The sequence below is a fragment of the Eilatimonas milleporae genome, assembly GCF_003688555.1.
Lineage (GTDB): Bacteria > Pseudomonadota > Alphaproteobacteria > Sphingomonadales > Kordiimonadaceae > Eilatimonas > Eilatimonas milleporae.
Map to the genome: position 1 here is coordinate 865,071 of NZ_REFR01000009.1, position 57,671 is coordinate 922,741.

At 60.1% G+C, this 57,671-nt stretch carries 44 protein-coding genes and 1 tRNA gene (2 of these 45 cut by a window edge); 15 read left to right on the plus strand and 30 right to left on the minus strand.

Going from position 1 to position 57,671, the window contains the following annotated elements; translation table 11 throughout:
• The 3 genes from BXY39_RS04560 to BXY39_RS04570 form a co-directional block, all read right to left on the minus strand.
• Positions 1–1,350, minus strand: partial view of a tetratricopeptide repeat protein gene (locus BXY39_RS04560; protein WP_121937611.1) — the 5' portion only. It extends 588 nt beyond the left edge of the window; only the first 1,350 of its 1,938 coding nucleotides appear in the window; the start codon lies at positions 1,348–1,350; its stop codon lies beyond the left edge, outside the window.
• An 8-nt stretch (positions 1,351–1,358) separates the two neighbouring features.
• A complete protein-coding gene (locus BXY39_RS04565) occupies positions 1,359–2,465 on the minus strand; it encodes a DegT/DnrJ/EryC1/StrS family aminotransferase (protein WP_170163623.1) in 1,107 nt (368 codons plus the stop codon).
• A gap of 190 nt (positions 2,466–2,655) precedes the next feature.
• Positions 2,656–3,810 (minus strand): glycosyltransferase family 61 protein, encoded by a 1,155-nt coding sequence (locus BXY39_RS04570; RefSeq protein ID WP_121937613.1) that lies wholly within the window; start codon positions 3,808–3,810, stop codon positions 2,656–2,658.
• Between the two features lie 294 nt (positions 3,811–4,104).
• On the opposite strand from BXY39_RS04570, the gene BXY39_RS04575 reads away from it, so the two are divergent.
• Positions 4,105–5,250, plus strand: a complete 1,146-nt coding sequence (locus BXY39_RS04575) for a polysaccharide pyruvyl transferase family protein (protein WP_121937614.1) — start codon at positions 4,105–4,107, stop codon at positions 5,248–5,250.
• Between the two features lie 4 nt (positions 5,251–5,254).
• On the opposite strand, the gene BXY39_RS04580 is transcribed toward BXY39_RS04575, so the two are convergent.
• The 8 genes from BXY39_RS04580 to BXY39_RS04615 form a co-directional block, all read right to left on the minus strand.
• The gene (locus BXY39_RS04580; RefSeq protein WP_121937615.1) at positions 5,255–5,914 is read right to left on the minus strand and encodes a sulfotransferase; all 660 of its coding nucleotides are present in this window, start codon (positions 5,912–5,914) and stop codon (positions 5,255–5,257) included.
• A gap of 11 nt (positions 5,915–5,925) precedes the next feature.
• Positions 5,926–8,661, minus strand: a complete 2,736-nt coding sequence (locus tag BXY39_RS04585; RefSeq protein ID WP_170163624.1) for a sulfotransferase — start codon at positions 8,659–8,661, stop codon at positions 5,926–5,928.
• Positions 8,654–10,840, minus strand: a complete 2,187-nt coding sequence (locus BXY39_RS04590; protein ID WP_147453472.1) for a DUF6212 domain-containing protein — start codon at positions 10,838–10,840, stop codon at positions 8,654–8,656. Before BXY39_RS04590 ends, BXY39_RS04585 begins: the two co-directional genes overlap by 8 nt.
• 63 nt (positions 10,841–10,903) lie before the next feature.
• Positions 10,904–12,271, minus strand: coding sequence for an HlyD family type I secretion periplasmic adaptor subunit (locus tag BXY39_RS04595; protein ID WP_121937618.1), 1,368 nt, complete (start codon positions 12,269–12,271; stop codon positions 10,904–10,906).
• A complete protein-coding gene (locus BXY39_RS04600) occupies positions 12,271–14,355 on the minus strand; it encodes a type I secretion system permease/ATPase (RefSeq protein WP_121937619.1) in 2,085 nt (694 codons plus the stop codon). Before BXY39_RS04600 ends, BXY39_RS04595 begins: the two co-directional genes overlap by 1 nt.
• Positions 14,356–14,600: 245 nt before the next feature.
• Positions 14,601–17,657, minus strand: coding sequence for a beta strand repeat-containing protein (locus tag BXY39_RS04605; RefSeq protein WP_121937620.1), 3,057 nt, complete (start codon positions 17,655–17,657; stop codon positions 14,601–14,603).
• 265 nt (positions 17,658–17,922) lie between these two features.
• Positions 17,923–19,146: a glycosyltransferase gene (locus tag BXY39_RS04610; protein WP_121937621.1), complete on the minus strand. Its 1,224-nt coding sequence runs from the start codon at positions 19,144–19,146 to the stop codon at positions 17,923–17,925.
• A 113-nt stretch (positions 19,147–19,259) separates the two neighbouring features.
• A complete protein-coding gene (locus tag BXY39_RS04615) occupies positions 19,260–20,825 on the minus strand; it encodes a hypothetical protein (RefSeq protein ID WP_121937622.1) in 1,566 nt (521 codons plus the stop codon).
• Between the two features lie 166 nt (positions 20,826–20,991).
• On the opposite strand from BXY39_RS04615, the gene galE reads away from it, so the two are divergent.
• The 6 genes from galE (at position 20,992) to BXY39_RS04645 (ending at position 27,635) form a co-directional block, all read left to right on the plus strand.
• Entirely contained in the window at positions 20,992–22,044 is a 1,053-nt protein-coding gene (gene galE / locus BXY39_RS04620; RefSeq protein WP_121937623.1) for a UDP-glucose 4-epimerase GalE, read from the plus strand.
• On the plus strand, positions 22,041–22,868 hold the full coding sequence (locus BXY39_RS04625; RefSeq protein ID WP_170163625.1) for a sulfotransferase family protein: 828 nt from the start codon (positions 22,041–22,043) through the stop codon (positions 22,866–22,868). Before galE ends, BXY39_RS04625 begins: the two co-directional genes overlap by 4 nt.
• A 112-nt stretch (positions 22,869–22,980) precedes the next feature.
• Positions 22,981–24,018, plus strand: a complete 1,038-nt coding sequence (locus BXY39_RS04630) for a hypothetical protein (RefSeq protein ID WP_147453473.1) — start codon at positions 22,981–22,983, stop codon at positions 24,016–24,018.
• Positions 24,019–25,170, plus strand: a complete 1,152-nt coding sequence (locus BXY39_RS04635; protein ID WP_121937626.1) for a glycosyltransferase — start codon at positions 24,019–24,021, stop codon at positions 25,168–25,170.
• A complete protein-coding gene (locus tag BXY39_RS04640) occupies positions 25,167–27,053 on the plus strand; it encodes a hypothetical protein (RefSeq protein ID WP_121937627.1) in 1,887 nt (628 codons plus the stop codon). Before BXY39_RS04635 ends, BXY39_RS04640 begins: the two co-directional genes overlap by 4 nt.
• Before the next feature lie 3 nt (positions 27,054–27,056).
• Complete coding sequence (locus tag BXY39_RS04645) at positions 27,057–27,635, plus strand: hypothetical protein (protein WP_121937628.1); 579 nt, start codon at positions 27,057–27,059, stop codon at positions 27,633–27,635.
• 80 nt (positions 27,636–27,715) lie between these two features.
• Here the strand turns inward: BXY39_RS04645 and BXY39_RS04650 are convergent, their stop codons facing one another.
• The 7 genes from BXY39_RS04650 to BXY39_RS04680 all read right to left on the minus strand — a co-directional run bounded on the left by BXY39_RS04650 (position 27,716) and on the right by BXY39_RS04680 (position 35,550).
• Positions 27,716–28,942, minus strand: coding sequence for a hypothetical protein (locus tag BXY39_RS04650; RefSeq protein ID WP_121937629.1), 1,227 nt, complete (start codon positions 28,940–28,942; stop codon positions 27,716–27,718).
• Entirely contained in the window at positions 28,939–29,973 is a 1,035-nt protein-coding gene (locus BXY39_RS04655) for a glycosyltransferase family 2 protein (RefSeq protein ID WP_121937630.1), read from the minus strand. The genes BXY39_RS04650 and BXY39_RS04655 overlap by 4 nt, the downstream gene beginning before the upstream one ends.
• Positions 29,974–29,980: 7 nt before the next feature.
• Positions 29,981–31,687 carry a polysaccharide biosynthesis/export family protein gene (locus BXY39_RS04660; RefSeq protein WP_245998961.1) on the minus strand — a complete coding sequence of 569 codons (1,707 nt, stop codon included), beginning with the start codon at positions 31,685–31,687 and terminating at the stop codon, positions 29,981–29,983.
• On the minus strand, positions 31,680–32,894 hold the full coding sequence (locus BXY39_RS04665) for a KpsE/RkpR family capsule polysaccharide export protein (protein WP_147453474.1): 1,215 nt from the start codon (positions 32,892–32,894) through the stop codon (positions 31,680–31,682). Before BXY39_RS04665 ends, BXY39_RS04660 begins: the two co-directional genes overlap by 8 nt.
• Positions 32,895–32,968: 74 nt before the next feature.
• The gene (locus BXY39_RS04670; protein WP_121937632.1) at positions 32,969–33,619 is read right to left on the minus strand and encodes an ABC transporter ATP-binding protein; all 651 of its coding nucleotides are present in this window, start codon (positions 33,617–33,619) and stop codon (positions 32,969–32,971) included.
• 25 nt (positions 33,620–33,644) lie between these two features.
• The gene (locus tag BXY39_RS04675) at positions 33,645–34,499 is read right to left on the minus strand and encodes an ABC transporter permease (RefSeq protein WP_147453475.1); all 855 of its coding nucleotides are present in this window, start codon (positions 34,497–34,499) and stop codon (positions 33,645–33,647) included.
• Positions 34,500–34,545: 46 nt separating this feature from the next.
• Entirely contained in the window at positions 34,546–35,550 is a 1,005-nt protein-coding gene (locus tag BXY39_RS04680; protein ID WP_121937634.1) for a KpsF/GutQ family sugar-phosphate isomerase, read from the minus strand.
• Between the two features lie 649 nt (positions 35,551–36,199).
• Between BXY39_RS04680 and BXY39_RS04685 the strand changes: the two genes are divergently transcribed.
• Positions 36,200–37,534 carry a capsule biosynthesis protein gene (locus tag BXY39_RS04685; protein WP_121937744.1) on the plus strand — a complete coding sequence of 445 codons (1,335 nt, stop codon included), beginning with the start codon at positions 36,200–36,202 and terminating at the stop codon, positions 37,532–37,534.
• 23 nt (positions 37,535–37,557) lie between these two features.
• The gene (locus BXY39_RS04690; RefSeq protein ID WP_170163626.1) at positions 37,558–39,120 is read left to right on the plus strand and encodes an LTA synthase family protein; all 1,563 of its coding nucleotides are present in this window, start codon (positions 37,558–37,560) and stop codon (positions 39,118–39,120) included.
• A 99-nt stretch (positions 39,121–39,219) separates the two neighbouring features.
• On the opposite strand, the gene cysN is transcribed toward BXY39_RS04690, so the two are convergent.
• From cysN to BXY39_RS04725, 7 genes are all read right to left on the minus strand, one after another.
• On the minus strand, positions 39,220–41,127 hold the full coding sequence (gene cysN / locus BXY39_RS04695) for a sulfate adenylyltransferase subunit CysN (RefSeq protein WP_121937636.1): 1,908 nt from the start codon (positions 41,125–41,127) through the stop codon (positions 39,220–39,222).
• Complete coding sequence (cysD, locus tag BXY39_RS04700) at positions 41,127–42,056, minus strand: sulfate adenylyltransferase subunit CysD (RefSeq protein ID WP_425458905.1); 930 nt, start codon at positions 42,054–42,056, stop codon at positions 41,127–41,129. The genes cysN and cysD overlap by 1 nt, the downstream gene beginning before the upstream one ends.
• Positions 42,057–42,137: 81 nt before the next feature.
• Positions 42,138–44,189: a capsular polysaccharide biosynthesis protein gene (locus BXY39_RS04705; protein WP_121937638.1), complete on the minus strand. Its 2,052-nt coding sequence runs from the start codon at positions 44,187–44,189 to the stop codon at positions 42,138–42,140.
• Positions 44,186–44,962 carry a 3-deoxy-manno-octulosonate cytidylyltransferase gene (gene kdsB, locus BXY39_RS04710; RefSeq protein ID WP_121937639.1) on the minus strand — a complete coding sequence of 259 codons (777 nt, stop codon included), beginning with the start codon at positions 44,960–44,962 and terminating at the stop codon, positions 44,186–44,188. The genes BXY39_RS04705 and kdsB overlap by 4 nt, the downstream gene beginning before the upstream one ends.
• Positions 44,963–44,992: 30 nt before the next feature.
• Entirely contained in the window at positions 44,993–45,502 is a 510-nt protein-coding gene (locus BXY39_RS04715) for a KdsC family phosphatase (protein ID WP_121937640.1), read from the minus strand.
• A gap of 37 nt (positions 45,503–45,539) precedes the next feature.
• Positions 45,540–46,382 carry a 3-deoxy-8-phosphooctulonate synthase gene (gene kdsA / locus BXY39_RS04720; RefSeq protein WP_121937641.1) on the minus strand — a complete coding sequence of 281 codons (843 nt, stop codon included), beginning with the start codon at positions 46,380–46,382 and terminating at the stop codon, positions 45,540–45,542.
• A 151-nt stretch (positions 46,383–46,533) separates the two neighbouring features.
• A complete protein-coding gene (locus BXY39_RS04725) occupies positions 46,534–47,214 on the minus strand; it encodes a 4'-phosphopantetheinyl transferase family protein (RefSeq protein ID WP_121937642.1) in 681 nt (226 codons plus the stop codon).
• A 176-nt stretch (positions 47,215–47,390) separates the two neighbouring features.
• Here BXY39_RS04725 and BXY39_RS04730 point away from each other — a divergent pair, with 176 nt between their 5' ends.
• The gene (locus BXY39_RS04730; RefSeq protein WP_121937643.1) at positions 47,391–48,206 is read left to right on the plus strand and encodes a helix-turn-helix domain-containing protein; all 816 of its coding nucleotides are present in this window, start codon (positions 47,391–47,393) and stop codon (positions 48,204–48,206) included.
• A gap of 48 nt (positions 48,207–48,254) precedes the next feature.
• On the opposite strand, the gene BXY39_RS04735 is transcribed toward BXY39_RS04730, so the two are convergent.
• Complete coding sequence (locus tag BXY39_RS04735; RefSeq protein WP_147453476.1) at positions 48,255–49,052, minus strand: type 2 periplasmic-binding domain-containing protein; 798 nt, start codon at positions 49,050–49,052, stop codon at positions 48,255–48,257.
• A 344-nt stretch (positions 49,053–49,396) separates the two neighbouring features.
• Here BXY39_RS04735 and BXY39_RS04740 point away from each other — a divergent pair, with 344 nt between their 5' ends.
• Entirely contained in the window at positions 49,397–49,774 is a 378-nt protein-coding gene (locus BXY39_RS04740; protein WP_121937645.1) for a DUF4870 family protein, read from the plus strand.
• A 137-nt stretch (positions 49,775–49,911) separates the two neighbouring features.
• Here BXY39_RS04740 and BXY39_RS04745 read toward each other — a convergent pair whose 3' ends face one another.
• Both BXY39_RS04745 and BXY39_RS04750 read right to left on the minus strand, forming a co-directional pair.
• Positions 49,912–50,331: a DUF2177 family protein gene (locus tag BXY39_RS04745; RefSeq protein WP_121937646.1), complete on the minus strand. Its 420-nt coding sequence runs from the start codon at positions 50,329–50,331 to the stop codon at positions 49,912–49,914.
• A gap of 178 nt (positions 50,332–50,509) precedes the next feature.
• Positions 50,510–50,584 (minus strand) — tRNA-Val (locus BXY39_RS04750).
• A 260-nt stretch (positions 50,585–50,844) separates the two neighbouring features.
• Here BXY39_RS04750 and BXY39_RS04755 point away from each other — a divergent pair.
• From BXY39_RS04755 to BXY39_RS04770, 4 genes are all read left to right on the plus strand, one after another.
• Complete coding sequence (locus tag BXY39_RS04755) at positions 50,845–51,768, plus strand: N-formylglutamate amidohydrolase (RefSeq protein WP_121937647.1); 924 nt, start codon at positions 50,845–50,847, stop codon at positions 51,766–51,768.
• A 798-nt stretch (positions 51,769–52,566) separates the two neighbouring features.
• A complete protein-coding gene (locus tag BXY39_RS04760) occupies positions 52,567–53,460 on the plus strand; it encodes a metallophosphoesterase (RefSeq protein ID WP_121937745.1) in 894 nt (297 codons plus the stop codon).
• Between the two features lie 22 nt (positions 53,461–53,482).
• The gene (locus BXY39_RS04765) at positions 53,483–54,541 is read left to right on the plus strand and encodes a glycosyltransferase family 4 protein (RefSeq protein ID WP_121937648.1); all 1,059 of its coding nucleotides are present in this window, start codon (positions 53,483–53,485) and stop codon (positions 54,539–54,541) included.
• 112 nt (positions 54,542–54,653) lie between these two features.
• A complete protein-coding gene (locus BXY39_RS04770) occupies positions 54,654–55,658 on the plus strand; it encodes a carbon-nitrogen hydrolase family protein (protein WP_121937649.1) in 1,005 nt (334 codons plus the stop codon).
• Here the strand turns inward: BXY39_RS04770 and BXY39_RS04775 are convergent.
• Complete coding sequence (locus BXY39_RS04775; RefSeq protein WP_211332082.1) at positions 55,655–56,482, minus strand: mechanosensitive ion channel family protein; 828 nt, start codon at positions 56,480–56,482, stop codon at positions 55,655–55,657. The two genes, BXY39_RS04770 and BXY39_RS04775, sit on opposite strands and share 4 nt — an antisense overlap.
• A gap of 158 nt (positions 56,483–56,640) precedes the next feature.
• Positions 56,641–57,671: the final stretch of a M13 family metallopeptidase gene (locus BXY39_RS04780; RefSeq protein ID WP_121937650.1), read on the minus strand. Its footprint extends 1,084 nt past the window's final position; 1,031 of the gene's 2,115 nt are visible here — the last part of the coding sequence; its start codon lies beyond the right edge, outside the window — the gene reads right to left on this strand; its stop codon occupies positions 56,641–56,643.

The following is a 57,671-nucleotide window of genomic DNA, read 5'->3' on the forward strand; positions in this document are numbered from 1 at the left end:
GGACAGGAATTTCGGGGTGAGTTTGCGCGACCAGGCCGGGACCGCGATGCGCACCGTATCGGGTGCCAGACGGATATCCGGCGGCAGACGCTTTGCATCGTCGCGGTCGGAATAAAGCGGTGCGGGCGTACGCAGGACAAGCGTTTCCGTCACCGTGTCGGCCGAGCCGATCTGGCCGTCCTCGACAATGACATAATCCATGTTCGGCGACTGTGTCGTCGCCGGATGACCGAATGTGAGCATCTGAAGCGGCGCCAGCCGCATCACGGACAGCGCAATGCTTTTCAACCGCATGCCGACACTGGGCATGTACAGGATATCGGGCTTGTGCGCCTTCACCGCATCGAAAAACGCCCCGACATTGTCAAAGGAGAAATCGGTGGTGTCCACTTCATGGACCATATCCTCGATTTCCGGCGACAGGGCGGCCTTTTCGATCATCATGACCGTGTGGAAACGGGATTTGAGCGCACGGATGGACGGCCCGTAACAGCGGTGCATGGCGTGCGTCTTGTTGTACAGTTCCGCCACGATCAGAACGGTCGGGCGGTCCTTGACCGTCTTGCGCACCTTGCGCACGGGCGGCAGAGGCGTGTCCGTTACCCCCTTGTCCATCAGCCAGCGCCGGACGACACTGTTCAGGGCCTGCTTGATGTCATGCTTGTGGGCGGCGGTGGCGTAACTGCACCCCATATAGGCGGGGCCGATGGTCAGCAGCCAGTATCTGTTGGCCTGAAGATCCCGCCAGTGCCGGCTCATGGACAGCAATCTGGAGCGTATGCGTTCGGCCCGGGGGGTGAACAGCATCTGTTCGGACAGAAAGCCGAGCGCCAGGGCAAAGCTGAACGACGGGTCAAGTTTCATCATCATGGCCAGCAATTCGTCCGTCATGGCATTGATGGACAGACCGGCGAGCAGCTTGGGCGGCTCATGGGATTTCAGGCCGCGCATGTTCGCGTCGGTCTCCTCGCCGAACTGCTGGGCAAGATGCTCGGTCCCGCCATAACCGCTGACCTCGTAAATCTGGACGACCGTCCGCTTGTAGCGGCACAGCATGAAGAAAAGCTGCCTGCGGATATGATGGTCCGGGTCGACCAGCATGGCGGTCAGGGCGGCGGCAAGGCGGGTCGCATCCCGCTCGGCCCGGGCATCGGGATCGGCGAAGGTTTCGCCGAAGGTCCAGGTCTGGCCTTCCAGCTTTTCCAGGAGTTTGTGCAGGGGCCGCCCGGCCGCCGCATAATCGCGGCCCCGGACCGCCGTCTCAAACTGGGCGAGCGCCTTTTGAAACGCCAGGGCGCCTTTCTCCGTTTTGGTCAGCTTTTTCTTCTGTTCTTCAGGAAGCCGGGTCATGGGTCGCCTTATGCACAAACGGTCCGGACGGTATCGCAAACGGTCATGATATCCGTTTCCGTCAGAAAACCATGGAAGGGAACGCCGACAAGACTGTCATTGAGACGGTCGCTGACGGGCAGGGTCTCCGCCGCGCGCATACAGTCGGCGAACGCCGGGTGACGGTGCAGGGGCGGCAGATACCATTGACGGTGCTGTATGCCGCGCGCGGTAAACGCCGCCATCAGGTCCCGGGCACGGCCCCTTGTGTCCAGCGGCAGGGTCGCCGGCACGACACCGCCCGGCCGGCGCCGCAGCATATCGCCCAGACCATGGCCGGCCAGGGTCTTTTCATAGAATTGGTACAGCGCCCGCCGCCGGGACAGCAGGCCGGGCCAGCGGTCCATCTGCGCCAGGGCGACACCGGCGAAATATTCCGCCATTTTGCTGTTGCCGCCGGGCTCGACGATGACGCCCTGGTCAAAACCGAAATTGGCGATGCGCCTGATGCGCGCCGCATGATCGGCATCGCCGGTGACCATGAGGCCGCCCTCCCCCACACCGAAGGGTTTCGTCGCATGCAGGCTGAAAGCCATCGGCATATCCGCCGAGACCGGCTGCTGTCCCAGAACGGCGGCGGCATCGAAAAAGACCGGGAGACCGGTGTCACCGCGAAACCCCTGCCAGCCGGCGATATCGAGCCCGTAGCCGAACGGCGCCACGGGCATCACCGCCGCGATCGGCATGGACGCGGTGATGGCCGTGGCAATCGCCGGTGTCAGGTCCCAGGTCACGGGGTCCACATCGGCAATGACGGGGGTGTATCCCGCGTTCATCACGGTCAGGATGGTGGCCGGAAATGTCACGGCCGGCAGAAGGATATGTGCCCCTTCCGGCAGGTCGGCGGCGCGCAGCATCAAGTCCAGCGCCGCGGTGGCCGACGACACCGCCACCGCATGCAGGGGCCGGCCATCCGTTTCCGTCAGAAAGGCGGCGATATCACGCTCGAACCGGTTCACGAGGGGGCCGAAATTGGAATACCAGCGATTGTCGTGCATGGTCCGCAAATACGGCAGAATGTCTTCCGGCGCCGGCAAATCGGGTACCAGGCATTTAATCGACCAGTCGGGCGTCACGCATATCTCTCCAAGGCGCGGGCGGGACCCGCACGACCTGAAAGGGGGCCGCCCCTCGCGGCCCATACATCAAGGCCCCCAGTCTATATCGAAGGGCCCGATGCTGTGCAATGGGTTGCTGCCCGCCGCGACACGGCACCGTCGCAGGCTGACGGCCGCGATCAGGGGTGCCTGTCGCCCGGATAGCGCATCAGGCCCGGCGCGGCATGATATGGCGGGCATATGCCTGACGAAAGGCGGGCATGGCAAACCCCGTCACCTCGACCGCCGCCAGAAAGGGCTCGATATTGTCGCGCCTGAGACCGTCGGCGGTTCTGGCCAGGTCGATATACCGCAGCAGATCGGCCTCCACCGCGTCGATACAGTCGCGCCGCTGCGGCACATCGATATCAAGCCCCAGTTCAAGACGCAGGCAATGCAGGACCATGCGGATATCGGTCATGGCATGCCCCCAGCGGGCCTGTCCGAAAAGCTGCGGCAGCATGACGGTGGCATCGAATTCACGCACATCGATCCCCAGGCCCTGAAGCTGGGGCCGGAAATGCTGGGCATTGTTGCGCCGGCGCACGATATAGACGCGGCCCCGATAGTCCGGCACCAGAAGCATGGTGTGCAATGCGCTGCCCTCGGCAAAAACGAGGACATCGGCGGATGCCAGGATATCGACCTGTTCGGCGATGGGATATTCCTCGGGCCGCAGGATGAAAAACCCCGCCGCCGCCAGCCGCGCCGCCAGAAGGCTTTCGCCGAGCAGACTGGCCTTGTGCAGATAATTCTCGCGCGAGACATAGACATATTTGTGCGGGGAGTGTTTTTCCCGGCGGCGGGCGGCGACAAAGCGGCGAAACGCCGGCAGGCTGGGCATGCCGAGACCGCATCCCTGTTCGGGTACGATCAGGCTTTCCACCCGCACCGGCGCACTCGGGAACACCAGACGGTCGGGCGCCAGGCCGAGATACTCGAAAGTGCGGGTCATATAGGCCCTGAGGTCATCGGCACCGGCGATTTCAAGCTTCGTCAGGGGCAGAAAAACAACGCCGTCGACCGGGCCATATGTCTCATCCGCAGGAGACAGGCCCCAAAGACGCCCCAGACTTTCCGTGATGAAATGGCCGTAATGGATGAAAAGCGGCCCGCCATACATGTACCGGCCCGGCAGTGTCGCCACCGGCCCGTCGACCTGCGGCGGCGGACAGTCCGCCGGCTTGCCGTGGCGTTTGTGCCGGCCGATATCGCCGTCATGCACACCGGACAGGCCGCCGGGAAACGGCGGCTGAAGATCGGTGTAGGGATGCAGCAGCGCGTCCGGGACTGCGATCATGCGGGCTTTGACGGCGTCGGGCATTCTGTTTCCTAAGGGCGGGAAAACCGGTCTGTGTATCTGGCCTGTGCATTTGGTCCGGGATACGGGCCAAGCGCACCACTGGCCAAACGCACGACGGGCCGTCCACACCCGGCATACATATCCCCGGACGGGGCCGGAGAAAAGCGGTTCCTCGGCCGGCGCCGGGCGTGCGGCGGCGCCGGTTGCGATTGCCGGCGTTAGGCACTATTGCTATGGCCCGTTCGCCAGGGTCTGAAATCAGACTTTCAATCCGGATTTGAACCGGGATTTCAATCGCCATTCGGAGTGTTGCACGTGAAAATTCTTGTTGTCGGCTGCCGCTGGTTTCTGGACGATCAGGATGTGAGCAGCCGCGATTTTCTGTGGCTGATGAAACGGGCGGGCGGCAACACCGGCAACATGTTTATCGGCGAAGCGGTCAAACGCCATCTTGAGCGCCTGTTGCCGGATGTGGAAAAAATCCGTTTCCTCGGCCGGTGGGAGATGTTTCACGATGCCGACATCACCCCGGAGTGGCTGGACGAACGGTTTGACGCGGTGGTGATGGCCGCCGCCAATATCCTGAACGGCACAACGGATTACGGGTATCTGGCAAAATTCCTGGAACAGACGCATCTGCCGTTTCTGATCCTGGGCATCGGCGCGCAGGGCGAGGACACAAGCGCCCGGATCAGCGTGCCGAGGGGCACGCAGCGGCTTCTCAAACTGGCGGCCGAGCGGTCGCGGGGGATCGGGGTGCGCGGTCCGTTCACGGCGGATGTGGTGCGCCGTCTGGGCATTCACAATATCGAGGTCACCGGCTGCCCGACCATGTATCTGCGCAGCGGCGAGGATGCGCGGATCAACGTGCCGGCCGCCGGCGACATTTCCCGCGCGGCCCTGCACATGATGCGCGACAGGCAGGAATATCCCCTGCATCAGACGCTGAAAACGGTTCAGCGGCAGATGCTGGCGGACTGTGTCGCCAGGGGGTTCGACTATGTGGTGCAGACCAATTTTTCCGAAGCCTGGACCGCCTTCCACAAGAAGATCGAAAAACGGCATCTGGACAATATCACCGCCTATCTGGGGCCTGAAAAAATACCGGCACGCGATCTGGAAGATTTTCTGCTGAACCGCACCCATATCTTCTTCCGCTACGGCGACTGGAAACGGTATATGGAAACCCGGCAGTTCGCCTTCGGCGCCCGGTTCCACGGCAATATGATGGCCCTGATGTGCGGGGTGCCCGCGCTTTGGGTCACGCATGACACCCGCACGCGGGAACTGTGCGACCTGCTGCATCTGCCCCATGTGGAACCGGACGAGATCGAGCGCGAAGGCTACCGGTTCGACCGGATGGTCGAAAAAGCCGATTATAGCCTGTTCAACAAAACCTATGGGGAGCAGTGCGCCCGGTTCGACACGTTTTTCATGAAGAATTTCGACACGCGCCCGTAGCCGGTCAATGCGGCAGGCGCACGCCGAGGATTTTCCCGACGCTGTCCATGTCGAACGGTTCGCCCAGGAAGTCGAACAGCGGTTTCAGCCCCTGCAGGCTGCCGTCATAGTCCTCATACCGGATCAGGAATGACGTTTCCGGGCGCCGGGCCGCATAGGCCGCGAACCGCCTGTCCATGTCGGCCACGCGGCGCAGCACCACGTCCACGGGGTCGTCGCGCCAGCGTTTCGACCGCGCCACCGCCGCGCCCGCGCGCATGTTGAAGACAAAGCGGGCGCCGCCGAACCGGTCGGCGAGAAAGTCGAGATAACCGTTGAATTCATCCGCCGTCTCGATCTCGTCATAGCGGACTTCCTTGAACCCGGCGACGCGGGTGCCGGACGGCACGTGCAACACCGTCTGCCGCACGGCGTCGCACATATGCCGGGCAAGCGCGTCAGGGTCCGCGCCGTCGAGCCCGAACCACGGCGATGTCGGCGATACGCCCGCCATGTGCCTTTGCCGCGCGCGCCTCAACCGCTGCACCGCGCGGTAAACCGGCAGCAGGACATTGTTGTTTTCACCGCGAATACAGTATCCGTCGATACCGTTCAGGACCGTTTGCAACAGGGTTGAGCCGGACCGGCCATAGGTGACGATGAAAACATGCTGGACCCTATCCATGGCGCGTCCGTCTAATGCTTCAGCCGATTGGTCATCAGGCCGCGGACATGATCCGGCGAAAACGGCTCGCCGAGAAAGTCGAACAGCGGCTTCAGGGCCTCGGGGTCGGCTTTGTAGTCATCGTAATTCAGCAGGAAACAACTGTCCGCGTGCCGGTCGGCATAGTCCCGGTAGGCGGCATCGGCGGTTTCCACCATGTCGCGGACCTTGCCCTCCAGCATGGTCGCCCACCAGGACGATTTGATGACGGCGCGCCAGTCCCGCATGTTGAAGATGATTTTCGCCGGGGCGAACATATCGCGGATGAAATCCAGATAGGGCTCAAACAGGGTTTCCGGGATTTCGTGGTAGCGGATTTCCTTGAAGCCGACGACCCGCGCCCCGGCACTGGGCCGCAGCACCTGGCGGATGAAAACATCCGTCAGCGCGCGGGCATAGGCATCGGGATCAACCTCGTCAGCCCCGTACCAGGGACCGGTCGGCGGCACCGGGCGGCGGATGTTGAATTTGTGGCGCAGGGACAGGGCGCGTCTGTAACTGTCGAAAACCGGCAGAAAGGCGTTGGCGTTTTCACCGCGAAAAAAATACCCGTCGATGGACTGCAACAGCGTCTGCAACAGGGTCGACCCGGACCGGCCGTATGTGACGACAAAGACAAAACCGTCCTTCGGCCGCCAGCCCGGCGCAACCGTGCCGGACGGCACAGGACGCGGCCGCGCCGGCAGAACCCGGTCCGCCAGACTGGAAGAGGGGTCGATCTTCCCGCGTGGAACCCCCATGGCGGCCAGTTCGGTCACGATTTCGGCGGTGTCGGTGAAAATGGCGTCCTCGGCATGCTCATAGGCCAGAAGACGGGCCAGGGTCTGCGCCCTGGTGTCACGCTCGTCCATGAAAGCCGGATCGGCCAGGACAAATCCCTTCACCCCGTACGGTCTGAGCGCGCCAAGACATTCCACCATGGCCGAGGCGCCCAGGGCGACAACGGCGTCCATCTGCATCAGGGCCGTCTGTATTTCCAGAACCTGGCCCGGTTTCAGCTGTATGGCGGCCCTGTGCCCCAGATAGGGCCGATACCCCAGACTGTCCGGGCCGTCCGGCGTCATGCAGCGCAGCGGTACAAGATCCACCACCCCCTCGCCGGCGAGACGGGCGGCCCGGCCCAGACCCTGAAGGGTGGGGTCAAACTCCGCGACCAGTGTCACGGCGGCACCCCGTTCGGACAAAAGCCGGACAATCCGCCGCAAGCGGTCGCAGGCCCGCTCACAGGTCAGAAACCGTGTTGGCACCGCAAGGGCCACAAGCGGTGTCGATGCATCGCGGACAAGCGGAAAGGGCTGCACAATCTCATCCGCCCTGGTCAGGTCATCGACCAGCCCCGCGCGCACCGTATCCGCATCCGGACCGGCATAGCGGCGCTGATGATGGTGCAGATGTGCCCTCGGCACCGGCAGGTGCCGGCGCAATCCGTCCAGCAGGGCGGCCGCGTCCGCCTGTGGCCCGGCATCGGCGCGGTCCACCGGAAACCCGGCGACGACCGCCCTGTCCGGCACGGACGGCATATCCATGCGACCGGCCAGAAACCGCAAGAAAACAGACTTGTGGATTGCCGTAAAACCGCCGGCATCCGCCGCGTCACCGGCGCCAATATGCAAATCACCGATCACGCCGTCCGCCACCCGGCAGAACAGGATATCGGACGCGGCACCGCGCAATCGCCAAAAAACCGTGCGCAGATTGCGCGGACGCTGCGTCATCGCCCGCCAAATGGCCGCCGTGGTGATAAAGACCTGTTCGGGGAAGAAAATCTCACGCGGGCTGAACAGCCGGCGCCGGCAAAGATCGATGAAATCCGCGAGAGGATAGGCCCGGCCCAGCCGCAAGGGATCGGCAAAAAACAGCACTTCCTGTCTGTCCGCCAGCCACAAAGCAAACGTCGGCGCTTCCCGTTCCACCGTCCGCATCAGGAAACGGGGGTTGAACAGATCGGCATGCTTTCGTTTCATCCGGACAAGCAACGGGTCCTCGCCGCGCCGGGCATCGGACAGCATGCTTTCGGGACGGCGGCGGTAGAGAAACCCGGCATCCCGCACACGCCGGCCGCGAAAGCCGGCCGCGATCGCCGACAACCAGAAGTCCCAGTCCTCAAACCCGGCCCGCATGCTTTCGTCGAAAAACAGGCCGGCGCGAAACAGATCGGCGCGGACCAGCGACCCGGCCTCGGAAATATTTCCGCTCAGATGCTTCAGGACGGAATAATCCGGCGCCGTCTCGCGGATATCAAACCCCTCTTCGCCCCAACTGAGACCAAAAAGGGCAATGTCGGGATAGGCCCAGCCTGTCGCCGGATTGTCACCCAATACCCGGCGGTAACTTTCAATGGCATAAGGTTCCAGGCGGTTGTCCGCGTCCAGGAAGAAAACCGCGTCAAGGTCGGGCGCCATATCCAGAAGAAAGCGGATACCGGTATTGCGCGCCCCCGGCAGCCGCGTGTTGGCCTGGCGCAGGTGAAACAGGCGCCCCGGAAACCGTCCCAGAAGGCCGCGCACCACCTGCCCCGTCTCGGCAAACGGGCAGCCGTCCTCGACCACGACGACAAGAATTGCCCGCTCAGTGGACTGTGTGCAGGCACTGATGATCGCCTCGGCCAGGAATTTCGGATGACCATAGGCCGGGATCACCACCCCGATCGGCGCTCCCCCTCCTGTGTCCGCAGAGGCTTCCGATGACATGACGGCACCGTCAGCCATCTGCATCCGCCGCCGCGATGGCCCGCTGCCGTACGCTGAGTGTTGTCCAACGGCACCAGCCGTACCGGGTGTTACCGTTTTCAACCGGTTTCACCATCAGAACCAGGGACCATGTCGCATCGCTGCCGGGGTCGAACGTCTGATGCATGACACGCGGCGTGGCACCGGCTGTCCGGACGGCCTGCCAGACCACCGCGCCGTTTTCCAGATCGCCGGAACGGTCCCGGGAACCGGAAGGGTCCAGGGTTTGATACAGGGATCTGGCACAGGCGATGGGATCGGCAATGTCGTCGCGGACAAAAACGGCAATATACAGGAAATGCGGCGCCGCCTCATGCGCGGTGTGAAAATGCAGGCTGACGGCCTCGGCCCCTGCCGTGATCACATGCGGAACCAAGGCGCCCGACGGCTCGCTGTCCAGGGGGTGTGTTTGCAGATACCCGACATCCTCACTGATCAGAAGCGGTCTGAAGCCGACTGTTTCCGTCAATGTGTCCAGCCGTTTCTCACCGCCGAGAAAGGCGATTTCCCGCGCCAGTTCGGGAAAACGGACAATCCGCATCATTTTGCGCGCAACGCCAGCCCGGCCGGAGATATCAGCCGTGTCCGCAACCACCAAAGGCGCCATATCAGCACATTGCGGGTCCGGGTCATAACCAAACCGGATGTCATGCCAGCGCAGCCAGCCATATTGCGTTTCCGGCAACAGGGGAACGACCGCCAAGACCAGATCGTGCGGCCCGTCCAGCAGATCGTCAAAGTCCAGTGCGAGCACTGCCCGGGTATTCGCGGCCAGTTTTTTCAGGACACAGGCCGGCCCCAGCGCGCCGCCGGCCACTAAGTCATCAGCGTCACCGGATCGCGCAAACTGTTTCAATATCCCGGACGCGTGCTGAAAGGTCCGGGGACGGCTTTCCCCGGCCACCGATGGGGATGCATATATGGCAACCGCGCACGGGGCTGCCTCGGCATGATCCAGGCTGACCGACACCTGTACCTGCCGGCACATGGCCGGCAGGTATCCGGCAGCGGCAACACCGATGACCGTTCCCTGCACCGGATGGGTCTGGATCCAGCCCGCATCCGGATTGCGGCTGTATGGATTGAAACCGGCCCGGGTCGGTAAATCCACGGCCTCCTCCCCATCATCCAGAAAACACAAATCGGGCCAGACATCGGCAAAGGGACGCTGTTCGCGGACAAGGGGTTCCGCCGGCATCAGATCGGTCCGGCTGGGCAACCGGACCATGCCGCCAATGCCTTTGAACAGCTTCATCGCCAGCGTGCGCCGTTCACGATCACCGTCGATCTCGATACGGGACGCCATCCCCCCGGCAAGGCGCAACCGCGGCCCTTCGTCCACGCCGGGCCAGAGGATTTCCAGCACCCCGTCACCAAAGGTTGACGGCTCGACTCGGGAAAGATGCACCCGGTTCCATCCAGGGGCGAGATCCGCGGCGGCGAAGGAAACCTGATGGAGCAAAACACCATCGCCCGGACGAACCAGGCGCATGGTCAAAACCGGCTTTCCCTGCCCTGTTTCAGCATCAGGCAAACTGCTTTCATCCACATAAAATGCAAAAGCGGCAAGCGCGGCACTATCCACGGACAAGCGCTGCCGCACTGTGCGGGTATCGATATCGCCGCCGGGACCAACCGTCTGGCGGCCCAGAGGTTGCTCCGAGACCACAACGTCCGTCTCCAGCCCGACCGCTTCCACCAGGGCCCGACCGCGCTCCTGCAAAAGCAGCAGACGTTCCACTTCCTGACGAAGGTGCGTGGCTTCGACTTCCACCTGTGTCAGTCGAGCCTGCTGCTCACCGGCAATACGGGCCATCGTCCCGGTAAAAAACCGCGAGACGGCCCCGTCCATTCCAGCGGCTTTCCCCGGTTCGACAACCAGCATATCGAACGGGGTCTGCGTCCCGGTGCGCAGGGCCAGCGCGGCAATGGCCTCCACCGTCCATGTCAGCGCCTTTGAAACCGCCATGGCCTGAAGGCCGGCGGGAATACCCCTCAGCGGTACCGTACCGGCTGGCGGAACCGTTTCTTCCGCCGCGCGGATACATCCACTGTCCTCGACCACCAGCAGCCGGACCCAGTCCGGAAGGCTGGCGCGGGCCAGGTTGAAAAGACGGTCATCGACGAGGATGACGCACGGGTCACCGTGAAGGGTCACCAGGGCCCGCTGTGACAATCGAATATCAGAAAGCATAGGTCTTACAGTTGCGGCAGGGCACGGTCAGCTGTTGAAAGCGTTGACTTTGACACGATTGAACGGACCCGCCAGGATGGAAAAGAAGGTTTTCGGTTCTGTCAGGATATACACCTGCCCCATATTGCCGGGATACATCTGCTTTGTATCCTGCCCGGGGTCCACATCGACATAGGCGATGAAATGGCCCGCCGGGTCCTTTTCGGTGACGACAGCGTCACTGGAGACATATTTCACCTCACCGACCAGGGGTTTTTCCTTGCCCAGCGTGCCGAAATGAACTTCCGCCGGCTGACCCACCTCGACCTCATCGACATCCTTGACGCTCAGCTTCACCTCGACGCGCAATTTGTCGTCAATCGGGAACAGCTCCATCAGGGTTTCACCCGGACGCACCACGGCCCCGAGGGTGCGGGCGGATATCTGGAAGACGATGCCGTCCACGGGGGAGCGCATCTCGGTCCGGGCCGACAGGTCCAGCAGACGCTCGACCTGTTCATCCGCGTCATTGAGGGCTTTCTGCAATTCAACGGCCAGATCCTCGGCCTGCTTCAGCTGATTCAGGCGGACAAGCAGCTTCTCATTGTCCAGGTTGACGATGTTGTTGCGCGATTTCTGGATTTCCAGATTGGTTTCGGCCAGCTGTGCTTCCGTTGCGACCAGATTGCGTTCGGTCGAGAATACGCGCGTGCGCTGAACCAGACCCTTATCCAGCAGATCGCGAAAATCCGTCAGCTCGCGCCGGTACAGATCCACCTGTTTCTGCAGGGCCTTCACCAGTTCGCCGCGCCCTTCTATATCGTTTTCCTCACTGGCGATGCGGGAATCGAGGATGGCGATTTCACTGGCACGCAGGTCCTGCAGGGCGTTGAATTCGGATATCTGGCTGCGGATGGTTTCCTGTACGCGGGGGTGTTCCAGAATATCCGCGCGGATATCGGCCGGGAATGTAATGCTGGTCTGGTCGGCGACCTCGGCCCGGCGCCGGGCAAGCTGAACGCGTAAAATCGCCTGCCGCACCAGCATGCTGCGCAGGCGGGCATTGGCCTGCGTATCATCCAGAATGGCCAGGATCTGGCCTTCTTCCACCCGGTCGCCTTCCCGCACCCTGAGATCCGAGAGAATACCACCCTCCAGATGCTGGACCACGCGGTTGCGGTCTTCGGCGATAACGCGCCCCTGACTGCTGATGGCCCCGCCAAGCGGCACGGTCGCCCCCCAGATCGAGCCGAACCCGAATACGATCAACCCGATGATCTTGGCAAAACGGACAATGCGCTCCCGGGTGACGGGCATACCGCCATGCCAGTCCTGAAGGTCGTCTTCCGTAAATCCTTTCAGGTCCGGAACGGTGGGAAGGGTGCTGCCGCGCGGGGCAATCGACGTGTCGGTCATCAGTCGGCTCCTTCCGGGGTCTTATTGGAGGACTGCGCCTTGGCCGCGGCCATCACATCCTGCACGTTGAAACGCTGGCGCACACGTTTCTGTTTCGGTGCGGACGGATCCGCTGCCTTGCCCGATGCGGGTTTCGGGGCATCGGTGCCGACGGTTTTGGACGGCTGGCCGGACTTGTCGCTGCCATCATTGTCGCCAGTATTGTCACCAGCCCCGTTCGCCTTGGCGGATACGGCGGCAGCCTTCCGCGTTCCAGCAGCGGCGGGCGTACGGGCCGGCGCCTTTCCAGACGCGCCGGCGCCCTTTTGCACGTTTGGCCGGGCTTGTGTCCGCACTTGAGGCTGAGCTTGTGCCTGAGCTTCTGTCCGGGCTTCCGACCGGGCTTCTGCTTGAGCTTCCGGCTGGGCCTTTCCCACCGCCTGGGTTTTGACGGCCTTGCCGCCCAGAACGGACTGTGTGGGGCCGAAGTCCGTCTGGCGTCCATCCTGCAGAACCAGCACCTTGTTGCAATATTGCAGGGCGGCCGGACGGTGCGTCGCCACGAAAGACGTAATACCGGATGCCTTTGCCGTCTTCAGCGCATTGTGGAAAATCTGTTCTCCCACCTGGTCAAGGGATGCGTTGGGTTCATCCAGAACCAGCAACCTGGGATCGCCGTAAAAAGCACGGGCCAGGGCGATCAGCTGCGACTGACCACCGGACGGCCAGTATCCGCTTTTCGACAGCGGGGTGTCATAGCCTTCGGGCATGGTCAGGATCAGGTCATGCACACCGGCCCGCTGGGCCGCGGAGACGGCCCATTCAGGCGGGTCCTCATTTCTGAGACCGGAAATGTTTTCCCGCACCGTGGCTTCAAAAAAATCCACCCTTTGCGGGACATAGCCGATATGAAACCCGCGCGCGACAGGGTCCCAGACCTTGAGCTCCTGCCCGTCGAGACGGACGAACCCGATGCTGGGCTCCAGATATCCGACGAGAATACGCGACAGGGTCGATTTACCGGCACCGGACGGACCGATCACACCGATAATATCGCCAGGGTCCGCCGACAGGCTGATATTGCGCAGGATCGGCGGTTTTCCCGGCTGGGGTACATAGGTCACGCGTTCCAGCAGCACCTTGCCGTCTGGCGCCGGCAGCGGCGTCGCCGCCTGCGGCAGGCTCAGTTCCGCCATACGGGCCGACAGGCGCTTGTAGGCGTCATAGGTCTGGCGCAACCCTTTCCAGCCGCCGACAAGCTGGTCCACCGGTTGCAGGGCACGCCCGCCGATGATCGCGGCCGCGAACACAACCACCATATCGGCGTCACCGGCCAGAACCAGCAGGGCCCCGCTGCCGATCAGCAGAACCTGCAGAATCTGACGGCTGGATTTGGCGATACCGGTGTGCGCCGCCGTCTTGGCGGCGTGGTCCATGCCACTGGCGATCAGTTCTTTCTGATACTGCCCCCAATCGGCCAGGGATTGCCGGTACAGCCCCTGGGACCGCACATATTCCTGCATGGCGAAATGCATGCCCAGGCTTTTTTGGGATCGCACCATATTCTGATTGTTTTTCTGGAGATAGGGTTCGGTTTCCCTGTCAGCCCAAAGTGCCAGCCCGATCAGCCCCAATCCGCCCACAAGCACGACGGTGCCAAGCACCGGGTGGATCAGATACAGCACAATCAGGAACAGCGGCAACATGGGCAGATCGAAAAGAGCCGTCAACGCCCCCCCTGACAGATACTGGCGCATCAGCAGCAGATCGCCCACCGTCTGGCTGCGGGGGTCATGCTGCCGGTTCAATTCACCCGCCATGACAATGCCGGCCAGTTTCATTTCAAACCGGCTGGCCGCCTTTGACATCATGATCTGACGGGCCGCATCCAGAATGCCCATCGTCACCAGCAGCACCAGCGCCAGCAGAAACAGGGCAATCAGCGTCTCGATATTCTTGGACGGGATGACATTGCGGTAAGTGTTGAACATGAACATGGGCAGGGCCAGCATGCACAGGCTGGACAAAAGCGAAAAAACCGCAACAAGCCGCAGGCTTTTGCGGTAGGTCCGCGTCGCGTCTTCTAACGCGTCAGTCGCTTTCATGTACGCATCTTCCGGATAACAAAAATCGTCAAGGGCTGACCTATCACAGGGCCGCCCACACTGTCGAGCATAGAGCCCCCGGCCCGCACATGCAAAACACACTGCACCTGCCCGGCCCTACCCTCCATACAGGGCCCGGCAACACTCCTGATTTTTCAGGTCAGCCGGCGACTTCAGGGCCCCAACGAAAGAAGGGGGCCGAAGCCCCCTTCCCGTCAATCATGAACCGGTTCGATCGGACCGGATTAGTAGGTGATGTTGCCGTTACCGTCGGCTTCGACAAGAACGCTCAGTGTAACGTTCTTGAAGGTTACGATGTCACCACCGCCGAGGTTGACGAGGACATCATTCCCAGCCTGCGAGGACGCATTCAGCAGATCGGTAATGCTGGTGAAGTCGGTCGCCGTACCACTCAGATCCAGGGCGTCATAGTCACCGTTGAAGCCCGTGACCGTATCGTTGCCGGACCCCGCCGCGAACACCAGCGTGTCGACGGAAGTCGCTTGCTGCGCGGACGTGTCTGCAATACCGGAGCCCAAGACGATGTCGTCGCTGCCGGCACCACCGTCAATGGTATGATGGCCTGCACCAACCGAAATGGTGTCGTTGCCGTCACCACCGTCGATGTCGCTGTTGGCACCGTCATCCAGCGTGATGGTGTCTTTACCGTCACCACCGCTGATCACAATGGTTCCGGAGGTCGCGGTTCCGTCATCCAGGATGGTGTCGTCACCGTCACCGCCGAAGACCGTGTCACCGTTGCCGGCACCGCCCACGGTGATGGTGTCGTCACCGTCACCGCCATCGGCCCAGTCACTACCGGCACCCAGCGTGATGGTGTCATCACCGTCCTGGCCGCGAAGGACATCATTACCTGCATCACCGGCAAGGGCATCGTTGCCGTCACCGCCGCGCAGGTTGTCATTGCCGGCACCACCGTCCAGATCATCGTTGCCGGCACCGCCGAACAGGCTGTCGCCACCGGCACCGCCCAGGATCGTATCCAGGCCGCCACCGCCGAACAACTGGTCGTCACCAGCACCGCCGTCGATCACGTCATCGTCGACACCGGCGAAGATGATGTCGTCATCGTCACCACCCAGCAGGCTGTCGTTACCATCGCCACCGCGGATGGTATCATCGCCGTCACCGCCGCGGATGGTATCGCGAGCCGTTGCAGCGCTGGCGTCGCCCTTACCACCGAAGAGCACGTCATCACCGTCCTGACCCCAGATATCATCGTTACCGGCACCGCCGCCGACAATATCGTTGCCACCGGCACCCCAGACTTCATCCTGACCTGTTCCGGCCCACAGGGTGTTGGCTTCATCGTCGGGGCGATTGGATGCCCTTACACCGGTGCCGCCAAGATCGGAGCCGCCGAACAATGTGTCGTTGCCGGAGCCACCGAACAGGGTGTCGGCTCCGTCATCATCCACACTGGCGCCCTGGCCACCACCGACGACAAAGTCATCATTGGCACCAGCAAAGACAAGGTCATTACCGGCATCGCCGATAATGGTGTCGTCGCCGTCGACATTGGACGTACCGCCGGCGTTGAAGACATCATCGCCGTTGCCGCCGCGCAGGCTATCGTCGCCAAAACCGCCGTTGAGCGTATCGCCCTCGGAACCGCCATTAATCACATCGTCACCGTTACCACCGATAAGACGATCGATTCCAGCTTGACCATTCAGGGTATCATCGCCGGCATTGCCTTCGACACGGTCGGCACCCGCGCCTGCATTGACGATATCATCACCTTTGCCGCCGAAGATCCTGTCGCCACCAGTGCCACCAGTAAACTCTTCGTCGGCATCACCGCCTTGCAGCGTGTCACCGGTATCGGTCAGAGCAACAAATTTGTTGTTCGTCTCAATCATGAAGTCGAGAGTGACGTCGATGGTGTCGCCATTGTTATTTTCCAGCCGGATGACGGCATCTTCTTCAACTTCTTCACTGAAGTTAGTCGCCGCCTGGGTCGGCGTGTAATCGAAGTTGCCGGCCGCATTGATGGACAGGGTCGCACCGCTGTCCAGAGTGACGGACGTTGTGCCCGTGCCAGACACAGCCTTGCCATCAACGCTGACAACACTCCAGTTAGCCGTGGACAACGCCAAAGAGTTATCGCCACCGCCCTGGAAGGAGAGAACCTTGTCAGCCAGATCGCTGCCGCTGATGGCCTGCGAACCGGCGGTGACAAACGCGCCTTCACTTTCGTCATAATTGTTGCTGCTGCCGGCAAAGCTGACGAAATCCTGGTTTTCGGAGGTGTTGAGCGTGACATTGCCGAAGCGCAGAAACTCGACACCCGTCACAGTGTCGGCGCCGGTCCGGACGTCAGGACCAGCCTTACCAGCCACCTTACCAGCCTCAATGGTAAACGCACCACCAGCCTCGTTCAGTTCAGTCAGATCCAGATCGCCATCAAAGACAACAGTATCGGTGCCAGAGCCACCATCAATGGTGTTATCACCATTACTGTCGTAGATGGTGTCATCACCGGAGCCACCGTAAGCAGCTTCAGTATCGTTGTTGTTTACAGCAGAGCCCAGCATGATGGTATCGTCACCGGCACCACCGTAAATGGTGTCGCCGCCAGCACCACCGCTCAGTTCATCATCACCGTCATCGCCGAAGAGGACATCGTCACCTTCAGCGCCCATGATCTCATCATCGCAGGCACCGCCGGAAATCGTGTCGTCACCAAGGCCACCATCAATGGTGTCTTTGCCGCCTTCACCGGCCAGCACGTCATTGTCGGTGTTGCCATCGATGACATCGTCGCCATTGCCACCAAAAGCAACGTCGTTACCGGCGCCGCCATCGATGTTATCATCGCCAGCGCCACCAAACAGACCGCCACCCGACGTTGAAAGGGCAGAAGCATCAAAGACGCGGCTTGCACCGGTACCGGATGTGAATGTACCGGCAACGCCATCACCGTCGGAGCTGCCGACCAGCTTGTCATCGCCAGCGCCACCAAACAGCAGGTCACCGTCGTTATTTCCCGCAAGGCTGTTCAGCTCCGAAGCATCCCCGGTATCAGCGATCAGCGTATCGTCGCCGTCACCGCCGATCAGGGTGTCACCGTTTGTAACACCGGACACCCCGCCGGCACCGTTGACAACGCCGCCAACGATTGAATCGTCGCCTGTACCGCCAATCAGGAGATCGCGGTTGGGACCGCCGGTCAACGTATCGTTGCCGCCAGCACCATCAAGACTGTCAAAACCAATGGTGCCGAGGAGTTCGTTATCCCCCCCTGTACCAATCTCTGAATTATTTGGCTGTCCTGCCATTTATTCCTCCTAAAAGGCTCTTTATAAACTCGTACGAGGCGCAAGTATCCACATAGCTCCCCCCGCGAGGTTATGTGGATACCTATAATCCGTCTTTACTGTCAACCACATACTTACCTTTAGACGCACTAATGGCGTCCACAGGTCAATATGCTGCTAACCGGCTCCACCGTGACACACAAAAATGGCCACATCTAACAAAGTTTAGAACAGGTTAGCATGTTTCCACAAAGAGGCATCCGACCTGTAGCAGTTTTGCCACACATCAGACCCCCAACCGGCCCGACGCCACATCCTCGATCAGGGTGCGCTGCCGGGGCAAGATGTCTTCTACGCCATATTGTGTGACAATGGTATGACGCGCCTGCTTTCTTTGTTCAAGAAAATCATCTGGGCGCTGCAAAACCCTATCCAGCCTGTCCGCCAAAACCTCGGGCTCGAAAAACGGCACGAGGGCGCCGTTTTCACCGTCTTTTATAACCTCGCGGACCGGGGCGGTGTCGGAACCGACGATCAGGGCGCCGCAGCTCATCGCCTCCATCAGGGACCAGGACAGGACGAAGGGCACCGTCAGATAAACATGGGCCGAGCTGACCTGCATCAGGTTGCGGAAAGTGCCGAAAGGCTGCACGCCAAGGAAATGCAGACGATTCGTGTCAAACTCGAATGTCTTCAACGCCCAGTTTTTCAGGCCCTTGCCGTCCGGCTGCCGCGCGCCGTAGGCCACGCGGTCGGCACCGAGCAGGACGGTGTGCATGTGCGGCCGGCGTTTCTGCAATGCGGCGATCGCCTCCATGAACTGGGGAAAGCCGCGATAATCCTCCATCCCGCGGGCAACATAGGTGACAACTTCATCATCCACCGTCAGGCTGCGCCCGTCCGGCAGGTCTATGCGCGCCGTGGAGTCGGGGCAGTAATAGGCCGTATCAACCCCGTCATGCAGCACCGTCACCTTGTCATGAAAAATCGCCGGCAGCTGGCTGTGCTGAAAGGCGGTCGGCGACTGCCCCCAGTCCATGATCGACAGGTCCTGAAGGATGGGCGTGTTTTTCATCCGCAGGCGGATTTCGTCATCCGGGCCGTATGGTTCATCGCGCAGAAATTCGCCGTCGCTGCCGTGGCAGTGATAATACCATTCATAATAATTCAGCAGCTTCGCATCCGGGAACAGATCCTTCAAAAACAGCGAGGCCCCCCAGCCGGAATGGGACAGGATGATATCCGGCGCCTTGCCGCTGTCTCGCACTTTCAAAAGTGCCTTGTAAGCCGCTTGCCCCATCAGCACGGCCGCCTCGGTGCTGACCAGCGAGGGGTGGATATTGTTGCGCGGTTCCCGGTGGGGCCTGTAGCGCACGCTGGGCAGGTCAAAATCCTGCTTGTTGGTGGCCAGCGTGGCCACGGCCATTTCATAGTCCGGAAACTGGCCAAGATACTGATAGATGCGGCGATATTGCCCCGGGAAATTATTGTGGATGAACAATATTTTCATGACTGATTTGCTTTCCCCAAACGGCGGATGACGGCTGTAACCAGACGGCGCTCTACGCGAAATAGCGGCAGGACGCAACCGGTCGGCAGGCCGGTGGCACGCACGCTGAATGCCTACTCAAGGCCGAGACGGTCGCGAAGCAACGCCTCCTGGGCGGACTGTTTCCCGAGCCAGCGCTGACGCGGGCGCATCTCGCCGCCCTGGCGAAACAGTCCCGGAAACATGCGCGCGAACGGGCAGCGGTCTTTAAGAGCGAGATAGGCAAGACCCAGGCCGGCCTGGTCCGCATAGAAGAGCTTTTCCCCGCGCGTGACACAGGCGTCGACGCGGCGGCGCAGGTAGAGGGCCAGCGTCCTGACGAACAGGGCGGCCCCGTCATCGGCGGTAAAGCCGACAACACCCCCCGTCACGCTGCCCCAGACCGGAGGGTAAGCGGACCTGTCGGCGCGCAGATAGGGGCTGAGCATCAGCGTGCTGCGTTCATGCCCGGCCCAGACATCCCGCAAGGGTTCCAGAATGGCGCCGTCAATATCCGTGACGGTGACCAGATCGTAATGCCGCAAATAAAGGGGCATATACATGAAACGGCTGCACACAGCATAACCCTTGAGACCATCGCCGCCATCCGGCAGGGGACTGAACCGGTCCACCGTCAGGTTCAGTCCGACACCGTGGCGGTCCTCAAGGTCGCGCAGCCGGGCCTCAGAGGGGTCAAAGCCCAACGCGTGAAGATGGACGAGCGTATCCGGACTGCGCTGTGCCACGCTTGCCAGATATCCATCGATAAATCCGTCCATGTAAGCGTGGTCGCACGACACCAGAAACACCGGGCCATCCGGCGCATGCCGTAAGCGCAGATCAAGCCAGGGATAGGTCTCCGCCTTGTTCAGATCGTCCGCCGTTTCCGCCTCGCCGCACAGGGCTATCATTTCATCCGTGGACAATACATGCTCGACGGACCGGAAAAAATGCGTCGTGCGTCCGGATTCGCGGCGGGCTTCGGCCAGAATATTCTGAGAGTCGGTAACATCCCCGCGCAGGGCGGCCAGAACGCCCGTGTGAATCAGCAGATTTTTCCGCATCCCCGGCACAGCCCGCCGGTTTAGGCTCAACGCCTCCTCCAGACGGGACACATCCTGAGACGTCAACCGGCCCTCCTTGCGTCCGGGTTGCAGAGGCTGGAGCACGGCAAAGAAATGGAAATCCGCCAAATATGCCGCCCAAAAGGGTGATACTGTGCGCCCCTGCAAGAGCCGGCACGCCGTCTGCTCCAATTGTGCCCAGTGGCGCTGAAAATAGAACAGGATACACAGCTCAACCCCCAGAGCCGGCGGCAAGGTCTCCAACCATTCCGGGGTCCATCTGTCCGCCAGGGCCTGGATAAAGGGTTCGGGCTCATCCGCGAAGCGGAACAGGATGGCCGCGGCCGTCACCTGATCGGCATGGCGGGACGCGGCTCCGGCCTCGTGAAAAAGAGTGTCGGCCGCCGCCACTGCCGACCGGGCACACCCAGTATCGGCATGATACCAGTGGTATCTGGGAAAAAAGAAATGACCGTCCAGAATCCCGTCCTCCTCGATCAAGCGGACACGGTGCAGCAAGACTGCGACATCCTCGGGACCGGCGGGGTCCGGCACGGTTTCCAAAAGCTGCACGGAAGAGACATTCTGGTCGGACATACTGTAAACCGGACAAAGGGCAGTCGCCGGGCGCGGCTTCTGACAGCAACGACGACTGATAGTGGACAGGGATGAAGCACTTTAGACAGCCACGGTCTTGACTTACAAGGCCGCCATGCGAAGAGTGCGGGGTTTTCGTCTTCCCAGTATGAGCAGAATACCCTTCATGCCGACAGTTCTCATTCCCGGTGGCGCCGGTTTTATCGGATCGCATACGGTTCTGGCCCTGCAGGCGGCAGGCTTCGATACGGTCGTCTTTGACAATCTGTCAAACGGGCACCGCGATGCTGTCACAGCAGGCGCCTTCGTCAAGGGCGACATCCGCGATGCCGCTGCCCTTGACAGGGTTTTCGAGGAACACAGGATCGACGCTGTCATCCATTTCGCCGCCCTGATCGAGGCAGGCGTCAGCGTGCGCGACCCGCTTGCGTTTTACGATAACAATGTGTCCGGTACGCTGTGTCTTCTTGAGGCCATGCGGCGTCACGCCGTAAGGACACTGGTTTTCTCGTCCACGGCTGCGGTTTACGGCAATGCGGGCACCGCCGCGATCACGGAAACGGACGAAAAAAAGCCGATCAATCCTTACGCACACGGCAAACGGATGGTGGAACATGTGCTGGATGACATGGCCCGCGCCGAGGGGCTGCGCGCCATAGCGTTGAGATATTTCAATGCGGCCGGTGCAGACCCCGAGGGGCGCCTGGGCGAACGGCACGACCCGGAAACCCATCTGATTCCCCTGGTTATACAGGCGGCCATGGGACAACGGCCCTGCATCAAAATCTTCGGGACGGACTATGACACGCCCGACGGCACCTGTATCCGCGATTATATCCATGTCTCGGATCTGGCGGAGGCCCATGTCCTGGCCCTGAAACGCCTGCTTTCCCAAGATGAAACCGGTTCAGACACGAGCCAAAACCGCGGCAGTTTTGATGCCTTCAATCTGGGCAACGGACAGGGATATTCCGTGCGGCAGGTGATCGATACCGTCCGGTCGGTCACGGGGCAGTCCTTCAGGACCGAGGAAAGCGGTCGCCGGCCCGGTGACCCCGCCCGACTGGTCGCCAATGCAGGCCGCGCGGCGGACATACTGGGCTGGCGCCCCCGGTTCAACGCCCTTGAGGACATTGTCCGGCATGCCTGGGCCTATGCGTCAGGCCGGGACGGCACAGGCTGCGGGAACGGCACCCACAACAGCGGAGCCATGCCGTGACACAGCCAATTTTACCGGTTTTCATCGGCGGATATACAAAAAGCGGTACCACGCTTGTGGGCCGGGCGTTCGGGCTTCTGGACGGGGTCTATACCAGGGGGGAAGCGGATTATTTCCGTATTTTCCATGACCGTTTCAACGCCATGGTGCGTGAATTCAATATCAACATCCAGTTCGTCAACAAGGAAGTCTATGACGGCAGCGGCACCATACGCCCCCTAACCGAGAACCGGATGGCGGCCCTGCACCGGTCGCTGTTCACGCGCATTTTTTTCAACGATCAGCCTGTGCCGCAGGATTGCCGCGTTCTGGTTGAAAAATCGCCCCGCAACATATTCCATCTGGATGCCATACGGTTCGTTTTCCCCACGGCGCGGGTCGTCTGTGTCTACCGGGATCCGATGCCGACCTTCCGGTCACTGTGCCGGCATATGGCCGATCACCGGTCCCCGGCCTTCAACGATCCGGGCTCCGGCCCGCGCCGGGAACTGATCCATAAATTCTCGACCCGGCGCTGGCCCAATTATGTCAAAATCGTCGAGGCGGAGCGTGATAACATCACCATCGTGCGGTATGACACCCTGAGCCGGGATCTGGATGGGTTCATGCAGTTTATCCAGGACCGCGTCATCGGACGGCAACTGCCCCTGAAAGCACCCGTGGCAAGTCTGAGCAAGGAAGCCTACCTGCAAAGCCTGCCGCCGGAACGCCGCAAAACCAGCCTGGTACAAACCGACAGCGCACAACGGATCACTCTCAGCGACGAAGAAAAAGCCATATTGGAATCAAAATGCCTGCGGCCATATGTGGATTTTGATTTTTGATCCCCCGGTCTTTATCAAACCGGCATGATCACCATCCGCCCGGAGTGTGGGCGTGGACGCGGACAGGCCCGAGCCTCACAGAGGCAACATCAATCATTTCCGGAGGTCCCGTGTGACCAAAAAGCCGCTTCTCTATATCCATGCCGGCTATGCAAAATGCGGTAGCAGCACCATACAGGAGTTTCTGGCCGCCAACGTGGCACGGTTTCAGCGCGAGGGCCTCGGCATTGTCGGCCATAAGATGACACTGGACCACAGTGGCCGGGCGGTGGACTTTCCCGTCGGGTATTTTGAAAAGCTTCTCCGAAAACCGGAGCAAGACCGGCGCCAAAGCCTAGCGGCCGGCCTGGAAACCCTGCACACCGAGATCCTGGACGCAGGATTGGACGGGGCCATCCTTTCGGCTGAAAACCTGGGCCAGTTGCGGACCGCCATATTGTTCGAGGGGCTGCTGGATGTCTTTGAACCACGGGTCATCATGTATGTCCGCCGTCAGGACGACTGGATTCTGTCCGCCTGGAAACAGTGGCATTTCAAGGAGGGCAGCAAACTCGACCGCCATATCGAGCGTCATCTGCAAAAAAATGTACCGCTGTTCCGCCGGGCGCTGAAAGGGTGGCACGATCTGATCGGCCGTGAGCGCATGCATGTCCAGTATCTGAAAAGGGAGTGTCTGACAGGCGGCGACCTTCTCACCGATTTCACCACGGCAACGGGATTTGATATCGCCGAATTTGAACGTGTCGAAGACGCGAACATATCACTGCCCGACGATGTGATCGCCATTCTGTCCGAGGCACCGGCCATGTATGAGGGCCTGCATGACAACAGGGTGCTGTCCTTTTTGAAAACAACGGCGGATATCCTGAAACCGGACGGAACGGACGGCCTGGGCGCGGAAGCGCGAAAACGAATCCTGGCAGCCTATAGGGAGGAAAACAGCTGGCTGCACGAAACCTTCTTTCAGGGAAAGCCCTTCAAGGACTGGCTGGCCGTCAAAAATACCCCCAAAACCCCCACAGACAGGCTTTCCGGTCTGACCAAGCTTGTCCTGTTGCAGACGGAAGCCCTGGTTCGCATGCGGGCAGACATCGCAGCCCTGCAAAAGCAGCTGGATGACGAACAGACCAAATCCAAACCCCAAGGATAGATGGCCGGCCGGATGCATATCCTCGTCACCTCCCCCATTCCGACCCACCCACTCAATCACGGTAACAGGGCACGTCTGAATGCCTTTTGCCGGGCCTTGAAAACACGCGGGCATGTCATTCATTTCGTGTATGGCGGTTTTGAAGGGATCACGCGGGATCAGGAACTGGCCATGCGGGCCGCCTGGGATCATGTTCATATTATTCCCGCAATACCGGGACGCCGCCGCCAGTCACACCCTGACCATCATCTGATCGACGACTGGTATGACGACCGTCTGGACCCGGTGGTCGAGGGCATTCTGGCCCGTTGGGAGGTCGGCGCCTGTATCGCAAATTATGTCTGGTTTGCACGCTGGCTCACACGTGTACCGGCGGACATCCCCACTTTTATCGACACGCATGATATCTTTGCCGGGCGGCACGCTCTTTTGACCGCCGCCGGCATAGAGAAAAGCTGGTTTTCCACCACCGCGACCGAGGAGGCCAAAGGCCTGAACCGCGCCCGTACCGTGATTGCCATACAACAGGGGGAGGCTGAATCATTCCGGAAACGTATTGATTCTGAGGTGGTCACGATCGGTCATCTGACCAACCCACGGGACCGGGCCATACGCACGCCGCAGCCTTCCGCGCTCTTAAGGGTCGGATTGATGGCCAGCGACAATCCTGTCAATGCGCATATGCTCACGGAATTGCAGGCGGCCTGGCAACGCACGCCCCATATGGATACCCATTGCACCCTGGTGATCGCAGGATCGGCCGGCAGGCTGCTTTCAGACGACAGCGGCGCTGAGATATTGGGATATGTCGAGGATGCGGAGACATTCTTTTCCCGCCTGGACCTGCTGATCGCGCCCAATATCGGGGGGTCCGGACTGAAGATCAAGACGGTGGAGGCCCTGGCATCCGGGCTCCCAGTGGTTGCCACCAGCCATGCCATGATCGGGTTGCAGGCCAACCATGATGCACACACCTGCCCGGACCTTGACGCACTGTGTGCGATGCTTGCTGCCCTGTCGCGGAACAGCACAGAAATACACGCCCTGAAAACGGCCGGGCAGAACAGCATTCAAAGCTATCATGCGGCGCAGGAGCAGGCTTTTGACCGCCTGTTTCCACCTGTCGGGGTCCAAGGGGAAACGCAGGCATGACGGAAGGCGCGCCGCTGTATCTGATCGGGCCGTTGCCGCCGGCGCGCGGCGCCGAAGCGGCCTTGACCGCCTATATCGCGGAAAGCCTGGCCGATGAATATCGCGTTTTCTGTGTTCAGGACAGTTTCGCGCCGCCCCGGCCGCGACCTGCCAACGGCATTGCCGTTATCACAATACGGGATCTGGGCAAATCTCCGCACCGCGAGGGGATCGCACGCGGTAAACGGCTCTATATTGTCGGCAATTCCGGTGACAGCTGTTATGTGCTGGACCTGATGCGGCGGTTGCCCGCACCGGCGTTGCTTGCGGATATGACGCTGCACGACTTGCGGCGCGCCTGGTACCGGAGTGGACAGGCACAGGCCACCGCGGCAGAAACGGACGGCAGCCTTGACGACATATCGTGGCTAACCGAGCAGTTCAGTGCCTGCAAAAATGCAGCCCCCCTTCTTCAGGCGCTGGAACAGCAACGGATATCGAACGCTTTTTTCGGGGAACTGTCGGGAACCGGTTTCATCCGCCGCCTTGCCACGGCGGTTTTCTTCCCAAGCGAACGGGCCGCGGCTTTCGCGCGAACGGACCCGCCGGCAAGCGGCATTCCGGACAGCCACACAGACACCGGTGTCACCGTTACCCTTCCCCCTTTGAAGACAGAACCGCGGCAATCCGGCCGCTCCAGCCCTGCGGTATTGTGCATTCTCGGCCAGGAAGGTCCGGGAGAAGCAGTCATGGCGCACCTGGAAGAGGCGCTGGCCGTGTTGCCGCTGATTGCTACGATACAGGCCATGGGACCTGGCGATGCCGGACTGTCCGAGGCGATTGCCGAGGCCGATCTTGTGGTCGATCTTGATGATGCCCTGATACGCAGTGTGTCCGTACCGGCATTGCGCGCCAAGGCCTGCCAGTGTCCCGTGCTGGTCCCCGGAACCGGCTGGGGCCCTGAAATCCATGGGCGGGGCATTGTACGAATGCCGCCATTTGCAGGAGCGGAGACGGCGGCAACCATTATTTTGGCGCTTCTTGGTGACCTGGATGCGCGCACGGACACAGAGCAGTTTGAGATATGTCCGATCCACGATCCGGCGCCACTTCTAACAGACTGCTATGCGGTGTCACCCTGCCCGCCGTGTCCACCCCTGCCACCGCTGCGGGAAACGCCCACGCCATTGGAAAACGAGACCCATAGGCATGGGTGCAAAACTCCACCACACGGACGAATTGCCATGGTCGGAGCCGTTCCGGGAAACGCGGTTCTACGCCAGATCATGCCCGACATGAACGCCATGGCCAGCACACGCTTTGCCGCGCCCGAAACGGCCAAAGCCCTTGAAGCGATGAGCGGCCTGCCCCATCCGCTGCTGCTGCCACGGCTGGGGTTTGAAGCCACGCATTTTGACCCCGGCACCCGGCAGGCAATGCCGGAAGGGCTAAGGCCGGTTGATGCCGTGTGCAATTTCAGCGATATCCCTGCCGACTTTGCGCAAGACCCGTTACATCTTGATACACAATGGTCATTTCGGGTCAGAAATGAAGAAACGGACCGGCTTTACGACAGTGACTGGTCCATAGACCGGGATCAGGGCCTGCTGTGGCGTCCGCGCACATCCATGGACGGCATCACGCTTATCCTGCTGGCCGGTCGGTCCCGCTGGACGACAATGTTCATCGAAACGGACACCGGGCCTTTTCTGATCGCGGATTCCTTCAACAGTCAGCATCTGGATCGTGACAGACCTGCCAGAGTGGCCATTGAACGGGGCGGACTTCTATGTCTGGATATCGGTCTTCTTGCCCATGATGGCCTGTTCCTGTTACCGCTGGACGACCTGCGAGAAAGACTTCGGCAAACCCGCTTCATCCTTTGCGACAGTAAAAAGGCATAAGCCATGGGCACACGGGATATCAGCAGATCGTCGTTGAAACAGGCGCATCTTTCGCGTGCGGCCGTCGACTTTACCGACTGCCTGCTGGACGCACAAAGACAGCGGTTCGAACGGGAACGCGCCGCGATGACGACTGGGCGGACACACCGCGAAAATCCACCGGCAAGACCCCGGACATTCGAAGCCCTGGCGGAAGGGGAAGCGTTTCTGGGTACGGGGTGGAGCGATCTGCAAACAGGACCACGCGGCACCCCATACCGGTGGATGAAACGCCTTGGCACCCTTATGCTGCCCGTGGTGCTGGAGCACGGCGCCCATATTGAAATCGATGGATACGGTATTCAACGCGGGCGCTTCCTGAAAGGCGCCAGTCTTTTTGTCGACGATTGCCCGGTGGACGGAAAATTCCGCCGGCTTGGCCTCAGACGCTGGCACTTCCAGGGGCAGATCCCCACCCTGCCCGATCAGGGCCTGCCATGCGCCATTCTGCGTCTTCAGGCCCCTGGGCTAAAAATGCTTCCGGGGTCCGACGACAGACATGCCAGCCTGGGTGTCAGCCGGGTTAAAGTCACAGGGCATTAAGACGGGGTACGGTTAAGACAGAGACCGGTTAAGACAGGGGTCGGTTAAGACAGGGGCGCATGAGGCATACAGGTCGCCGGTCAGGATACCGCACGGTCCGGTGCCAACTGTATCTCGCTGAAACCGCTGTAGGAGCCATGAACATTCACATGAAGACCCAAGCGGTCGATCAATTCACGGCGAAAGGCCCCGACATTGGCAATCAGGGCCCCCGCCGTGCGATATGTGCGCACAAAATCGGATACATCGACCCCTGCCCCAGTCATGGGACGGTCCAGAAACTGCGCCAGACCGGTCAGGACTTCTTTCGGCCGCTCGACCAGTTCTTCCAGATACAGCATCTTGACCTCGATCCCGCGCAGATGATGCTCCAGCGTTTTTTCGGATGAGATCAGGTCGAACAATATTTCACTGACCGTATCGAAACTGTCCGGTCGCAGCGTGGACTGGGCCCGGACGGTTTCCGGCATGCTCCAGATCGATCTGTGTATGGTCCGGCCCAGGATTCCCTGCAGTCCGGCCTGAAAAACCTTGTCCCGGCGACCGAACACCACAACGCGGGCATCCGCGCGTTTGATCAGACGGCACAGGCGCGACCAGGTAAAGGATGTATTTTCCGTCAGTCGACCGATGACATCGCTGTACAGCATCAGTGAGAATGGTGTGTTGCCCTTATGTCGTTCAAGGGCTGACAGCAGATACCGCGTGGCATTGAAACGGCCCGAATGGGCGCCCCAGGCGGCAATGGCGCGCGGCAGATATTCGAGCGGACGGCCAAGACCGGTCTGCTCCATCAGTCTGGCCAGATATTCCGCATCCGAACCCGGTGTCGTCAGGACGACAGTCGGGCGTGTTTTCAGGTATCGGGATATCCGTGAAAGATCGGGCGGACCGATCGGAGACATGCGCGGCGTACGGGATGTGCTGTTCGGTGCCAGATCGTAAATGGCGGAGGCAACCCACCTGTCGGGATGCGACGCGCGCAAATGGGTAACAAGACCGCGCTCATCCCCCCTGGTCAAAACCAGAACACGTCCGGATGTTTCACGCACGGCCGTTCCGGCCTGAACCGGGTCCGCCGTGCGGCAGTCAAGCGCGCCAAAACGATCGCGGAACACTTTCAAAAAATCGGCGTCGGCAATCACAAGGTCTTCCGGCTTCCAGCCACGGATAAAGGCGGGCCAGCCCAATTGCGGCATTTTTTGAAAAAATTCACGGAACGGGCCGGGCGGCATCAATGCGACAAGATCGCGGCGATGAGGCCTGACCGTCTCCGGTGTACCCGCTGCATCCTGTCTTTGACTCATACGATCACCTCAACCTGATCTTCACGGCTGTCATCCGCGCCCCTGACAAGGGCGGGTGGCACGGCAAAAGGCCGCGTTGCAGCCGGAAACGGGCGATACAGGGCATCCGTATCCCCGGCCCCGCGATGCCACCCGTCAAAAGCGTCATAATAAGCCGCGCGGTCTCCGGTCACTTGGCGGATCACACAGGTCCCGGTCCCATGCCAGTCAAAACCCGCACCCGGTGCCCTGGTCAACGACCCGTCCCGCAAAAGACCATCATAAACGACATGGCGCAAATGGGCGACCGCTCCCATACCGAAGATCCGCTCCAGGCGTCTGATATATTCGGTGTCGGCAGCGATGCGGACAGAGTCGAAAAATCCGGCCCGTTTCAGGACAATATCCCGTCGCACCATCAGAGAAATCGCCGCCAGGCGGTCTTTTTTTCCGTCCACGGTCACGACACGACCGTCATCGCCGATCCGGCGCCAGCGTACGGTACAGGCGACACGGTTGTTGGCCGCCAGCATGGCCCCCAGTTGCAGACGCAAGCGGTCGGGATGGGAGACATCGTCACTGTCGTGAAAGGCCACGAATTCGGACCGGGCCCGTTTCAGGCACCAGTTTTTCGACCAGTAGGTGCCATGATTGATGGGGCTGTGAAACAGGCGGATACGCGGGTCGCCGGCCGCCAGCTTGTTCAGGCGGATCATTGTGTCGTCGCGGCTGGCGTCATCGATGATCATCAGTTCCAGCCGCCGATGGGTTTGTTCCAGAACCGACCGGACCGCCGCGTCCACATAAGGGCCGGTATCGTACGCCGTCATGATCACGGTCACCGGGATATCGCCGGCCCGGCGTCCCGCGGTCAGCAGCCTTTTCCGCTCCCATGCCCGCAGTCGCCTGCCCGCCATACGTAGAACCGCATGGCGGGAATCAAGCAGATACGCCTGCGGCTGACGGACAAATTTCACCAGGCGCCGCCGGGTCCTTCCCGCACCGCCGGACCGGGCAAGACCGCTTTCCGTCTGCACACCGTCCGTCGGCATCGCCGGCCTACAGCCTGAGGACAACGCCAGCGGACAGGGCCAGCTGATAAAAGATGGAGATGATGTCTTTGGTGATCTGCAGATTTTTCGTGTCCACCCTGGGCAGGACGAAAATCTCGTCTCCCGCCGCGAGGCCCACATCGCGATCATCGAGCTGGCGCCGGGTCAGGCGTTTGAAACTACCGTTACGGTGTAGAATCAAAACATTGGATACCTTGGCATTCTGGGTGAAACCGCCTGCCTGATTGATGTAATCCTCCACCGTCTGCCCCGAGCGGAAGGCGATAGCATTCGGAAACAATACATCCCCGTGGACCATAATCAGGTTGCTGCGCCTTGGGATACGCACGATATCGCCGGACTCCAGCAGGATTTCATCCCGCCTGACGGCGCCGGCCAGCGTCACCTGCCCCTTCGGCTCGATATCCCTGGCACGGGCCACCCATTGCAAAATCAACTCTGCCTCGCGGGCCCGCAGATTGGCCTCTTCGGCCGTTGCGGAACGGGCCGTCAGAACACTGCTTTCCAAAGCCCGCAATTGTGCCTGAAGCATTTCCTTCTGGCGTTCCTGGACGCTTTTGCGCATCAACTGGATCGCTTCGGGCTGGGAGTTCACACCCAGATCGATCTGCTCCATCAGATCGCCAAGACGCGCACCGTAAGGCAGGACAAATTCCTTGGCGGAAAAATGCTCCCCCTCGACGCGTACGGAAATCGTGCCCTGATTTTTGTCCGATGTCACCTCCAGCACATCGCCCGAAAAGATCGTGATCTCCTGCGCCGCTGCAAGGGGCATATATTCCACCTCTTCCTTGAGGCGGCTGTTGCGGCTGATACGGACATGGGTGGCCTGCGGAAAGGGGCGCGCATTGGCCAAGAGATCCCTGACACGGGTCTCGGAGCCCTGAAATTCAAAGAGATAAGGGTTCTGTACCTCGCCAAAGACCCCAGCCTGGGCCTTGACCGGACGGATCACCAGTGTATCGCCGTCCGCCATCTGGAACGTCGGCAGATCGCCGGAGAGGATGAAATCATACAGATTGATACTGCGATGCAGACGGCCCTCGCGCAGGACCTCGACATTCAGGTAGGAGCCTCGGCGCGGGTTGATCCCGCCGGCCCGGTCCAGAAAAAACAGAACGGAGTCAGAGGCATGACCGGCATACAGACCGGGGCGCATGACAAAGCCGGTCACGAACACCTTGACCGGTTCCGCACCGCCAAGAGAGGCATAGACACCGACATTCTTGCGATAAACATTTTTGACCGCCTGGGTCACCACGGCATTCAGGTCTTCGTTGCGGACGCCGAGAACCTTCACCGGCCCGACATCGGGGATAAAGATGTTGCCCTGGGCATCGACAAACAGGTCGCCTTCAACACTGAAGCCCCCCCACAGGCGCAAGGCAATCTTGTCACCCACCGAAATTTCGTAAGACGGATTGAACCCAACGAATGACTGGGCCGCGAACTGACCGGAAAACAGCCAATCGCCAAAAACCTGACGCCGTTCGTCAATGGTGATGACATCGCTTTCATCGTCGGGCCCGGACTGCGGAGCAGGTGGAGGGGTGCGGCGCGCGGGCGGCGGACTTTGCTGTTGCTGTCCCGCGATCTGAAACGGCATCTGGGCGGATACAGGCGCGGGCATACCGGCCAGAAGGCCGGCGAGCGTGCAAAACACGGCGCCGAGAGCGGCCAAACGATCAAACATCCCGGTGCTCCCGGATCGTGGCAATCAACATAACAGCAATACCGTAGACAAGACTTAAGACCACAAAAACAGTCGCGGTATTATAAAGTCCGCGGGGATAGAGCGCCTCATCCGGCAGGGCAGGAGACTGCACCACGACCAAATGCTTCAGCTTGCGATAGGCATCGACCCGGGCCTTTTCGATCGAAATCAGTGCCGTCTGATAGATATCGCTGGCGAATTCCAGCTCCATCTTCAATTCCTGAAAATCGGCGGCCACATCGTTCAGGCTTTGCGCTTCCTCACTGGTCAGCTTGGCCCGCTCGACACCAAGCTGGGCCTGGGTCGCGGCAATACGGTCCCTGAGGGTAACGATCTGCGGCGCATCCTCGTTCAGGTAACTGGCCAGACTTTTTTCATCGGCGCTGAGGCGGACCAGTTCCGCTTCCAGTTCATTGATCGCCATTTGCCGGGCCGCCGTGGTGACGCCGGGATCAAGAAGCTGGTTTTCATTCTGAAAGGCCAGAAGACGCCGGCGCACATCGGCCAGATTGCCCCTGGCCCGGTCCAGTTCGCCCTCGATGAAGCCGATTTCCTCGGCCGCGATGGACTGTCCGACACGGTTGATGAACGCTTCGGCCTCCTTGTTGATTTCCTGGGAAAGGGCAAGGGAATAGTCGGGTGTGAAACCCTGAACGCGAATCGTTAGAATCCCTGAGTCGGGATTCAGGATCAACTCCACACGATCCCGGTAATAGGACAGAAAGCCCTCTCGGGTGGGCGCGCTGTCCATGCGGGAGAAAATATCCCAGTCCCTGCCGGAAAAATGGTCGTTCAGCCCCAGCACGGTATCCAGATGGACAAGCATATCCTTGGAATGGATATATTCCCGAAGCAGAAGCGCATCCTGCATTTGCGGATTGGCGGACGGCAGCATGGGAAGATTGGGCATGACCTGTGCCGTCGGCATCATGGACCGCACATAGACCTGGCTTTCCGTGACATACCGGTTGCTGGCAAGAAAAAAGTAATAGGCGGCCACAAGAGCAACAGCCACCAGCACCCAGCGGTAAGTGCTGAATGTCATGACGCTGGAGCGCACGTCGCGCATGGGCACGCCAAGCGCGCCCATGGCATCGGCACGGGTCTTTTTCAGCACCCGCCTCTGATGCAGCCATTCAAACGGCACCGGTGAGCGGGACACCGCAGTACGTACAAAGTCCATCATATTCATGAAGGTTCCGATAGCCTCCCGCACCTTCCATGTCCACCTGCCAAGGCGCCGGTTCCAATGCTTTCAGGCTACAGCCGTTCCAAACGGTAAATTGCCCTTTCGATATCCTCGTAAAATTCCGCACGTCCATAAGCAAGTAAAATTGCGGCATTACAATGATCACGAATGGTATTCTTCTGGTGCGACACAAGAATAATATTCGACCGTTCGCGCCGTTCGTTCAGTGCCTCGGTGCATTTTTTGCGGAAGCTGTCATCACCCACCGCCATCACTTCATCCAGAAGATAGGTGTCAAAATCAATCGCCATGGACAAGGCGAAATTATAACGGGACCGCATACCCGATGAATAGCTGCTGACCGGCAGATCGAATTTTTCTCCCAATTCGGAAAAATCAAGAACATACCGCTCCACCGCCGACAGGTCGGTGATCCCGTGAATACGTCCGACAAAGCGGACATTTTCCCGGCCCGTCATGAGCCCCTGCAAACCGCTGGTCAAAGCCAGCGGCCAGGAAATGAACCGGTCCGTCGCGACCTCGCCTTCCGTGGGGAAATCAATCCCGGCGATAATTCTGAGCAGGGTGGATTTTCCGGCACCGTTCTTTCCCAGGATCGCCACATCGCGGTCATCGGGAATTTCCACATTCAGACCACGAAATACATATTGGGCGCCAAAGCGCGTCGGATAGTATTTCCCCAGATTTCTGAGAGCGATCATGATGCGGCATACCCTCCGGATAAGCTCAACTGGCAAGCATGCGTCGCCATTGCAAGCGATAGCTCGCCAGGGCCAGCGTCATCGCGCCGACAGTCCACCAGGCAAAATAGGACAGACTGGCAACCGGGCTCTGATAAAGCGGAAACCATGCCTCGCGGATCAATTCCAGAGGATGCACAAGAGGATTATAGGCCATCCATGTCCTCGCGGGCTCCGGCACGGCCGTCATCGGAAAAAAAACCGCCGACAGAAACAAAAGCGGCAGATTGATCAGATTGATAAGCTTTTCAATCTCACGCGAGAAACTGGACACCACACAAAACAGGATGCCGGCCGATGCGGCAAAAACCCAAAGTATCGCGGCATACCCCAGCATGCTGAGCGGGTCCCGTGGCAGGGGATTGACGCCGAGCCAGGCCAGGCCGATCATCAGAACAATACCGACGATAACCGCCACGCCGCCCTCCACCAGGGTACGGGCGAGAAAAATGTCAAACAGGCGGGCCTGACGGAAATTCAAAACGGACAGGGCGGCACCGCGCGACGTCATATTCTGCTTCATGGTCGAGCCCCACAGCATCTTGAAGGGCAGAAAGGCGGCGAGGATAAAAACAGGCGGTTCAACAAAACCGAATTCGCCGCGGCCTCGCAGTCCGAACAGGGTGATGAAGAGAACCATCATCATCAATGGTTCCAGGATCAGCCAGACATTGCCCAGCACATAGCCGCTGAATCGCGATTTCAGCTCGCGGAGGAAAATGGCGAACAGAACGTCGCGCTGAATATCCAGGGATGACCGTGCCAGCTTGACACGGCGTAGGTTCCGCCCCCGGGCACCGCCGTATGGAACACTGGACATATCGTTGTCGGTGGCAGCCATGATCCTGTCTAACAGTCCGCCCGCCCGTCCGGGCAGACCGTGAATTTCAAGGCTCCTCGCGGCGGTACAGGCCGGCAAATGCCCCCTCGTCGTCGACGACAACGAGGAATTTCAGATTCTGCTGTCTCAGCAGTGCTTCGGCCTCATCGACGATAGCATCTTTTTGGATGGTCGCAAATTCCTTGCTCATGCACTGATGGGCGGCCACCTCGCGGATGCGCCGCGTCACCCTGAGCGCCACGGCAAGCTGCCCCTTGGTCACAATCCCGATGGGCATATTGTCATCATCGATCACAACGGCCACACCGGCAGGCCCCCCCGCCATTTCAGCCGCCAGTTCAAGAAGCACGGCGGACGAGTGCACAACGGGCACGCTGTTGGTCAGCATGGCATCCTTCACCTTGACCAGAAGCCGGCGCCCGAGGGAACCGCCCGGATGGTACCGGGCGAAATCCTTTGCGTGAAAATCCCTGAGCGTCATCAGGGCAATCGCAAAGGCATCGCCGATGGCCGCTGTAACGACGATGGACGTCGTCGGCACAAGATTGTTCGGGCAGACCTCTTCACTGACGGGGATTTCAAGGACGACATCCGATGCCCGGCCAAGTGTCGATTTTTTCGCTCCCGTTATGGCAATGATACGGTTGCCAAACGCCTTGAGGGACGGCAGGAGCTGGACGATTTCCTGCGTTTCGCCGGAATAGGAAATCAACAGCAGTGTATCGCCGGGCGTCACCATGCCAAGGTCGCCGTGACTGGCCTCGGCCGGATGCAGAAAGAAAGAGGGCGTACCCGTGGATGCCAGCGTCGCCGAAATCTTGCGGCCCACATGGCCGGATTTCCCCATGCCGATAACGATCAGGTGGCCTGTCGTTTTCAGAGCAAGACGGATGGCGTCTATATAGCTGTCCTCATCATAAATCTGGGCCAGCCGTTCCAGCGCCTGCCCCTGTTTCAGAAACGCAGTGCCGATATTTCCAACAGCAAGCTTCAGGTCGCCTTTCAACGACCCCGGTAGTTCCACTACGCGATTTTCCGCAGAACTCTTCATTAGGACCCCTAAGCCTTATTTTGATTATAGCCGGACGGACCGGTGTCAACGCATTGACCAACAACGAAAATCTGAACCAGAAACTCTCTAACTTTATCAGCCCGGAAAAAGCTGCGGCACGCTATCACACGGCTGTTTGCGAGACAACATTCATACCGGACTTTAACAAAGGGCAGTGTGCAGGCCCAAACCTGAACACAACCATAACGGCCGGGCGGTTATGAAAGGAAATCTAAAGACCGCACCAAAACGGTCACCTTCACATCCGATTGTCATCCATGTCGCCACCGGTATGCTATGTCATTAAACCATATGGCTTTATGTACGCCCACCTTTGCCAACCACCCTTAGATCAGAGCACGCAAAGCGTCAACCATTCGCGCATGAAGAGTGCCGCGCTTCTACCTCTGATTTCCCGCTCAGAACATCGTGGCGGAGGCGTCATCGGACGGGCACAATGCGTTTGAAGGGGCATACCCGATCTGATAAGCCAAACGCGGACAAGATAATGCATATGAGCCACGTTGATTCAAAGTGGTCCGGGACAACATAGCCCTGATACACTGCCGGTTCCACAATCCGGCGCGCACGGCATCCTCATCCGCCATTGGAGGTCAACACGGAAATGTGGCAACCATAAGGACCTTTCATGACGCAACACAGGACCTTGCCGCAGCCCCAGAGACATGGCCCACATGGCCCTGACGGCAAGCATACAGTCCTTATCCTGCAAGGATTGGGAACGCCTTTTCTGAAGCGTCTGGCCGACAAGCTCGTCAAACAGGGACACCATGTCATTCGCGTGAATTTCTGCGGCGGGGACTGGGTCTTCGGCGACCCTTTCGGTCCTCTCGAACATATTGACTTCCGAGGTCGCGCGAATGCCCTGGCCGGTTTCTATCAGGATCTGATCGCGACAAGGGCAATCACGGACATTATTCTTTTCGGCGACTGCCGTCCCATCCATGTTCCGGCCCGGCAGGCCGCAAGGGACGCAGGCATCGACGTTTACGTGCTGGAGGAAGGCTATATCCGGCCGGGCTGGATAACGCTGGAACATTTCGGCACGAATGCAAATTCAGCCCTGCCGCGCACAGCGGACCGGATCCAAGCACTGGCCGCGCAGGCGCCGCCACGGCCGGACCCGCCGCATCTGCCACCGCCCATGCGCCCTCGTGTCATCATGGACCTGACCTATAAACTGTTCAACATACTCGGTTTCCCTTTCTTTCCTCATTACCGCACACACCGCCCCTATCTGGCGGCAACCGAAATGACCGGCTGGCTGAAGCGCCTCAGCCGCGAGCCTTTTTTTGCCGGCAGACGCAAACGGCTGCTGCACAGCTATGAAGCGGCTTCCGACTATTATCTGGTGCCTTTGCAACTGAATGCAGACATACAGATCAGGCGTCACAGCCGATATGGCGGCGTGCCCGACTTTATAGAGGATGTCATGGGGTCCTTTTGCAAGCACGGCAGGCCGGATACCCGGCTGCTGTTCAAAAACCACCCCCTTGACAACGGTGTGATCAATTATCGGCGGCTTATCCGGGAAAAGGCGCGGGCGCTTGATCTTGACGGGCGGGTCGATTTCGTTGACGGTGGCGACCTGAACAGGCTTCTGGACGGAGCACTCGGCGTCGTGCTGGTCAACAGCACCAGCGGCCTGACGGCCATGTCGCAAGGTGTGCCGGTGAAGGCGCTCGGCCAGGCCATTTACGACCTGCCCGGTCTTGCCGACCAGAACCCCCTTTCGAAATTCTGGCAGGCTCCGACACCACCGGACAAGGGGGTTTTCGAAACCTTCCGGCATGTGGTGGAAACATATACACAAATTCAGGGATGCCTGTTTACCGCGAAAGGCATAGACATCGGGACCGACAAGGCATTAGAGGTTGTCACCGGCCACCGTCCGCGCGTTCGCCGATCGGTCGGAAACGCAGCCGTGTTGCAGTCAGAAGAAGAGAAAGCCGAGTCCACGTGATGCCGAGCCCATGGGAGTTCTGGATGCCGCTGATCCTGGCGGCAACTGGGCCGTTTCTGGCAGAGTCTTTCGTCAAAAGCGGTACGGACGATCCGACACCGCGCTCCGACCTGTTTTACGTACTCAGCCCGTTGCTGGGCATGCTGGTGTTCGCCACCTTTCTGAGCATCACCGGCTATATCAGCATGGCCGCATTGCTGATCGTTGTCACCTATGGGGGTCTGACGGTCATTTCCAACCTGAAGGTCAAGGTCCTGCGCGATCCGTTCATCGCCCACGACTTTGAAAATGCGCGGCACCTGTTCCTGCATCCGGAATTTTACATCAACCATATCGGTCTCGGGCGCGTCATTGGTATTTTCGCCCTGATCGGAATTGTGGCCGGCTTCTGTATCGCCCTGGACACGCCCATAGCGGCACGGCAGACGCTGTTGCCGCCAATCATCGCCTACGGCCTGGGGCTGGCCGGCTGGCTGCTGGTTCTCGCTATACTGTCCAGAGCCGGAAAAGCGCTGATCCATGAAGGCAAGGCCAGGGTACTTGGCATTGACAGGCACCCCCGACGCGATGTCGCACGGTTCGGATTGTTTCCGGCAATGCTGCTGTACGGGTTGTTACTCATGGACCGCCGGGGGAAAACGCCCACACCGTGGAACCGCGCCTCTGGACCAGCGCCATGTGAACCGACGTCCGACATCGTGGTGATTCAAAGCGAATCCTATTTCGACATCGCCCGGTTTTACCGCCAACTGGAAAAGAATGCCGCGTTCCGCTGGAAAACGCTTGATGCCCTTACAGAAAACGGGACCCAGGCCGGACGTCTGGATGTTCCGGCCTGGGGTGCCTATACCATGCAGACGGAAATGAGTTTCCTGACGGGCATCGATATCGCCGCGCTGGGTATCGACTGGATAAACCCCTATCTCAAATATGCGCACCAACCAGTGTGGTCCATCGCCCATGCGCTTAAAGAGGCCGGCTACCGCACCATCTGCATTCATCCCGCGCATAAAGGGTTCTTCCGCCGCGACAGTGTCATGCCCCATCTGGGTTTTGACGCATTTCTGGGTATCGAGGCTTTTCCCGGCGCCGAACGGTTCGGTCCCTATGTCAGCGACCGCGCGCTCGGCGATAAAATCGATACGCTTTTGTCCGAGGGGGCCGGTTGCGGACAACCCAGTTTCATCTTCGCCATTTCAATCGAAAGCCATGGCCCTTGGGAAGCGGGGCGCTTTCACGGCCTGATGAACGAAGACGATCTGGTTGCCGGGGACCCCACAGGCAATCTGGCCTTCGCCCTGTACCGCCAGCATCTGGAAAATGCCCTGGCGCTGTTCGGGCGTCTGCAACATGTTCCGAACGGACTGCCCGACCGCGTTATAGCCATGTACGGCGACCATCAGCCCGCCCTGGGCGATGTTTTTTCCGCCGCCGGATTTGACGATAGCGATGTCGATTATCTGCTGTGGCACAGCGCGCGGCAGCTTGCGCCTGCCGGTGATCTCGCCGTCAGGGACCTGGGACGGTTGGTGTTAAAGGCCGCCGGCTTCGATATCGAAGGCATCCCTCACATCAAAACGGCCTGATACCTGAAAAAGATCGTTTCGGTATCGATACAATCTTTTTCAGGGCTCCCCGGCCATCTTCCGATGACCGGCGGAGAAACGGGGACCGACATCCTTCCTTCAGGACCGCGACAGGTACCCTTGCCGTTCCAGATATGCCAGAACGTCGGCGGCACAGTCTTCCGCGCTGCGCCCCTGTGTTTTCAGGTGCAGTTCGGACTGCTTGGGAATTTCATAAGGCGAGTCAAAACCGGTGAAATTCTTGATCAGGCCGGCCCGGGCCTTTTTATAGAGACCCTTGGTATCGCGGCGTTCGCATTCCTCAAGCGGGGTGTCGACAAAAACCTCGATGAATTCGCCGTCCTCCATCATCTCACGCACCATGCGGCGTTCCGCGCGGAAGGGCGAAATGAAAGAGGTCAGAACGATCAGTCCGGCATCGGCCATAAGCTTGGAAACCTCGCCGACACGGCGGATATTTTCCACCCGGTCCGCGTCGGTAAAGCCGAGATCCTTGTTCAGACCGTGACGCACATTGTCACCGTCAAGCGCATATGTATGCCGCCCCTGCGCAATCAGGGCCTTTTCCACAAGGTTGGCAATCGTCGACTTGCCCGAACCGGACAGGCCGGTAAACCACAGAACAGCAGGCGTCTGGTGCTTCAACTCGGCGCGGGCGGTTTTATCCACATCCATGGCCTGCCAGTGAATGTTCGACGCCCGCCGCAGGGCGAAGTCGATCATCCCGGCCCCGACAGTGGTATTGGTCAGGCGGTCAATGACGATAAAACCACCCAGGTCGCGGTTGTCGCCATAAGGCTCAAAAGCGATCTGGTTTTCCAGGCTGATATTGCAGATACCGATCTCGTTCAAATCGAGCGTCTTGGCCGGCAGTCGCTCCAGCGTATTGACGTTGACCTTATATTTCAGGTCCGTAACAATAATCGGAATGGTCTTGTTCGCCGTCTTGATCAGATAGGGCCGGCCCGGCAGCATGGGATCCTCGGCCATCCAGATAACCTTGGCCTCGAACTGGTCGGCAACCTCGCAGGGCGTTTCCACCGTCACGATCACATCGCCGCGGCTGATATCGATTTCATCATCCAGTGTCAGGGTGACCGCTTCGCCCGCAACCGCGCTGTCAAGACTGCCGTCATAGGTGACGATATCCTTGACCCGGCTTGTCTTGCCGCTGGGCAGGACCTTAATGGGGGCACCGGGTTTGACGGTGCCCTGGGCTATGGTGCCCGAAAATCCGCGAAAATCCAGATTTGGCCGATTGACCCACTGAACCGGCAGGCGAAACGGCGCCGCTTGCCGGCCGTCGGTCACATCCACCGTTTCCAGATGGTGCATCAGCGTCGGACCGTCATACCAAGGGGTCCTGTCGCTGCCGGAGATTATGTTATCGCCCTCGAGTGCGGAAATCGGCACGCACAGGATGTCGGAGAATCCGAGATCCTTTGAAAAAGCGCGATAGTCGGCCGCGATCGTATCGAACACTTCCTCACGGTAATCGACCAGATCCATCTTGTTGACGGCAACGACGATGTGACGGATGCCGAGAAGCGAGGCGATGAAACTGTGCCGTTTCGTCTGCGCCAGAACGCCCTTGCGCGCATCGACAAGCAGAATGGCCACATCGGCGCTCGATGCGCCCGTCGCCATGTTGCGGGTGTATTGTTCATGTCCCGGCGTATCGGCGACGATGAATTTCCGTTTGTCCGTGGAAAAGAAGCGGTAGGCGACATCGATGGTGATGCCCTGCTCACGTTCCGCCGCAAGACCGTCCACAAGCAGGGCAAAATCGATCTTTTCGCCCTGTGTGCCCATTTTTCGGCTGTCGCTTTCCAGCGCCGCCAGATGATCCTCGAAGATCAGCTTGCTGTCATACAGCAGACGGCCGATCAATGTGGACTTGCCGTCGTCAACGCTGCCGCAGGTGAGAAAGCGCAGCAGGGACTTGTTTTCATGCAGGTCGAGATAGGCCTCGATATCGTCTGCGATCAGGTCGGACTGATGGGTCATCAGAAATAGCCCTCCTGCTTTTTCTTTTCCATACTGGCGGAGGCATCGTGGTCGATCACACGGCCCTGGCGTTCGGATGTCTTGGCCAGCAACATTTCCTGAATGATCTGCGGCAGGGTCGTCGCCTGGCTTTCAACGGCGCCGGTCAGCGGATAACAGCCAAGGGTTCGGAAGCGCACCATTTTCATCTGCGGTTCCTCGCCCGATTCAAGAGGCATGCGGTCGTCCACAACCATGATCAGGGTGCCGTCCCGCTCGACGACCGGCCTGGGCGCCGCGAAATACAGCGGCACCAACTCGATCTTTTCCAGATGGATGTATTGCCAGACATCCAGCTCGGTCCAGTTGGACAGCGGAAACACGCGTATGCTCTCGCCCTTGTTTTTGCGGGCATTATAGACCGACCACAATTCCGGGCGCTGGTTCTTCGGATCCCAGCGGTGATTGGAATCCCGGAAGGAAAACACCCTTTCCTTGGCCCGGCTCTTCTCCTCATCCCGGCGCGCGCCGCCGAAGGCGGCGTCAAACCCGTATTTGTCCAACGCCTGCTTCAGGGCAATGGTCTTCATCACATGGGTATGCGTCTGACTGCCCGCGGAAAACGGATTGATCCCATCCCGCACACCATCCTGATTGGTGTGGACATACAATTTGACACCCAGCTTTTCCGGAAGGCTGTCGCGGAAAGCATACATCTCCGGAAACTTCCACAATGTGTCGATATGCATCAGCGGAAAGGGCAGCTTGGAAGGATAAAAGGCCTTCAAGGCCAGATGCAGCATGACGGCCGAGTCCTTGCCGATGGAATACAGCATGACGGGATTTTCAGCCTCGGCCGCCACCTCGCGGATGATCTGGATGCTTTCGGCTTCCAGCCGCTTCAAGTGGGTCAAATTCTTCATCGGGCTCGTTGCTCCAACAATACTCATCATTATCTTAAAAGACACCGCCGACGCTGAGTGCGATCAGCGCCTTCATGTGCCCAGTGCCCCTGTCATGTCGGATTGTGGTTATCGCAAGGCCGCATGCATAAAGAAGCGAAACTTTCTAATCAAGCGCATAAGCTGATCCATCGCCCCGTGGCGCGCTTTCAGGGGGTGCGCCGCTGCCGACGCCATGGCCGCGACCAGCACTTCCGGACTTGTCGGCAGCCCGCTGCGCCAGTCCACATTGCGGGCATAGACAGCGAGAAGGGCATACACAAGCGCGGCCAGCGGCAAGGTCCGGCCACGGCGATCGCAGACCGCGCGATCCTCCGTCAGGCCCCAGCCCGCATAAAAGGGCAGACCGTAAACGGTGACCGGCATGTCGCGCAAAAGCGCCTCAAACCCGGTCAGACTGGTCATGGTATGAACGGCATCGGCCGCGTCGAGGCAGTCAATAATGTCCGCATCGACAATCACGGTGTCAGCACAGGCCGCCAGAACGTCCTCCGGCACGGCACCGCGCCGATTGCCGCTGACCACGTCAGGATGCGGTTTGAAAACGATAAAGGCATCGGGCGCGGACGCACGCACCGCCTGAAGCAAGTCGGCATTGGACGCGACACCCACCGCGCCAAAACGGATGGAGGCATCGCTGTCCACCTGACCCGGCACCAGTATGACCGTGCGCCCGCCGGAACGCCCGCGCCAGTCCAGACGGGCGCGGCTTCCCACATTATATTTGCTGATGCGGCTTTCACGGATCATGCCGATCAGTTTTTCCCCACGGGCCAGATCGCGGTCGGAAAACACGTGTGTCTTCAGGAACGTCTCAAGGTCGCTTGGATACCGCCCGTCATAATAAATACCGCTGCGGTCCAGAATCAGGGATGCCGGGCGTGCCAGATCGCTGCCCAACCCGACGGACCGGATAAAACCGTCCTCCATCCGCCAGACCGGGACAGTGGGGTCCAGACCGGCCAGGCTGTCATCATGTTTGCGTCCCCAAACCAGGACGGCATCATCCGGGCCGACCGCATGGCGGGACAGCTTTTCCGGCGTGACAAACCGAACCCGGGCGATGCCGCGCCCGGTAAAATGCGCGACAAAACCACGCTTCCACAGGGAAAATCCGACGGCATGAAGGGTCACGGCCTCCGGCCGGGGCAACTGGCGCTCCGCCACCAGAAGGTCCAAAGCATCTTCAAGCTCGCAGGGCCGTCCATCGTAAGGATTGACATAGCGGGCATATTCCATCAGGGCGGCGGCGGCCAGTTCCACAAGCGTGCGCCGGGCCGTACGCCGGGGACACGTCTGGCGGTCGTCGGTCACACCCCAGCCGGCATAAAACGGCATGCCGAAACAGGTCACGGGCTTGCCGGCGACAAGCGCGTCGAAGCCCATCTGGGATGTCACGACATAAACCCGGTCCACATGGTTCAGCAGGCTGAGCGGAGTGCAGTTCTCGGTGACGGGCAGCGCCCGTTCGGGCAGATCCGCGATGCGGTAATGCCCGTGCTTCTTGCCGGCCAGAACATCCGGATGCGTTTTTATCAACACAAGGGCGTCCGGGTTTTCGTCCAGCGCCGCCGCCAGCATGGCATCGAAACTCCGCGCCGAGGCCAGTCCCAGCGGTATGGACAAATCCCCCGCCGTCTGGTCGACCACCAGTACGACGGGCCCCTTATGATCGCTGATCCGCTTGGTCAGCACCGAAGACAGGGCCGATGCACCGTGATTGTATTTTGACAGTCCCCACTGCCGGATCCGCTCCAGTGCCGCCCGGGCGCGAGACAAACGGGCATCCGTGATCCAGTCCCCGTCATTCAGAAGACGCTCAAGATCGCTGGGCGCCGTGGCGTCATAATAAATGCCCGTTTTGTCAACGATCAGCGACAGGCGCCGGGGATCGTCGGCCGGATGGCTTAAATATCCGAGAAACCCGTCTTCCAGACACCAATAGGCAAGTCCGTTTCCGGCAGCGAAATCGCGGGCCTTGCGGGTATTGTCCTTTGCCCCCCAACCAACGATAACATCGCCCGGCGCCGTATCCGCCACGCCTTTCTTGACCGCCACACCCAAAAGCGGCGGGATCAGGGGATCGCCCGCGATCCCCGCGGACAGAGTGCGGGCAATCATACCGGCCCGCCCAGAACATGCCGGCGCATCGCCGCAAGATCGTCCGGCGTGTCGACACCGTGCGGCGGTGCGTGGGCAATTCTTTCGACCAAGATCGGCATCCCATGCCACAACGCCTTCAACTGCTCCAGATGCTCAATGGTTTCCATCGGCGCAGGCGGCAATCCGGAAAGCCGCCGCAGCGTCCCCACACGGTAGGCATAAAGACCGATATGCCTCAGGTACGGAAAATGCCGAAGATCGGGACGGCCATGTGTGCGATCATGGGGGATGGGCGCACGGGAAAAATAACAGGCACGGCCCCGGGCATCGCAGACGACCTTGACCAGATTGGGATCGGAAATATCCGCGTTGTTTTCAAAAGGACAGGCAAGCGTGGCGATCTCCGCATCGGTCGTCGATGCGAGCGCCCCGGCCACACGCCCGATCAGATCCACCGGGATCAATGGTTCGTCGCCCTGCAGATTGACAACGATCTCGGTATCGTCCCAGCCCAGCCTGTCCGCCACTTCGGCACTTCTTTCGGTACCGGATGCATGGTTGCCGCATGTCATCAGTACCTGTGCCCCGTGTGCGCCGGCCACGTCGGCAACACGGTCATCGTCAACGGCGATGACAACACTGGATGGACCACCCGCAGCCTGAACCGCGCGGCGCCACACATGAATGACCATCGGCGTTCCGGCAATATCGGCGAGCGGTTTTCCAGGCAGCCGGCTGGATCCATAACGCGCCGGGATGACCACTTTCACAGATGCCGCACCTTCAGCCATGGACCCGGTGCCCTCGCCGGCCGGGCGCCGTCATTGGGAAACCCGCCGCGCGTCAGAGGCAAAATCAGCGAGTGTCAGACCATTTCGCGCCGCTATATGTTCAGCGGCCTCGCGCACGGCGCCGCGCCCGCCGGGCAGGTCGGTGACAAAATCAGCCATCGCTTTCACATCGGACACCGCATCGGACGGGGCCATGGCATAGGCGACAGCGCGCATGACATCCAGGTCAACAAGATCGTCCCCCATGAAGGCGCAATCCTCAAATCCGAGGTCAAGACAGGCACAGACATCTTCAAGAGCGGCATTTTTCGCTGTGGTCCCCAGCCGGTGGTGACGGATGCCAAGATCATCAAGCCGGCGCAGCAATGCCGGACTGCTGCGCCCGGAGATCACCGCCACATGCACACCGGCCTTCATCAGAAGGCTGAGGCCCAGCCCATCCTTGGCATTAAAGGCTTTCAGCACTTCTCCGTCCGCGCCGTAATGCAGCGTGCCGTCCGTCAACACACCGTCCACATCAAGGGCGAAAAGGCGGATCATGGCGTCATATTCTCCGATACCGGCGGGGCAAGGCCCCTCAAACAATTTCAAGGGGCGCGAAACCTTTCACCATGCGGTCGACGGCCTGCATCTGAACAAGATAAGGCTCCAGCGCGGCAAGCGGCAGGGCCGAGGGGCCGTCGCATTTGGCCGCTTCGGGATCGGGATGGGCTTCGATGAACAGACCGGCGATCCCAACCGCCATGCCGGCGCGTGCCAATACCACCGCCTGGCTGCGCCGACCGTCCGCACTGTCGGTACGGCCGCCGGGACGTTGCAGGGCATGCGTCGCATCAAAGACGACCGGGCCCATATTTTTCATCAAATCCATACCCAGCATATCGACGATAAGGTTATTATACCCAAAGCAACTGCCCCGTTCGCACAACATCACCCGGTCATTGCCGCTGTCCCTGCATTTGGTGATGATATGGCGCATTTCCTCCGGCGCGAGGAACTGGGGCTTTTTGACATTGATCGGCTTGCCGGTACCGGCCAGAGCGGTCACAAGGTCGGTCTGACGGGCGAGAAAGGCCGGCAATTGCAGTATGTCGGCCACGTCGGCCACAGGCGCGGCCTGATGGGGCTCGTGCACATCGGTGATGACCGGCACATCGAAACGGGTCTTGATATCGGCGAGCCATTCAAGCCCTTTGCTCAACCCCGGCCCCCGGAAAGACCCGATGGAAGACCGGTTGGCCTTGTCAAAGGACGCCTTGAAGACAAAGGGGATGCCCAGACGGGATGTGACCTCGACAAAGTGTGCGCAGACATCGGATGCAAGACCCGCATCCTCCAGCACATTCATGCCGCCGAACAGGACAAAGGGACTGGTGTTGGAAAGGCGGATGCGATCGGTGACGGCAACGCTGGCTACCATGGAAGGTCCTATTTCAACGCCATGACGAGGCACAGACTGTTTTTCTGTTACCCGCATACTTCAAAGTGGAAAGGGCGTCAAAGCACAAGCACCACTGTCCCATAACACCTGCTTAACCGCGCCCTGCGATAAAATCGGCGGCCCTGGGGGTTCAGTCGGCCCCATAAAGGCGCCAGTCCAGTGTCCGGGCCGCCGCCATGCCCAGCGTCAGCCGCCGACGGCGCACATGGGCCAGAGCGAGAACATGACGCCGTCCGTCTATTGGATTGTCAAGAAGGCGGGGCGGCCGGTCCGGCGCGATCCGTGTCCGGGACAAAACCGGCAGCAAGCTTGCCCCCATCAGTTTGACCAGGGCCTCTTTCAGGCACCACAGATCAAAGAACATCTGCCGGGCCGCACCCTCATCCCGCGCCGCGATGGCTGCCCATTCGCCCGGATGCAGACGCCGCGCGGCCATGCGGCGCCAGTCGACGGCACGGGCGGGGTCTTCAAGATCAATACCGATGGGGCAGACGGACGACACGGCGACGGCGGCAAAAGGCCGGCCGTCCAGCTGCGTATGACTGACCGAAAAATAGGGGCCGTATGCATGCCCCTCCAGAACGGGTGCCTGACCGGGCTGTTGCGTCAACGGCACGGCCTCGGGCGACAGACCGGTCATCCGGGCAAGCCGGCGACGCAAAAGGCCGCGTGCTGTCACGAACGCCGGACGGCCCGCCGGGTGCATGCCTTCAGCCCGTATGCGTTCCGCCGGGGACAGAACGGACAGATGGCACGGCGCTTCCTTTGCCGGTGCGATCCAAAGACATGCCGTACCGAATGTTTGGGACATATACCCGCGCCTTACCTTCGCACCGGAGACCGTATCCGCCGTCTTGGTCACCCCCCGGCACGTGCCAGTCAATATTTTCGCCAAGTGACCTCTTTCAAAGACCGGACCGGCAACCGCGTCAATGCGCTTTTGAAACCGACCGCCGGGCCGGACATGTGAACAGGTGATTTTAATCGGTGTTTCCGTACAATATCCACATGCACACACAATACTGGCTGAAAACAGTCCTCAAGGGGCGCGGGTACCGACTGAAGGATGTGGCGGAACTGCTTGGCATCACGCCGTCACGCGTGACCGACATTCTGAAAGGCACGCGCGACATACAGCTGGATGAGATCCTTCCGCTTGCCGAAATGCTTGACATGACCGCGCACAGCCTTCTGCTAAGTCTCAGATCCGGCAGGCTGGAAAAGGTATCCGTCAAGGACGCGCCCGACAGTCAGCTGCCCCTGCTCGGGCAGCTCACCGGGCATGGGCGGCTGTTGCCGCTGCCGGCGGACTTACCCTTTACAACGGTGCCCGTGCCACCGGACATCCGTCTGCACCAAGGCCTTTATGGTTATATGATGGGCGACGACTCGCTGCACCGGGAAATCCCGAGAGGCAGCGTGATCATTGCCGCCGACCCTTACCTGCATGCCTTCCCGGTCGTGTCCGGCACGATCGTGATCATCCGGCACAAGGACAGCCTTTTCATCCGTCAGTTCTGGCAACGGGAAGGCGGCGCGGAATGGCTGTTGGCGTTACCACGTTATCCCGACCCGGCTTTGCCGCCCCTGCGCTTCTCGGAACAGGGAGGGCCGGCGGCCGATGGAGAAACGGACGCCAAAACGCCTTTGGACAGGGACGAGTCGGGTAAAAAGGGCGGGCAGCATAAAACAGGCGGGCACGGTGCGAACGAGGATCACGCTGTCCAGCCCGAAGATATTATCATCGGTCCCGTCATCGCCGGGGTTGTCTGGATTTTCCGCCGTCATATGGGCCCGGCCTGATATGGGTGCGACCGTAAGGCAGGCCACGCACACGTCGTCGGCACCGGTTTAGTCGTTAAAGGCGGCAGAGGGCAGATATTCCGACGGGTTCAGACCAACCGCCTTGAGGCGCGCGGCAAGACGGGCGGTCCTCGCGGCAATAGGCAAAATTTCCGAAATCCTGTCGACAAGCCGGCGGTTGCCGGGGCGGTCATGGCAGACAAGGGCAAGCGGCTGTTCACCCAGCCTGGACCGTTTGCCGTAAGGCGGCATGCTGTGTCCCAGTTCATGAAAGACAAAACTGATATCCGGCAGCGTACCGGAAATATAGTCCACGCGCCTGTGGATCAGCAGGCGGGCCTTGTCCATCTCATCCGGCACCGGCAGAAGGGTCGCATCGATCCCCTTCAGCAACCGGGGCAACATGGCACCGCTCGGAAACGCGACGCTTCGCCCCTCCAGGTCGGACAGGCGGGCCAGAACCGGCGCATCGGCCTGCGAGAAAATATAGCCGCGCACATGGATCAGGGGACCGGTCTCTATAAGGCCGCCGACATCCCTGGTGCCGGGCGCGCTCAGGATCGCCCGTGCGCTTGGAAAAATACAGCTTCCGGGATTGCCGGCAAAGGCTTTCCTGGCTCTACGGCTGGGCAGCGGTATGTATGTCACGGTGGTATCCGCCGCAGTCAGAAGGGCGCGCATATAGTCGTTGTAAAAACCGCTGCCGTCGATCGAAAGGGTCAGTCCCCATGCCGTGCCGTAAATTGGCCCCGTCGGCTCCAGGGCATGCGATTTCCCGGCTTTCACGGCGCTGAACACCGCGCAAAAAACGATCAGCTTGTAAAATGCCCGATGGCGCCGACACACGCGCCTGTCTCCCCCGCAAATGGTCCCCGATACACCTTGCCCGTATCCGTCACGGTCGGCGTTGCCGCCAAAAAGATCAGGCAGAGCCCAAACCCGCCAAAGCCCGTGCGGCTGACCGCCACCGGCAATACCGCCGGTCAACAAACGAAACGGCCCCGACGGACGCCTTTTGAATAGCACAGGACCTTTTCACAAACGTAAATCACGGAACCGGTTTTCCGACTTTGCAACGGGGATCCTTTGCGTGCCGCTCCTCCTTCAACCAGACCGGCAGCAGATACAGCGATATTTTGACATTGCCCGCGCGACGGGGTCTACTAGTCACCGTCAGACAGGGGGGAACCATGCCCGGACCGGACACCGAATCCACGCACACCCCAGGCGCGCCGGGCCAGGAACGGAACTGGGGTGCCGTGACCCTTATCTACATTCTGTACGGCATCGGCTTTGCCACCGCGGTCACGGCGCTTGTGGGCATGATCCTGGCTTACCTGAAACTGGAGGATGCGGATGCCGTGACCGCCAGTCATTTTCGCTATCAGCTGCGCACATTCTGGTACGGACTGATCATGGTCGCCATCGGCTCGTCCCTTGCCGTCATCCTCATCGGCATTCCCATTCTCATATGGTGGATGTTCTGGACCGTCATGCGCATTGTCAAAGGCTATCTGCGCGCAAACGAACAGCGGCCCATCGACAATCCGGAGACCTGGCTTTTCTAGACCTGTGACCGGCGACAGACGGCAGGGCCACATCATGCGTCAACGCACATGCCGATCACACTGGGGCAGCTCACACTGGGGCAGATAAAACCGGGGCCGGTAAACCTGTTCGATAACACCGGGAGCCGAAACACAGGTCAGTTGCGGTATCCGTCGGCCGCCAGACAGCCCGCGCACGCGACAGCAGCCGTCACCGCCGCCCCCCATATCATGTCCACGATCACCACATCGGACGGCCAGCCCGGCAAGGTCGCCAGATTGGTCAGATCATATGTGCCGTAGGCAATGACACCCAGGACACCGCCGCGCAAAAAAGCCGACCGCCACCCACCGGCATATCCGCTGTCCGCCCGCGCGGCCGGCAGGCTGACCAGATACACAATTCCCAGCACATATATGGCATAAAACAGGCCCGCAACCGGCCAGTTGACAGGGCCTGTCATGAAGGATTGCAGCCGGTCCGCGTAAAAATCGCGCGCAATCCAGCCGAGCCACAGGCCGTCCAGAAGCAGAAAAGCGGCCATGGCCGCACCATAAGCCTTCAACCCGGTCAGCATGATGTTTCTCCAACAGATCATGAGGGCACGATGCGCCCGGCATACGCCCGTTTCACCGGCACATGGTCGGAACATAAAGTCAAGCCATGGCTGACGGACGCACACGACCCCACCCGGCATATCCGGGCCGCAACCGGAAAAGACGGTATTATTCAGGAAAAAAGAACCGGGGGTTAAATGGTGGGCGCGGGCAGGATTGAACTGCCGACCCCTGCGATGTCAACACAGTGCTCTACCACTGAGCTACGCGCCCACGGACCCATCGGGCCACTGTCCCGACTGCCGGTCATATCTGACAAAAACCGCAACAGACGGAATGCCGACGAACAATCAATCGCGGCAGGGCGCGTGTCTACACCGACTGACCGGATGAGGCAAGATGATTTTCGCCGCAATATGTCCCGGCACGATCCCGGCGCGGTAATCAAACCGTGCCATCCGGCAAATCGGATGTCCCGGTCCGGCACACTGGCGGGTGACAGGGCGGCGCAAAGCGGTTAGCGTGTAAGCGTCATGACCGAATTCGAAACGCATCCTCCCGCCTACACGGAAACCGTTCCAGCCACGGGCCGGCGCCCTTTCGTGTTCGCGGTGCCGCACGCGGGACGGCATTATCCTCGGGACCTTCTATCGGCAAGCGTACTGGACACCAAAACGTTACGGTCCAGCGAAGATGCCTATGTGGACCGTCTGTTCGACAGCGTGCCGGATACAGGCGCCGTCCTGATCGCGGCCACACATGCCCGGGCCTATCTTGACCTGAACCGGGACCCGCGCGAATTGGACCCGCGCCTCATTCACGGCCTCAAAGGCCGGGACGATCTGATGGACAGCGCCAGGGTTCGGGCCGGGCTTGGCCTGATCCCGGCCGTGGTCGGACCTGACATGCCCATTTATAAAGGCAAGCTGGATATCGAGGATGTCCTGTCCCGCCACGACCGTCTGTATATGCCGTATCATAAACGGCTCGGCAACCTTCTGAACGCCTGCATCGCCCAATGGGGCCGGGCGTATCTGATCGATTGTCACTCCATGCCGTCCACTCTGGAACAGAACAGGACGAAGCCTCTTGGCCGAAAGACCATAGAAGCCGACATCGTCCTCGGCGACTGCTGGGGGACCAGTTGCGACCGCGCCTTTACCGCCCTGGCTGAAAGCCTTCTGACCCGCGAGGGTTTTCGGGTGCGCCGCAACATTCCCTATGCCGGTGGGTTCGTGACGGAACATTACGGCCGGCCGGCGGCAAATATTCATGCCCTTCAGATTGAAATCAATCGCGGGATTTACATGGATGAAACCACGCTGGAGCCAAAGGACTGCTTCTGGGACATTGCAGCCCGCCTGTCGCGTTTCGCCGCCGCTCTCATGGCGGCACAGGATGAAGGGGCCACACAGCCCCATACAAAAGAATATGGCAGACGGCTGGCCGCAGAATAACATTCACGGTCGTATCCCTCGGGAAAGCCGGGGTTTCATGCACAGCATCCGGAACACGCCTGAAACATAAAAAAAGGCCACGCAGACACTGCGTGGCCCAGGCTCAGGGAGGAAACGCCCACGGAGGGCATAGCGGCAGGGCCGCCACTCTTCAAGATAAGCCCCATACGGCAATATTCAAGCGTCACCTCCACCGAATACGGCAATATCCTCGCGTCTACCGAGCAACATATTGCCGGGAAAAGATTTTCCGGAATGGATATATGAATGCAAAATGCCGAAGCATTTTCATTCAACCACTATGGAACAGGCAAGCGGAGACAAAAAATCCGCCGACTCCGTATCGCAAGCAGGGCAATAGAATAAATCTCTGACAAATAATCTTGCGGAAAAATCATAAAAGCCAAGGTAAGTTTTAAGAAAAGCGTCATAGAGGCGACACGGTCTTGTCACAGGCAATATGAGATTAAAGCGCCAATATATTATTTATGTAACCAAGGACATTTCGGCTCCATGGACGACGGTCGCACAGCACTTGAACCCGACCCTCGAATGCCTGATCTTCAAATGTCTGAAGACAGCAACCAGGCAAATGACCTCCCCGCCGAAGGGACTTCGGCCCCCGGGCGTGATCATGGCGACAATCTCACGGACACGACTGCCGCCGCCCAGACAGAAATGGGCGACCGGGAAATGGGCGACCGGACAGGGACCAGTGACGGGCCGGAGATGAAAGACGGCGATGCCGGGAAAGCGGTTCCACCCCTGCCCTTTCCGCTGCAGGCACTCGTCGCCGGCATGGACAGCGACCCTGACACGGAAAAAGACGGCGGCACCGCAAGTGCTCGCGGGAAAAAGAAAAAACGCAAATACAGGGCCGTTTTTGTCTCGGACACGCATCTGGGAACACGCGCGGCGCGGGTGGATCTGTTTCTTGATTTCCTGAAATCCGTGGAATGCGAGCAATTGTATCTGGTGGGCGATATCATCGATGGATGGCGTCTGAAGAAAAGCTGGTACTGGGACACCACCCACAATGACGCGATCCGCCGTGTGCTGAAAATGGCCAAGACCGGAACCAAAGTGGTGTACATCCCCGGCAATCACGATGAAGGTTTCCGCGATTTCACCGGCCACAACATGGCTGGCGTCACCATGGTGATGGATGCGATTTTCGAAAGCGCGACAGGCAAGAAATACTGGGTTCTGCATGGGGATGAATTCGACGGCGTCGTTCTGTATGCCAAATGGCTCGCCTATGTCGGCGACTGGGCGTATACGACCCTGTTGAAAATCAACACCGGTTTTAACTGGGTCCGCCGTAAAATGGGGTACAGTTACTGGTCGCTGTCGGCGTATCTGAAACATAAAGTCAAGAATGCGGTGGAATTTATCGGCCATTTCGAAGACGCGGTCGCCGCCGAAGCCGCCCGGCGCGGCGTCGACGGAGTCATTTGCGGCCATATTCACCATGCCGAACGCCGCATGATCGGCAATGTCGAATATCTGAATGACGGTGACTGGGTTGAAAGCTGTACCGCGCTGGTCGAACATGACGATGGGACGTGGGAAATTCTGTACTGGGCCGATGAAGTGGCCGCCCGTATGGAAAAGGCACAGAATTACAAACGCCGGAAAAAGGCACGCCGGAAAATGAAGGCCCCGTCACAGACACCCGTGGCAGCGGAATAGCCGCGGTGGAGAAACACCTGTAATGCGCATTTGCATTGTCACAGATGCCTGGCACCCGCAGGTTAACGGTGTGGTTCGCACCCTGGATACCTTGCGGGGTGAGTTGAAACGCAGTGGCCACAAGGTTCTGGTGCTGAGCCCGAAAATGTTCAGGACCCTTCCCTGTCCCACATATCCTGAAATTCGTCTCAGCGTGAACACACCCTTCCGCCTGTCCGCCATATTGCGGCGCTGGCAGCCCGACGCCATCCATATTGCCACGGAAGGCCCGCTGGGCTGGGCGGCACGGCGCTATTGCCGCAAGAACGGCCTGGCCTTCACCACGGCCTATCACACGGCCTTTCCGGAATATATCGCCGCCCGCAGCCGCCTTCCGGCCAGATGGTTCTACCCGATCTTCAGGCGTTTTCACGCCGCCAGCGAAGGGGTTCTGGTTGCCACGCCAACCGTCCGCGACCAGTTGAGCGACAAGGGGTTCGAGAGGATCGTCCCCTGGACACGCGGGGTGGATACGCGCCTGTTTCACCCGCGTCCGGATGCCCGGTTTGACCTGACCGGTCCCATACAGCTTTATGTGGGACGCGTGGCGGTCGAAAAAAATATCGAGGACTTTCTGAAAGCCCGCGTTCCGGGCACAAAGGTCGTCGTCGGGGACGGACCGGCCCTGTCATCGCTGCGGCAGAAATATCCGGATGTCCGTTTTCTCGGCGCCCTCTTCGGCGAAGACCTGGCACAGGCCTATGCGGCGGCGGATGTTTTCGTCTTTCCGTCCAAAACGGATACCTTCGGACTGGTCATGATTGAGGCACTGGCCTGCGGAACACCGGTCGCCGCCTATCCCGTGCAAGGCCCTCTGGATGTTCTGGGGCCGGACGGCACCGGTCCGTTTGCCAACTGGTCCAAACCCGTTGCCGCTTTGAATGACGATCTGGACACCGCCATCCGGCAGGCTTTGACGCTGGATCGCGGCGACTGCGCCGCCTTTGCCCAGAATTACAGCTGGAATACGGTCACGGAACAATTTGTCACCGCCCTGCGCCCCCTGCCGGTTGAAGAAAGCCACCCGCTTCCTCTTCCCTGACAGCATGAACACATTCCTGTCGCGTATTGGTGACTTGCCTTGCATCCACCGGATGTCTAGGGACAGTGACAGACAGGACAGATCACCGTGCCACTGTTGACAGGACACTGCCATGCCGGACCGCATTACCGCCTCCATCGTGCAATATGCTCCCGTTTTTCTCAATCTGCCGGCCAGCCTTGACCGGCTGGAAGACGGGGTACGCAAGGCAGCGGCCGACGGGTCCGTCCTGATCGCCACCGCCGAATGCTGGCTTCCGGGTTACCCGGTATGGCTGGATTTCGCTCCGGATGCGGCCCTGTGGAACAATGACGGAGCCCAGGCCCTGTTCACGGCCCTGGCCGGAAATGCGGTCACGCACGGAGATCGGCATCTGACCCGCCTGCAGGCCCTCTCGGATGAAACAGGGGCGGTCCTTGTCATCGGCACCCACGAACGCGACGGCAAAACCCTCTACAATACCAGTTTCACTTTTGTGCCCGGCGGCCAGGCCGGACTGCCGCACCGCAAGCTCGTGCCAACCTATACCGAACGCCTTGTATGGGGACGCGGCGACGGATCCACGCTTGTCAGTGCGGACAGTCCGATTGGGCGGATCGGCAATCTGATCTGCTGGGAACACTGGATGCCTCTCGCCCGCGCCGCCATGCACGCCGCCGGCGAGGACTGCCATGTGGCACAGTGGCCTGTGGTCAAGGACATGCATCTGGTCGCCAGCCGGCATTACGCATTCGAAGGCGGCACCCCTGTCATCGCCGCGGGCTCCTACATGCGTAAAAGCGACGTGGTCGACGGGTACCGGTCTTTGGGCACCCCGGCGACGGCGGGCGAAGCCCTGCTGGAGAGCATCGCCGTCAACGGCGTGGGGGAACCGGATGCCGTGATTCACGCCGGCGGCAGCACGATCATCGGCGCCGACGGCGATATCCTGTCAGAGCCCGTCTTCAACCGTGAAGCCATCGTCAGTGCCGAAATCGATATGACCCTGGCGCAAACCCAGGCCCTGACACTGGATACGGACGGCCATTACAGCAGGCCGGACATTTTTGAACTGCATGTCGACACGGCCCCCAGACACGGGGTTGTTTTTTCATCCGTGGATACAAAACAGGTTTAAGCGGTCTCGCGAATGACCGTATTGGTCGGGAAGGGTATGGAAACGCCCTCGCGGTCGAAGGCCTGCTTGACACCTTCCAGCAAATCCCATTTCAGGGCCCAGTAATCGCCGGACAGGCACCAGACACGCACGATCACATCCACTGAAAAGTCCCCCAGGTTGCCAATGACGACCACCGGTGCCGGGTCCGTCTGACACCGGCTGTCGGCGGCAAGCACCCCCTCGATCACGGCCTTGGCTTTCGCCATGTCATCCCCGTAGGAGATACCGAAGACAAGATCGAGCCGCCGACGGTCATGATGGCTGTAATTGATAATGGCACTGCCCCAGACTGTGCTGTTTGGGATGATCTGACGCACATTGTCGGGGGTATCCAGCTCTGTGGTGAACAGGGTAATGGCATCAACGGTGCCCGACTGACCGCCAATCTCGACAAACTGGCCGATCCTGAACGGTCTGAACAAAAGCAGCATCACCCCTGCCGCCACATTGGACAGTGTCCCCTGCAAGGCCAAACCAACGGCCAGACCGGCCGCCCCGAGAACCGCGACAAGACTGGTTGTCTCGACCCCGAACTGGTCCAGGACGGCAATGATGGTCACAAGGATGATGGCATATTTGGCCAGGCTGCCGAGGAACCGGCTGACGGTGGTGTCCATGCGCGCGCTTCTGTCCAGAAGGGCGACAAGCCGGCGCTGGATGAAACCCGCCAGCCAGAAACCGGCGATGATAATGACAGCGGCGGCCACGGCTGACAGTCCAAGGTCCAGCGCCGCCGAGATCAGCGCATCCAGTTGTTCTGAATCCTGTTTTAGAAAATCCACGACGCTTGTCTCCCTGCGATCATGCCCACGGCGACATTAGCATGACAGCCCACGACGGTGTCATGGAAAAGGCCGGACCCGCAGTCAGCGGATCCGGCCTTAATTGCCATATTGCGAATTGACATCCCGCAAGAAACAGGACTTGCGGGCAGCCGCGCCTACCAGATGCTGACGCGCTGCTCCGGCGGCAGATAGAGGGCATTGTCGGACGTCACACCGAAGGCATCGTACCAGGCATCCATATTGCGGACGACGCCGTTCACGCGAAACTCTTCCGGAGAATGGGGATCCGATTTCAAACGCGCCAGCAGGGTCTGCTCTCGGTCCTTGGAACGCCATACCTGTGCCCATGCGAGGAAAAAGCGCTGATCCCCGGTCAAGCCGTCGATCACGAGCGCCTCCTTGCCGTCAAGCGACAGCTTATAGGCATGATACGCCATGGACAGGCCGCCCAGGTCGCCGATGTTTTCGCCAAGGGTGAACCGACCGTCGACCGTGGCGCCTTCAATCGGCTCATACGCATTATACTGGGCCACGAGCGCGTCGGCCCGTTCTTCAAAACGCGCCCGGTCTTCATCGGTCCACCAGTTGCGCTGCACACCCCGTGCATCGGATTTGGACCCCTGATCATCAAAACCATGGCCCATTTCATGACCGATGACCGCGCCAATGGCACCGTAATTGACGGCCGGATCGGCATAAGGGTCAAAGAAGGGCGGTTGCAATATCGCCGCCGGGAAGACGATCTCATTATAGGGTGGATTGTAATAGGCATTGACCGTCTGCGGGGTCATGAACCATTCGTCCCGGTCGGTCGGTCGGTTCAGACGCGCCATATCGAAGTCATAGAAGAAATCCCGCACCCGGACATAGTTGCCGAACAGGTCACCCGCTTCGATATTCAGCCCGTCATAGGTCCGCCATGTATCGGGATAGGCGATTTTGGGCCGGAAGGCGGCCAGTTTTTCCCGTGCAAGAGCCTTGGTATCCTCGCCCATCCAGTCCAACTGGTCGATACGCAGTCCAAGGGCCGTGCGCAGATTTTCCACCAGGCCTTCCATCTGGCGTTTCGCACTTTCGGGGAAATGGCGCTGCACGTAAATCTGACCAAGCGCCTCTCCCAGACTGTCAAGGCCTGAGACAAGCTGCACTCCGCGTTTCCAACGCTCGCGCTGTTCAGGCTGGCCGC

Excerpts from the sequence above, each read along its gene's own strand:
- BXY39_RS04570 (WP_121937613.1), bottom strand. The coding sequence starts at position 3,810 with ATGCCCGACGCCGTCAAAGCCCGCATGATCGCAGTCCCGGACGCGCTG.
- BXY39_RS04580 (WP_121937615.1), bottom strand. The coding sequence starts at position 5,914 with ATGGATAGGGTCCAGCATGTTTTCATCGTCACCTATGGCCGGTCCGGC.
- BXY39_RS04585 (WP_170163624.1), bottom strand. The coding sequence starts at position 8,661 with ATGGCTGACGGTGCCGTCATGTCATCGGAAGCCTCTGCGGACACAGGA.
- BXY39_RS04595 (WP_121937618.1), bottom strand. The coding sequence starts at position 12,271 with ATGACCGACACGTCGATTGCCCCGCGCGGCAGCACCCTTCCCACCGTT.
- BXY39_RS04600 (WP_121937619.1), bottom strand. The coding sequence starts at position 14,355 with ATGAAAGCGACTGACGCGTTAGAAGACGCGACGCGGACCTACCGCAAA.
- BXY39_RS04605 (WP_121937620.1), bottom strand. The coding sequence starts at position 17,657 with ATGGCAGGACAGCCAAATAATTCAGAGATTGGTACAGGGGGGGATAAC.
- BXY39_RS04610 (WP_121937621.1), bottom strand. The coding sequence starts at position 19,146 with ATGAAAATATTGTTCATCCACAATAATTTCCCGGGGCAATATCGCCGC.
- BXY39_RS04615 (WP_121937622.1), bottom strand. The coding sequence starts at position 20,825 with ATGTCCGACCAGAATGTCTCTTCCGTGCAGCTTTTGGAAACCGTGCCG.
- galE (WP_121937623.1), top strand. The coding sequence starts at position 20,992 with ATGCCGACAGTTCTCATTCCCGGTGGCGCCGGTTTTATCGGATCGCAT.
- BXY39_RS04635 (WP_121937626.1), top strand. The coding sequence starts at position 24,019 with ATGGCCGGCCGGATGCATATCCTCGTCACCTCCCCCATTCCGACCCAC.
- BXY39_RS04640 (WP_121937627.1), top strand. The coding sequence starts at position 25,167 with ATGACGGAAGGCGCGCCGCTGTATCTGATCGGGCCGTTGCCGCCGGCG.
- BXY39_RS04645 (WP_121937628.1), top strand. The coding sequence starts at position 27,057 with ATGGGCACACGGGATATCAGCAGATCGTCGTTGAAACAGGCGCATCTT.
- BXY39_RS04650 (WP_121937629.1), bottom strand. The coding sequence starts at position 28,942 with ATGAGTCAAAGACAGGATGCAGCGGGTACACCGGAGACGGTCAGGCCT.
- BXY39_RS04655 (WP_121937630.1), bottom strand. The coding sequence starts at position 29,973 with ATGCCGACGGACGGTGTGCAGACGGAAAGCGGTCTTGCCCGGTCCGGC.
- BXY39_RS04660 (WP_245998961.1), bottom strand. The coding sequence starts at position 31,687 with ATGTTTGATCGTTTGGCCGCTCTCGGCGCCGTGTTTTGCACGCTCGCC.
- BXY39_RS04665 (WP_147453474.1), bottom strand. The coding sequence starts at position 32,894 with ATGATGGACTTTGTACGTACTGCGGTGTCCCGCTCACCGGTGCCGTTT.
- BXY39_RS04670 (WP_121937632.1), bottom strand. The coding sequence starts at position 33,619 with ATGATCGCTCTCAGAAATCTGGGGAAATACTATCCGACGCGCTTTGGC.
- BXY39_RS04675 (WP_147453475.1), bottom strand. The coding sequence starts at position 34,499 with ATGGCTGCCACCGACAACGATATGTCCAGTGTTCCATACGGCGGTGCC.
- BXY39_RS04680 (WP_121937634.1), bottom strand. The coding sequence starts at position 35,550 with ATGAAGAGTTCTGCGGAAAATCGCGTAGTGGAACTACCGGGGTCGTTG.
- BXY39_RS04685 (WP_121937744.1), top strand. The coding sequence starts at position 36,200 with ATGACGCAACACAGGACCTTGCCGCAGCCCCAGAGACATGGCCCACAT.
- BXY39_RS04690 (WP_170163626.1), top strand. The coding sequence starts at position 37,558 with ATGCCGCTGATCCTGGCGGCAACTGGGCCGTTTCTGGCAGAGTCTTTC.
- cysN (WP_121937636.1), bottom strand. The coding sequence starts at position 41,127 with ATGACCCATCAGTCCGACCTGATCGCAGACGATATCGAGGCCTATCTC.
- cysD (WP_425458905.1), bottom strand. The coding sequence starts at position 42,056 with ATGAGTATTGTTGGAGCAACGAGCCCGATGAAGAATTTGACCCACTTG.
- BXY39_RS04705 (WP_121937638.1), bottom strand. The coding sequence starts at position 44,189 with ATGATTGCCCGCACTCTGTCCGCGGGGATCGCGGGCGATCCCCTGATC.
- kdsB (WP_121937639.1), bottom strand. The coding sequence starts at position 44,962 with ATGGCTGAAGGTGCGGCATCTGTGAAAGTGGTCATCCCGGCGCGTTAT.
- BXY39_RS04715 (WP_121937640.1), bottom strand. The coding sequence starts at position 45,502 with ATGATCCGCCTTTTCGCCCTTGATGTGGACGGTGTGTTGACGGACGGC.
- kdsA (WP_121937641.1), bottom strand. The coding sequence starts at position 46,382 with ATGGTAGCCAGCGTTGCCGTCACCGATCGCATCCGCCTTTCCAACACC.
- BXY39_RS04725 (WP_121937642.1), bottom strand. The coding sequence starts at position 47,214 with ATGTCCCAAACATTCGGTACGGCATGTCTTTGGATCGCACCGGCAAAG.
- BXY39_RS04740 (WP_121937645.1), top strand. The coding sequence starts at position 49,397 with ATGCCCGGACCGGACACCGAATCCACGCACACCCCAGGCGCGCCGGGC.
- BXY39_RS04745 (WP_121937646.1), bottom strand. The coding sequence starts at position 50,331 with ATGCTGACCGGGTTGAAGGCTTATGGTGCGGCCATGGCCGCTTTTCTG.
- BXY39_RS04755 (WP_121937647.1), top strand. The coding sequence starts at position 50,845 with ATGACCGAATTCGAAACGCATCCTCCCGCCTACACGGAAACCGTTCCA.
- BXY39_RS04760 (WP_121937745.1), top strand. The coding sequence starts at position 52,567 with ATGGACAGCGACCCTGACACGGAAAAAGACGGCGGCACCGCAAGTGCT.
- BXY39_RS04765 (WP_121937648.1), top strand. The coding sequence starts at position 53,483 with ATGCGCATTTGCATTGTCACAGATGCCTGGCACCCGCAGGTTAACGGT.
- BXY39_RS04770 (WP_121937649.1), top strand. The coding sequence starts at position 54,654 with ATGCCGGACCGCATTACCGCCTCCATCGTGCAATATGCTCCCGTTTTT.